The organism is Rhodococcus sp. YL-1 (assembly GCF_001942025.1).
Taxonomy (GTDB): Bacteria; Actinomycetota; Actinomycetes; order Mycobacteriales; family Mycobacteriaceae; genus Rhodococcus_F; species Rhodococcus_F qingshengii.
Genome location: NZ_CP017299.1, coordinates 592,501 through 650,171, shown reverse-complemented (window position 1 = coordinate 650,171; position 57,671 = coordinate 592,501). Strand labels below are relative to the sequence as shown.

Annotated in this window: 48 protein-coding genes, 2 rRNA genes, 1 pseudogene and 1 riboswitch (2 of these 52 only partly in view); of the genes and pseudogenes, 21 read left to right on the top strand and 30 right to left on the bottom strand. The window is 61.8% G+C overall.

Annotation, left to right across the window (positions count from 1 at the left end):
• The 4 genes from BH682_RS03055 to BH682_RS03040 form a co-directional block, all read right to left on the bottom strand.
• On the bottom strand, positions 1–1,502 hold the beginning of the coding sequence (locus BH682_RS03055; protein WP_075832016.1) for an NAD-glutamate dehydrogenase domain-containing protein. Its footprint begins 1,690 nt before the window's first position; the window shows 1,502 of its 3,192 coding nt (coding positions 1–1,502); its start codon is at positions 1,500–1,502; the stop codon falls past the left edge of the window.
• Positions 1,503–1,629: 127 nt separating this feature from the next.
• Complete coding sequence (locus BH682_RS03050; RefSeq protein WP_007727084.1) at positions 1,630–3,318, bottom strand: flavin monoamine oxidase family protein; 1,689 nt, start codon at positions 3,316–3,318, stop codon at positions 1,630–1,632.
• Positions 3,315–4,160, bottom strand: coding sequence for a carbon-nitrogen hydrolase family protein (locus BH682_RS03045; RefSeq protein ID WP_063315099.1), 846 nt, complete (start codon positions 4,158–4,160; stop codon positions 3,315–3,317). Before BH682_RS03045 ends, BH682_RS03050 begins: the two co-directional genes overlap by 4 nt.
• 133 nt (positions 4,161–4,293) lie before the next feature.
• Positions 4,294–4,929, bottom strand: a complete 636-nt coding sequence (locus tag BH682_RS03040; RefSeq protein ID WP_082920573.1) for a helix-turn-helix domain-containing protein — start codon at positions 4,927–4,929, stop codon at positions 4,294–4,296.
• Between the two features lie 146 nt (positions 4,930–5,075).
• Here BH682_RS03040 and speB point away from each other — a divergent pair, with 146 nt between their 5' ends.
• The gene (gene speB, locus BH682_RS03035) at positions 5,076–6,032 is read left to right on the top strand and encodes an agmatinase (protein ID WP_003941134.1); all 957 of its coding nucleotides are present in this window, start codon (positions 5,076–5,078) and stop codon (positions 6,030–6,032) included.
• Here speB and BH682_RS03030 read toward each other — a convergent pair.
• On the bottom strand, positions 5,996–6,670 hold the full coding sequence (locus BH682_RS03030) for a class I SAM-dependent methyltransferase (protein ID WP_037129351.1): 675 nt from the start codon (positions 6,668–6,670) through the stop codon (positions 5,996–5,998). The genes speB and BH682_RS03030 overlap by 37 nt on opposite strands.
• Before the next feature lie 91 nt (positions 6,671–6,761).
• Between BH682_RS03030 and BH682_RS03025 the strand changes: the two genes are divergently transcribed.
• Both BH682_RS03025 and BH682_RS03020 read left to right on the top strand, forming a co-directional pair.
• The gene (locus BH682_RS03025; RefSeq protein WP_223304662.1) at positions 6,762–7,217 is read left to right on the top strand and encodes a hypothetical protein; all 456 of its coding nucleotides are present in this window, start codon (positions 6,762–6,764) and stop codon (positions 7,215–7,217) included.
• Between the two features lie 163 nt (positions 7,218–7,380).
• Positions 7,381–8,982 carry an ABC transporter substrate-binding protein gene (locus BH682_RS03020; protein ID WP_050655997.1) on the top strand — a complete coding sequence of 534 codons (1,602 nt, stop codon included), beginning with the start codon at positions 7,381–7,383 and terminating at the stop codon, positions 8,980–8,982.
• A 41-nt stretch (positions 8,983–9,023) separates the two neighbouring features.
• Here BH682_RS03020 and BH682_RS03015 read toward each other — a convergent pair whose 3' ends face one another.
• The 3 genes from BH682_RS03015 to BH682_RS03005 form a co-directional block, all read right to left on the bottom strand.
• Complete coding sequence (locus BH682_RS03015; RefSeq protein ID WP_054187872.1) at positions 9,024–9,428, bottom strand: 6-carboxytetrahydropterin synthase; 405 nt, start codon at positions 9,426–9,428, stop codon at positions 9,024–9,026.
• Positions 9,429–9,435: 7 nt separating this feature from the next.
• Positions 9,436–9,813, bottom strand: a complete 378-nt coding sequence (locus BH682_RS03010; RefSeq protein WP_020906032.1) for a metal-sensitive transcriptional regulator — start codon at positions 9,811–9,813, stop codon at positions 9,436–9,438.
• A 198-nt stretch (positions 9,814–10,011) separates the two neighbouring features.
• Entirely contained in the window at positions 10,012–10,758 is a 747-nt protein-coding gene (locus tag BH682_RS03005; RefSeq protein WP_411561149.1) for a hypothetical protein, read from the bottom strand.
• A 311-nt stretch (positions 10,759–11,069) separates the two neighbouring features.
• On the opposite strand from BH682_RS03005, the gene BH682_RS03000 reads away from it, so the two are divergent.
• The 5 genes and pseudogenes from BH682_RS03000 (at position 11,070) to BH682_RS36620 (ending at position 15,995) form a co-directional block, all read left to right on the top strand.
• The gene (locus tag BH682_RS03000) at positions 11,070–12,500 is read left to right on the top strand and encodes an MFS transporter (protein WP_042452056.1); all 1,431 of its coding nucleotides are present in this window, start codon (positions 11,070–11,072) and stop codon (positions 12,498–12,500) included.
• A 73-nt stretch (positions 12,501–12,573) separates the two neighbouring features.
• Positions 12,574–13,101, top strand: a complete 528-nt coding sequence (locus tag BH682_RS02995; protein ID WP_058227976.1) for a carboxymuconolactone decarboxylase family protein — start codon at positions 12,574–12,576, stop codon at positions 13,099–13,101.
• Complete coding sequence (locus BH682_RS02990; RefSeq protein ID WP_190287661.1) at positions 13,085–14,407, top strand: MFS transporter; 1,323 nt, start codon at positions 13,085–13,087, stop codon at positions 14,405–14,407. Before BH682_RS02995 ends, BH682_RS02990 begins: the two co-directional genes overlap by 17 nt.
• Positions 14,408–15,037: 630 nt before the next feature.
• Positions 15,038–15,415: pseudogene (locus BH682_RS36625) on the top strand (EamA family transporter); the annotation flags it as partial.
• A gap of 286 nt (positions 15,416–15,701) precedes the next feature.
• Positions 15,702–15,995 carry a DMT family transporter gene (locus BH682_RS36620; RefSeq protein ID WP_232354237.1) on the top strand — a complete coding sequence of 98 codons (294 nt, stop codon included), beginning with the start codon at positions 15,702–15,704 and terminating at the stop codon, positions 15,993–15,995.
• Here BH682_RS36620 and BH682_RS02975 read toward each other — a convergent pair.
• Complete coding sequence (locus BH682_RS02975; protein WP_007727120.1) at positions 15,985–16,659, bottom strand: TetR/AcrR family transcriptional regulator; 675 nt, start codon at positions 16,657–16,659, stop codon at positions 15,985–15,987. The two genes, BH682_RS36620 and BH682_RS02975, sit on opposite strands and share 11 nt — an antisense overlap.
• A 158-nt stretch (positions 16,660–16,817) precedes the next feature.
• Here BH682_RS02975 and BH682_RS02970 point away from each other — a divergent pair, with 158 nt between their 5' ends.
• A complete protein-coding gene (locus BH682_RS02970) occupies positions 16,818–18,320 on the top strand; it encodes an MFS transporter (protein WP_075832010.1) in 1,503 nt (500 codons plus the stop codon).
• 355 nt (positions 18,321–18,675) lie between these two features.
• Here the strand turns inward: BH682_RS02970 and BH682_RS02965 are convergent, their stop codons facing one another.
• On the bottom strand, positions 18,676–20,283 hold the full coding sequence (locus tag BH682_RS02965) for an ABC transporter substrate-binding protein (RefSeq protein WP_075832008.1): 1,608 nt from the start codon (positions 20,281–20,283) through the stop codon (positions 18,676–18,678).
• A 134-nt stretch (positions 20,284–20,417) separates the two neighbouring features.
• A complete protein-coding gene (locus tag BH682_RS02960) occupies positions 20,418–20,996 on the bottom strand; it encodes a CGNR zinc finger domain-containing protein (protein ID WP_075832006.1) in 579 nt (192 codons plus the stop codon).
• 63 nt (positions 20,997–21,059) lie between these two features.
• Between BH682_RS02960 and BH682_RS02955 the strand changes: the two genes are divergently transcribed.
• Positions 21,060–21,437: a hypothetical protein gene (locus BH682_RS02955; protein WP_075832004.1), complete on the top strand. Its 378-nt coding sequence runs from the start codon at positions 21,060–21,062 to the stop codon at positions 21,435–21,437.
• A 93-nt stretch (positions 21,438–21,530) separates the two neighbouring features.
• The gene (locus BH682_RS02950) at positions 21,531–21,875 is read left to right on the top strand and encodes a hypothetical protein (RefSeq protein WP_042922749.1); all 345 of its coding nucleotides are present in this window, start codon (positions 21,531–21,533) and stop codon (positions 21,873–21,875) included.
• Here the strand turns inward: BH682_RS02950 and BH682_RS02945 are convergent, their stop codons facing one another.
• Both BH682_RS02945 and BH682_RS02940 read right to left on the bottom strand, forming a co-directional pair.
• Entirely contained in the window at positions 21,876–23,087 is a 1,212-nt protein-coding gene (locus tag BH682_RS02945) for a saccharopine dehydrogenase family protein (RefSeq protein WP_075832002.1), read from the bottom strand. It abuts the gene before it with no gap.
• Entirely contained in the window at positions 23,080–24,078 is a 999-nt protein-coding gene (locus BH682_RS02940; RefSeq protein ID WP_075835120.1) for an alpha/beta hydrolase family protein, read from the bottom strand. Before BH682_RS02940 ends, BH682_RS02945 begins: the two co-directional genes overlap by 8 nt.
• 143 nt (positions 24,079–24,221) lie before the next feature.
• Between BH682_RS02940 and BH682_RS02935 the strand changes: the two genes are divergently transcribed.
• A complete protein-coding gene (locus tag BH682_RS02935) occupies positions 24,222–25,100 on the top strand; it encodes a phage repressor protein (RefSeq protein ID WP_050655932.1) in 879 nt (292 codons plus the stop codon).
• Here BH682_RS02935 and BH682_RS02930 read toward each other — a convergent pair.
• The 8 genes from BH682_RS02930 to BH682_RS02895 all read right to left on the bottom strand — a co-directional run bounded on the left by BH682_RS02930 (position 25,079) and on the right by BH682_RS02895 (position 35,025).
• The gene (locus BH682_RS02930; protein ID WP_003941149.1) at positions 25,079–25,693 is read right to left on the bottom strand and encodes a hypothetical protein; all 615 of its coding nucleotides are present in this window, start codon (positions 25,691–25,693) and stop codon (positions 25,079–25,081) included. The genes BH682_RS02935 and BH682_RS02930 overlap by 22 nt on opposite strands.
• Before the next feature lie 210 nt (positions 25,694–25,903).
• Positions 25,904–27,229: an aminotransferase class V-fold PLP-dependent enzyme gene (locus BH682_RS02925; protein ID WP_003941108.1), complete on the bottom strand. Its 1,326-nt coding sequence runs from the start codon at positions 27,227–27,229 to the stop codon at positions 25,904–25,906.
• 53 nt (positions 27,230–27,282) lie between these two features.
• Positions 27,283–27,397, bottom strand: a riboswitch (SAM riboswitch).
• Positions 27,398–27,457: 60 nt separating this feature from the next.
• Positions 27,458–28,993, bottom strand: coding sequence for a PucR family transcriptional regulator (locus BH682_RS02920; protein WP_075832000.1), 1,536 nt, complete (start codon positions 28,991–28,993; stop codon positions 27,458–27,460).
• A complete protein-coding gene (locus tag BH682_RS02915; RefSeq protein WP_063315110.1) occupies positions 28,990–30,048 on the bottom strand; it encodes a DUF917 domain-containing protein in 1,059 nt (352 codons plus the stop codon). The genes BH682_RS02920 and BH682_RS02915 overlap by 4 nt, the downstream gene beginning before the upstream one ends.
• A gap of 6 nt (positions 30,049–30,054) precedes the next feature.
• Positions 30,055–31,164 carry a DUF917 domain-containing protein gene (locus tag BH682_RS02910; protein ID WP_075831998.1) on the bottom strand — a complete coding sequence of 370 codons (1,110 nt, stop codon included), beginning with the start codon at positions 31,162–31,164 and terminating at the stop codon, positions 30,055–30,057.
• Entirely contained in the window at positions 31,161–32,744 is a 1,584-nt protein-coding gene (locus BH682_RS02905) for a hydantoinase/oxoprolinase N-terminal domain-containing protein (protein WP_065456208.1), read from the bottom strand. The genes BH682_RS02910 and BH682_RS02905 overlap by 4 nt, the downstream gene beginning before the upstream one ends.
• Positions 32,745–32,774: 30 nt before the next feature.
• A complete protein-coding gene (locus tag BH682_RS02900; RefSeq protein WP_070161572.1) occupies positions 32,775–34,142 on the bottom strand; it encodes a purine-cytosine permease family protein in 1,368 nt (455 codons plus the stop codon).
• Positions 34,143–34,293: 151 nt separating this feature from the next.
• Positions 34,294–35,025: an SDR family oxidoreductase gene (locus tag BH682_RS02895; protein WP_075831996.1), complete on the bottom strand. Its 732-nt coding sequence runs from the start codon at positions 35,023–35,025 to the stop codon at positions 34,294–34,296.
• 244 nt (positions 35,026–35,269) lie between these two features.
• On the opposite strand from BH682_RS02895, the gene BH682_RS36280 reads away from it, so the two are divergent.
• The gene (locus BH682_RS36280) at positions 35,270–35,410 is read left to right on the top strand and encodes a hypothetical protein (protein ID WP_003941170.1); all 141 of its coding nucleotides are present in this window, start codon (positions 35,270–35,272) and stop codon (positions 35,408–35,410) included.
• On the opposite strand, the gene BH682_RS02890 is transcribed toward BH682_RS36280, so the two are convergent.
• Positions 35,398–35,724 (bottom strand): hypothetical protein, encoded by a 327-nt coding sequence (locus BH682_RS02890; protein ID WP_075831994.1) that lies wholly within the window; start codon positions 35,722–35,724, stop codon positions 35,398–35,400. The two genes, BH682_RS36280 and BH682_RS02890, sit on opposite strands and share 13 nt — an antisense overlap.
• Before the next feature lie 39 nt (positions 35,725–35,763).
• Between BH682_RS02890 and BH682_RS02885 the strand changes: the two genes are divergently transcribed.
• The 6 genes from BH682_RS02885 (at position 35,764) to BH682_RS02860 (ending at position 46,026) form a co-directional block, all read left to right on the top strand.
• Complete coding sequence (locus BH682_RS02885) at positions 35,764–36,171, top strand: hypothetical protein (protein WP_075831992.1); 408 nt, start codon at positions 35,764–35,766, stop codon at positions 36,169–36,171.
• 425 nt (positions 36,172–36,596) lie between these two features.
• On the top strand, positions 36,597–38,450 hold the full coding sequence (locus tag BH682_RS02880; protein ID WP_007727149.1) for a BCCT family transporter: 1,854 nt from the start codon (positions 36,597–36,599) through the stop codon (positions 38,448–38,450).
• A gap of 122 nt (positions 38,451–38,572) precedes the next feature.
• Positions 38,573–42,466, top strand: a complete 3,894-nt coding sequence (locus BH682_RS02875; protein ID WP_047269705.1) for a Pls/PosA family non-ribosomal peptide synthetase — start codon at positions 38,573–38,575, stop codon at positions 42,464–42,466.
• An 11-nt stretch (positions 42,467–42,477) separates the two neighbouring features.
• Positions 42,478–43,779 (top strand): M1 family metallopeptidase, encoded by a 1,302-nt coding sequence (locus BH682_RS02870; protein ID WP_075835116.1) that lies wholly within the window; start codon positions 42,478–42,480, stop codon positions 43,777–43,779.
• A gap of 148 nt (positions 43,780–43,927) precedes the next feature.
• Positions 43,928–44,443 carry a DUF1449 family protein gene (locus BH682_RS02865; protein ID WP_075831990.1) on the top strand — a complete coding sequence of 172 codons (516 nt, stop codon included), beginning with the start codon at positions 43,928–43,930 and terminating at the stop codon, positions 44,441–44,443.
• 11 nt (positions 44,444–44,454) lie between these two features.
• On the top strand, positions 44,455–46,026 hold the full coding sequence (locus tag BH682_RS02860; protein ID WP_050655914.1) for a flotillin family protein: 1,572 nt from the start codon (positions 44,455–44,457) through the stop codon (positions 46,024–46,026).
• A gap of 45 nt (positions 46,027–46,071) precedes the next feature.
• Here the strand turns inward: BH682_RS02860 and BH682_RS02855 are convergent, their stop codons facing one another.
• Positions 46,072–47,346, bottom strand: a complete 1,275-nt coding sequence (locus BH682_RS02855; RefSeq protein ID WP_075831988.1) for an MFS transporter — start codon at positions 47,344–47,346, stop codon at positions 46,072–46,074.
• The gene (locus BH682_RS02850; protein ID WP_029254358.1) at positions 47,346–47,990 is read right to left on the bottom strand and encodes a GntR family transcriptional regulator; all 645 of its coding nucleotides are present in this window, start codon (positions 47,988–47,990) and stop codon (positions 47,346–47,348) included. The genes BH682_RS02855 and BH682_RS02850 overlap by 1 nt, the downstream gene beginning before the upstream one ends.
• A 175-nt stretch (positions 47,991–48,165) precedes the next feature.
• Here BH682_RS02850 and BH682_RS02845 point away from each other — a divergent pair, with 175 nt between their 5' ends.
• Positions 48,166–49,287 carry a GGDEF domain-containing protein gene (locus BH682_RS02845; RefSeq protein ID WP_075831985.1) on the top strand — a complete coding sequence of 374 codons (1,122 nt, stop codon included), beginning with the start codon at positions 48,166–48,168 and terminating at the stop codon, positions 49,285–49,287.
• A gap of 14 nt (positions 49,288–49,301) precedes the next feature.
• Here the strand turns inward: BH682_RS02845 and BH682_RS02840 are convergent, their stop codons facing one another.
• From BH682_RS02840 to BH682_RS02825, 4 genes are all read right to left on the bottom strand, one after another.
• Positions 49,302–50,099 (bottom strand): SDR family NAD(P)-dependent oxidoreductase, encoded by a 798-nt coding sequence (locus tag BH682_RS02840; protein ID WP_075831983.1) that lies wholly within the window; start codon positions 50,097–50,099, stop codon positions 49,302–49,304.
• Between the two features lie 77 nt (positions 50,100–50,176).
• Positions 50,177–50,875, bottom strand: a complete 699-nt coding sequence (locus tag BH682_RS02835) for a class F sortase (protein ID WP_042922789.1) — start codon at positions 50,873–50,875, stop codon at positions 50,177–50,179.
• Positions 50,876–51,004: 129 nt separating this feature from the next.
• Positions 51,005–52,489, bottom strand: a complete 1,485-nt coding sequence (locus BH682_RS02830; protein WP_223304661.1) for a hypothetical protein — start codon at positions 52,487–52,489, stop codon at positions 51,005–51,007.
• Positions 52,490–53,109: 620 nt separating this feature from the next.
• Complete coding sequence (locus tag BH682_RS02825; RefSeq protein ID WP_007727180.1) at positions 53,110–53,568, bottom strand: carboxymuconolactone decarboxylase family protein; 459 nt, start codon at positions 53,566–53,568, stop codon at positions 53,110–53,112.
• Between the two features lie 50 nt (positions 53,569–53,618).
• Between BH682_RS02825 and pdxR the strand changes: the two genes are divergently transcribed.
• Positions 53,619–55,010: a MocR-like pyridoxine biosynthesis transcription factor PdxR gene (gene pdxR, locus BH682_RS02820; RefSeq protein WP_075835114.1), complete on the top strand. Its 1,392-nt coding sequence runs from the start codon at positions 53,619–53,621 to the stop codon at positions 55,008–55,010.
• A 295-nt stretch (positions 55,011–55,305) separates the two neighbouring features.
• Here the strand turns inward: pdxR and rrf are convergent.
• Both rrf and BH682_RS02810 read right to left on the bottom strand, forming a co-directional pair.
• Positions 55,306–55,422, bottom strand: a 5S ribosomal RNA gene (gene rrf / locus BH682_RS02815).
• A 153-nt stretch (positions 55,423–55,575) separates the two neighbouring features.
• Positions 55,576–57,671: ribosomal RNA gene (locus BH682_RS02810) — 23S ribosomal RNA — on the bottom strand; it runs 1,040 nt beyond the window's last position.

Sequence of the window (57,671 nt, the reverse complement as noted above, 5' to 3'; positions counted from 1 at the left end):
GCGCGTTCGGCAAAGCTCGTCTCGGTGTCAGGGTTCGGGTCGATGAAGATGTGGCGGTGATCGAATGCCGCGACCAGACGGATCTTGTGCGAGAGCAACATTCCGTTGCCGAACACGTCGCCGGACATGTCCCCGATACCCGCGACGGTGAACGGATCGGTGTCGACATCGAGGTCGCGCTCGGCGAAGTGCCGTCGAACCGCCACCCAGGCGCCGCGAGCGGTGATGCCCATCGCCTTGTGGTCGTAGCCGGCCGAACCGCCGGAAGCAAAAGCGTCGCCGAGCCAGAAACCACGCTCGACGGCGATGCCGTTCGCGACGTCCGAGAACCGTGCGGTCCCCTTGTCTGCTGCCACGACGAGATAGGAGTCTTCACCGTCGTACTCGATTACTTCTGCCGGGTGTACCGCAGCGCCGTCGACGATGTTGTCCACCACGTCCAGCAAGCCGCGAATGAAGGTGCTGTAAGACTCCTGCACCTGCGCCGGAGTCGGTGACGACGTGCCCCGAACCACGAACGCGCCCTTGGCACCCGAAGGAACGATCGGGGAATTCTTCACGCTCTGGGTCTTCATGAGGCTCAGGGCCTCGGTGCGGTAGTCCTCGTATCGATCCGACCAACGCAGGCCGCCACGGGCGACGGAGGAACTACGCAGATGAACGCCTTCGACATTGGGTGCGCTGACGTAGATCTCGCGGAAGGGAACGGTCTTCTGCGGGGTGGAGAGCAACTGCGAGTCGATCTTGAACGACGCGTACGGCAGCGGGTCGCCGGACTCACCACGCAGGTACCAGTTCGTGCGCAGAGTCGCCTGCAGGAACGAACGAACGCCGCGCAAGACGCGATCCTCGTCGAGAGTGTCTGCACCGTCGACTGATTCGTCGATGGCCGCCGCCGCGGTGGCCACTGCTGTCTCCCGCAATCCTGCTACGGCGGGATCGAAACGCGCAGTGAAGAGTTCGATTGCCTGCCGTACGAAGAGTGGCTTCGCTGCCAACACTCCGACGATGTAGCTCTCGGACAGCCCGATACGAGCCTGAGCGAGGAAACGGCACGCAGCGCGCAGCAACTCTGCGTCGCGCCACGTGATGTCTGCTCGTCCGATCAGACTGGAGAATGCGTCCATCCGGGTCTGTCCGGCGATGACGGCTTCGAAGGCGTCCGCCATCTTCTCCAGCGCACTGCCGTCGAAGGTGCTCGGCTCGAAGGTGAAGTAGTGCGCCGAACCCAGAACGGTCGGAAGGGGGCGGTGCGTCGAAACTCGGAGTCCGAGGGACTCGAAGTTCTCGCACAGATCGGAGAGGGAGGGCTCTCCGGACGGCCACAGCACCACACAGGTCAGATCGTCACTGTTCAGGTTGTCACCCTGACGGAAGACGAGTCGCTGGCCCGCTGCGGCCAATTCGGCGACCAGTTCGAGCGCCGGGTCACCGGATCGATCACCGCCTGCCGGTCTCGATTCTGCAGCTGCGGTCTTGGTCGCCGATGATGTGCTCGCCATTGAACACCCTCCTGGAAATTATTGGATCCGAACACTTTCCAGTGTTGCGTGGATCACCGGAAAGAGGTCGTGCCCGATAGGAGTACCAACCCCCATCGGGCACGACATTTCGGCAGTTGCGGTGAGCTCAGTCGCCCAACCTGATCGGAGCAAGCTCCTCGAACACGTCGCCGGGTCCGGGATTCTCGGCAGGCGCAGCGCCGCCGAGATGGTTGACGACGCCCCATACCGCGTTGATCGCGGTCTGGATCGCGCCCTCAGCCCAGCCGGCGGTCCACGACACGTCGTCACCGGCGAGGAAGATTCCCCGATGACGCGGTTCGAGATCATTCTGCACGAAGTGGGAGAACAGGCGCTCCTGGTAGCGGTAGTGCCCCGGAAGGTTCGCCTTGAATGCGCCCATGAAGTCGCGCTCGGTTTCCCACGACAGCGTCACCGGGCTCGAGATGATGTGGCTGCGGAAGTCAACGCCGGGGTAGATCTCTTCGAGAGAGCGCAGCATGATGTTCATGCGCTCGGTGGCGTCGAGCGCCAGCAGCTTCAGCGAATCGTCCGACCAGGTGTACGACAAGCAGATCAGGCCTGGCTTGCCCTCGCCTTGATCGAGCAGGTAGGTGCCGCGACTCATACGGTCGGTCAGTGTCATCGACACCGAATCACGGCCGGTCACGGGGTCCTTGTCCTTCCAGAACGGGCGGTCGACGAGAACGAACACCTTGGTCGAACCCATGTAGTGAGTTCGCTCGATCGCAGTCCAGTGGTCGATCGGGAACAGATCGTCGTCACACCTGATATTGTTCAGCAGCATCCAACTCTGCACTGTCACAACGGCACTCGCATACGTGCGAATGAAACCTTCGGAGTCCGTCACCGTGATGTTGCCGGGCTCGGTACGCCGGAGTTCGGTGACGCGGGGACGCGTCTCACCGTCGTTGAGCGAAGCGACCGTAGTACCGGCAGGCCAATGCGCCATGTGCGCCGGGGCGCGGTTCCACAACCGCATCGGCAGCTGCTGCGATCCACCGACGATGCCGCGGTGGTCGTCGTCGGCGGCCGTGATGACCACACGAAGGATTTCGAGGATCGAGTTGGGGTAGTCGGTATCCCAACCGCCCGTACCGAATCCGACCTGTCCGAACACTTCCCGCATGTGGAAGGACTTGAAGTGCTTCGACGCGGCGAGGAATCCGTAGAACGTCTGGTCGTCGTAGCGCACCACGAGGTCGTTCCAGATCCGCTTGATTTCTGCGGTGTCGCGGTCACGAATGGCCTGCTGCAACGGAATCAGATCGGCATGCTCTTCGAGAGTGCGCTGCCAGGCCTGCGCCACCTCGGTGTAGATCGGCGGCAGATCCTCGAGAGTGTGCGCGTAGTGGCTCTCACCCTTGAGATCGATGACCGTGCTCGGTGTGACCTCGGCAAGGGGATTGGGGAACTCTTCGGTCTGCAGACCCAGTTCGTTCAGGTAATGGAACAACGTCGTCGACGACGGTGGGAAACGCATTGCGCCCATCTCGGCGACAACCCCGGGGTGCCCGTCGAACTCGACCGACCGCATCCGGCCGCCGATCTGATCGGCTTCGTAGACAATCGGTTTGAGACCGATCTTGAGCAACTCGTAGGCCGCGATCATGCCGGAGAGTCCGCCACCGATCACGGCAACCTCGGTACCCAGTGCCAGGTCGGGCACCGAGCCGAGTCCCGCCGGACTGGAAACGTAGTCGTCGTACGGGAACGGAAAATCCGGTCCGAACATCGTGAGGGGCGGCTGCTTGCCGGGTTCCGAGGAACTGTCCGGAGCTACTGGGATGGTCATCTACGGTTCTCCTTGGAGACAGTCGTGACAGGAAGGTCTGGATACAGATCGAGGCGTCGATCGTCGAGATGTGTATTGAGAGTGCGCGATTGCGCGACGGTGGCGGCGGCGATGTCCGCGAAGAGCAATTCCTGGTCGCCGCCGGCCCTCGCCAACTCGGCACCGTCGGGCGCGATGGCGCACGAGAGACCGCAGTAGGTCAGCTCGGTTTCGGCGCCGCAGCGATTGACGTAGGTGACAAACATCTGACTCTCGTATGCGCGGGCCGGAACCACTTGCTGCGCAATGTGTTCGTACGGAGTCATCAACCCTGTCGGCACGATGAGCCATTCGGTACCGGAGTCGGCATGGGCCCGAACCGCTTCCGGAAATTCCACGTCGTAGCAGATCAACAATCCGCAGCGGATGCCCTCGAAATCGAACCCGACCACCAGGGTCTCACCTGGCCGAAAGTGCTCACGGTCGAGCGTGCCGAACAGATGCGTCTTGCGGTAGTGCGCAAGCGAAGTGCCATCGCGGTCCACCACCTGCACGCTGTTGTAGACGTCTCCCCCGTCGAGTTCGGGGTAGCCGTAGACGACTGCGATGCCTGCACTTCGAGCAATCTCGGCGACGGAATCGAAGATAGGGCCGTCGGCCGGCTCCGCGCGTAGCGACACCAGTTCACCGATGTCGTAGCCGGTTGCGGACATCTCCGGCGTCAGCAGGATCTTCGCACCGGATGCCGCAGCCTCGCGGGCAGCAGTGTCGATTGCAGCGAGATTGAACTCCACCGACGCAAAGGTGTCCGGGGTGGTGAGCGGACCTTGGAACAGGCCAACTCGAACTGAATCGACATGCATGGTGCGCTCCTTCAGGAGTTCCGTGACGCCAATTTTCGACGGTGTGTGTGACGGGGACAACTACCAGCGTGACGGGTGCCGCCAATCATGTCAACTCTTGTTTCCTAAGAATCAACATTCACGGATTCGAGTCTCACGAAGACGACGCGCGGGGCCCTTCCGGCAATGCCGGATTCAAGACCCACAGAACCTTCGCCAGAACCGAGCCTTCGGCCTGAAAACTATGGTTGTGCGTCGGCGTGAATGTGAAGGAATCGCCCGCCGCAAGTACGACGTCTTCGGCATCGACGGCCTCACCGTTCGGATCCGTCCGACCGCCCTCGAACGAGACCCGCAAGCCGCCCTCGAGCACGTGCACGAAGTTCACGTCGATCGGCAGACTGTAGAACTCCCGACCACTTCCGCCGCCTGGTTCCAGCTCGCCCAGCAGCACCTGAATTCGACGCTCGTTGGTAGGCGTGAGCAGGTACTCCGTCATCTTTTCGCCACCGAAGCTGATTTGCGGCATGGCGTCGGCGCGGACCACTTCACCGGCGGACGCATTCTCGAACAGGGATCCGACAGGGATCTCGAGCACCGCGCACACCTTGATCAGGGTCGCCACCGACGCGTTGACGTGATCGCGCTCGAGTTTCGAGAGATACCCCTTGGTCACACCACAGGCCTCGGCCAGGTCGTCGAGGGTCAACCGCTTCGATTGACGTGCCGCCTTGAGCCTCGCCCCGATGCGCGGTCCGATCGGCTCGACCGCTTCCTTCGCCTTGGCCACTGAACCCACTCCTTCACGACCGCCGTGTCCCTTTCAGGAAACAGGGGTTGACAACCGAGCCTCTTGAAGAAACCATACTTGCTCAGAGAGCTACATCACTGAAGGGCGCCCGGTGTGCGCCGAATCGAGAGCAGGGACCTCTGCACATGGCTACCAACAACCCCGGATCGTTCATCGGACCCGTCGACGCCACGCGCGTCCCCCGCTACGCCGAGCCGACCACCTTTGCGCGTCTCCCGCGCCTGGACGAGGTCTCGCGCGCCGACGTGACAATCCTCGGCATCCCCTTCGATTCGGGTGTCAGCTACCGCCCCGGTGCCCGGTTCGGTCCGGGGCACATCCGCGCTGCGTCGAAGCTGCTGCGTCCGTACAACCCAGCGCTGAAGGTCTCGCCCTTCGCCAACCAGCAGGTAGCCGATTTCGGCGACATCGGCGTCAACCCCTTCGACATCCAGGAAGCTCTCACGACGGTTCAGTCCGCCGTCACCGACCTGCGCGCCGACGGTTCCTCCGTGCTCACGCTCGGCGGCGATCACACCATCGCACTGCCGATCCTGCGTTCACTGGCCCGCGATCACGGCCCGATCGCCGTCCTGCACTTCGACGCTCATCTCGACACCTGGGACACCTACTTCGGTCAGCCTTTCACCCACGGCACCCCCTTCCGCCGCGCCAGCGAAGAGGGCCTGATCGACATGGAGCGTTCGCAGCACATCGGCATCCGTGGACCGCTCTACAGCGAGAAGGACCTCGAAGACGACCGCGTCCTCGGCTTCCAGGTGATCCGCAGTGACGACTACGAGGTCGACGGTGTCGCCAGCATCGTCGAGCGCATGCGTAAGCGCCTCGACGGTGGCCCGGTGTACGTCTCCGTCGACATCGACGTACTCGATCCCGCCCACGCTCCGGGCACCGGAACACCCGAAGCGGGCGGCATGACCTCTCGCGAATTGTTGAACACACTGCGTGGGTTGGTAGGACTCAACGTGGTCGGCGCCGACATCGTCGAGGTAGCGCCGGCGTACGACCACGCCGAGATCACCGGTATCGCAGCGGCTCACGTCGCTTACGAGTTGCTGTCGGTACTCGCACTCAATCGCTGAAGCAGCACAACGGTATCCGTCGTGTGATGCATCTCGGGGTTCGCGGGAAGATCACGTTCCCGCGACTCCGAGACCAACACCTTCCAACCATCGGTGAACAGCGACTCCACGTATTCGGGTGTATGGAGCATGGCCCGATGGTGCTCGGTCGGCGACTCGTGAGGTGAGTGGCCCACGATCAGCAAATGCCCGCCGGGCGCGACCAGATCTCCGAGAGCACGGAACAATTCCCCGCGCGCGGGTTCGAGCATGTGGAAGAACTGCGCGGACACCAGATCGAACGAGCGCCCCTGCGGATCCCACTTCGTCAGGTCGGCTTCCAGCCATTCGATGTCGACGCCCTCGCCCTCGACGTGAGCCTGGGCGCGCCCGAGCGCAACCGACGAGATGTCGGTGCCGGTGACCTTCCACCCGCGACGCGCCAACCACAAAGCGTCGGCACCTTCGCCGCAACCGACGTCGAGTGCCGTGCCCGGTTCCAGGTCGGAGGCTTCGGCAATCAACTGTGGGTTGGGATTTCCGCTCCAGCGCGCAGGGCGTTCCTCGTACAGCGAGTTCCAGAACTGTGCGTCCGCCTTGGCGTACGGATTCTCGGTGGTATCGGAGTTTTCGTGGTGATTGTGGTGTTCGTTGCTCATGCACCCAGGATGAACGACCTTCCACAACTCACGCAACCATCTTTGCTGAAACAGCAACTTCTCCATTTCGACGCCCTGCTAACGTCACGTCGTGGCCGGTGGATTTCCCGTGTTTCGTCTCTACTGCAACTCAGCAGGCCCATACGTTTTGTGTTGTGCGCATTTCCCCGAGTTCACCGGTTCGAACTCGGACGAAGAGTTCAGCGTCCAGCAGAGCTTCGACCGCGCAGTCGAGAAGATTCTGCGCGATGCATCCTTCGAACCGACTACCTTGACTTTGGTCGGCGAGCAGCAGGGCTATCCCGTCGGAGACCGACTGTTCGATACGACAATTCCGCGTACCGGAACCGTCTCGTACGCGTTCCAAGCAGCCGGACCGCCGTGGATCGTTCTCGGCCTTGATGTTTCGGCGGACGAATTCTGGTCCGAAATCGACGACGACGCAGACCTCCACGGTCTCGGTCCCACCTCCCCGTTGAGGTCAGTTCCAGCAACCGTGCTCACGGAGACCGGGTGGCCACGACGAAGTGACCTCGACTCCCCGTGAACTGAACCAGAACTCCAACCTTCGTGAAATCGAACAAAAATCCGCCCGATTTTCGTGAGGATCGACCGAGATGCCCGTCACGTCCTACGCCAAGATTTAGCGGTCACACTCGACTGCGCCCTCACGATTCACTCCCGGGCCCCGGCTCCTTCACGGAGGCACAATGAAACACCGCTCCTATTCGACGCTTGCCGCGACCGCGGGGCTCGCGCTCGTATTGTCGGCTTGCAGCTCGGGAGGCACGTCCTCGGGCTCCGGCGGCGGTGAGCCTCTGACTGACGGAACCTTCCGGTACGCGTTGCAAGGCGATCCGGGTGCACTCAACCCGATCATGTCCGGCTCTGCGGCAACCGCGGAAATTTCGAAGCTGGCGTACGACTCCTTGGTCTACCAGGATCCTGAAACCAGTGAATTCAAACCATGGTTGGCCGAGAAGTGGGAAGAAACGCCGACCTCCGCGTCCTTCACCATTCGTGAAGGCGTGACCTGTACCGACGGGTCGACGCTGACTGCACAGACCGTCGCGAACAACATCAACTTCGTAGCCGATCCAGCCAAGGGTTCACAACAACGCGGCACCACAGTTCCCATCGGCGCTTCGGCCACTGCCGATCTCGCCACCCGCACCATCACGGTAACCACTCCGGCGCCGACCCCGTTCCTCCTCCTCACCATCAGTCGCCTCCCGATCATGTGCGATGCCGGACTCGAAGATCCGACCGCCTCGAACAACAAGTCGCTGGGCTCCGGCATGTTCGAAGTCACCGAAGTCTCGGCCAATGACCACTACACGTTCGAGCGTCGTGACGGTTACAGCTGGGGGCCCGACGACACCACCTCCGACACACCGGGTGTCCCCAAGACAGTCATTGCTGTCATGGCACCCAATGTCAGCACCGCAGCAAACCAGCTTCTCTCAGGCGAACTGAGCGCATCTCCGATCGCCGGTCCGGACAAGGATCGCATCGATGCCGCCAATTTCGACTCGGTCCAGCGCCCACTTCCCGCCGGTCAGATGTACTTCAATCAGATTGCGGACAATCCGACCAGTGATCCCGCCGTTCGAAAAGCTCTAGTCCAGGCTGTCAATCTCGACGATCTCGCTGAGGTCATCACCGGCGGCCAGGGCACCCGTGCAACAAGTCTTGTCTCCGTCGAGCCCCGAGCCTGTGTGTACGACTCTGTCGCAGGCAACATTCCGGACTTCGACCTCAGCGCAGCAAAGGCAACACTGGACGCTGCAGGTTGGACCGCCGGCTCCGACGGCAAACGAAGCAAGGACGGAAAGCCGCTGACCCTCCGCCTCTTCTACGCTGCCGGCGAAGATGCGCGCAGCGCGGCAGCCGAGCTCACCCAGTCGGCATGGTCCGACCTCGGTGCGACCGTCGAGGTGACAGGAGCCGACCAGACCAAGGTTGTCGACGTCATGCTCAGTGGCAAGGACAACAACCAGTGGGACATCGCGTGGATCCAGATCAACAATTCGGTTCCCAGCGGGTTCGTCCCGTTCTTCTCCGGTCCTGCTCCGGCAGCAGGTAAGAACTTCTCTTCGATCAACAACCCCGCCTACGAAGCAGCCGTTGCCAAGGCCTCCGGTTTGACCGGCGACGCAGCATGCGCGGAGTGGGCGGACGCCGAGTCACAGATCACCAAAACGGTGTCCGCAGTCCCGTTTGCAGATACGGTCTTGAGCTTCTACTTCAACAAGGCCGGACTCGCATTCGGTAAGACCTTCATCGGTTCTGCGTTGCGCCTCTACCAGTAGGCCGGTCGACCGAACGCGGTGCGTCAACGAGATACGTCAGATCATTGTGATCTGACGTATCTTGTTGCCACACCGATCGTCTCGTTGTCGAGTTCGACGTAGGTCAGCTGAGGAATGCTGGACGCAAGTTCACTGAAAGCCCACTTCGCGACATTCTCGAATGACGGACGGAAATCGAAAATCTCCGGCCAGGCACCGCTCGCCAATTGCTCGGCACATCGATCGACGGACTCGTCCAGAGCGTCCGTGTCGACAAACCATCCACGTTCTCCGAGTTGGTCGTCCTCGAACGAGAACGCCACTCGCATCGTCACGCGAAATCCGTCGGCAGGCATCAGCGGCGGCAAGTTCTTCGCGTCCCGCACCGGTGCCGGAAGCCCCTGCCTCACAGCGAATGTACGACGGATCTCGATACTGAACATGCGCACCAAGGTATCAATGTTCATCACAATTCTATGAGCGGACCAATCGCGCAATCGCGTCGTTCGCTTCTTTGATCTTCGCGTCCGCCTCGGGCCCACCGGCAACAGCGGCTTTGACGACGCAGTGGCCGATGTGGTCCTCGAGCAGGCCCATGGCCACCGCCTGGAGGCCCTTGGTCATCGCCGACACCTGCGTCAGGATGTCGATACAGTACTTGTCCTCGTCGACCATGCGCTGCAGGCCGCGAGCTTGACCTTCTATGCGACGCAGACGCGCCAGGTAGTCGCCCTTGGCGGTGATGTAGCCGTGCGAATCACTCGTGCAGCATGCATCGCCGGTCGCATCACTGCCTTGGGCACTGTTTGGAGCACTGCTTGGCGCACTGCCCACTTCTGTCGCTTCCGACATTCGATGTCCTCCTGTTCGTCAACGCGTGACTTCGCAACAATTCTCGTTACCGGGGCGATGTGCGGAGACTCTTCGACTTCCGTTGTCTTGCAGAGCAATCACTGCGCACATCGCCACGCATTTCGCTACTGCACGAACAGATGGATGCATGGCGATTGCCCATGCCCGTTTTCCCTTTGCTGCGAAACTCATTCGGTTTCAGTGCCCGTGGTGCGCGTGGCTCGAGTGTTCGGCCCCAGACGTGGTCGCATTGTCGGCCGTCAGCGTGAATTCCGCCGTACGCACCACTCCGCCGTGCTTGAAGTCCAAGAACAACCGGTAATCCTCGGCGCTCGGCATGTTGGCGTAGAAGGTGATTGCCGGCCCGGCCGGCGTGACACCGTCACCGGGGTAGCCGTCCGGATGGACATGGAGATAGGCGAGGTCGGAGGCACGCAACGCGACCAGATGCCCGTATGCGGCAAGGTAGGGCTGCAAGTCTGTGACCGGGATTCCGTCACGACTGACCGAGAGCGTGAGCTTCGATGTCTGGCCGGCATGGGCCGCGCCTTCGAGGGAGACGGTATAGCCGTCGACCGTCGTGGCGGCAGTAGCGGCGGGCAACGGCCGAGGATCGTAGGATCCGGCGACGCGCACATCCGCACTGAGCGTGATTCCGTCACCACCGTCCGGAGTGAAATCAGCGAATACTCGATAGCCTCCCGCATGATCGAAATCGACTGACACATGCCAGTTTCCGTTCTCGTCCAATTCGGGATGCACGTGCTGGAATCCGGTCAGGTCCAGACCGACCACGATCAGATGCAACTGCTTGTCGTGGGTGTCCGTGTACCGGATCAACGGAGTTCCAACCGGATCCAGGATCCGGAACTGCAAGGGGACATGGTTGCCGACGGCCGCCTCCGACGTTGCCAATTCCAGTGTGTAGCCGTTGTCGCTGAACATCTTGCCCTCCAAAGTTTGGGTCGGCAGCACTTTCGTTGCCGTCTGCGTCAGGTTCTGCACTCCTTGACATCGAACCTGTTGCAATTTGTACCATACCCCCCTAGGGTATGCAACGAACTACTCGAACACCCTGAATTCACTCGAAGGAGATCCGATGCGCATCTACGCAGAGCGCCGGCCGAATGAGTTCCAAGAGCAGCATTTCCCCGTGCACCCCAACGAAGCGCTGCGCCGATGTCACCCAGGCCCGCTTACGACACCCCTTGACCACACAAGCATCACCTATACCCCGTACAGGTAAGGAACTCAGAATGTCCACACAACCGAAATCCACCCGTAAGTGGTGGGCGTTGGCGTTGATCGCCGCCGCTCAGTTCATGGTCATCATGGACACCTCCATCATCGGCGTCGCTCTCCCCCAGATGCAGAGCGATCTCGGCTTTTCCCAAGAAGGCCTGACCTGGGTCTTCAATGCGTACGTCATCGCGTTCGGCGGGCTACTCCTCCTCGGCGGCCGCCTGTCCGACCTGTTCGGCGCCCGCAGAGTGTTCTCTGCTGGTTGGCTGATCCTGCTGATCGGTTCCGTTGTCGCCGGTGCCGCCGGTAACGTCGCCGTCGAACTTGCGGGCCGTGCAGTCCAGGGCGCAGGCGCCGCACTCATCGCACCATCGGCGCTCACCTTGCTGATGATGCTGTTCGGCAGCACACAAAAGGAAATGACCAAGGCGCTGTCCATCTACGGCGCTGCCGCCCCGGCCGGCGGTACGGCCGGCGTGTTCCTCGGCGGCGTCATCACCGAATACACCAGCTGGCCTTGGGTGTTCTATCTCAACATTCCCATCGCTGTCATCGCACTGATCGCTACTCCCCTCCTGATGCCGAACGCACCGGCACGTACCGGGTCGATCGACTTCCTCGGCGCACTCGCTGTCACCGCAGGTCTTGCTGTCGGAGTCTTCGGCATCGTCAGAGCACCTGACGTCGGATGGGGATCCGGGCAGACGTGGCTGGCACTCGCCGTTTCGGCCGCTCTGTTGGGTGCATTCGTGTTGATCCAGTCGAAGCGTCGGGAACCTCTGGTGCGTCTGGGAATCTTCAAGGCGCCCAACCTCGGTGCCGCGAACATCGCTCAGCTCGTGCTCGGCGCCGCCTGGATACCGATGTGGTTCTTCCTGAACCTGTACCTGCAGCAAGTGCTCGGATACAGCGCCTTCCCGGCCGGTGCGGCGCTGCTGCCGATGACGATCTTCGTCATGCTCGGCATGGTCGTCGTGGCACCACGGGCCATGGCGCGCTTCGGCGCAAAAGCAATGATCGTGACCGGATTGCTGGTACTGGGAATCGGTTTGGGTTGGATGTCGTTGATCCGGCCCACCGGCAACTTCTGGGTCGACGTACTGCCGGCGTCGCTCGTGGCTGCGGCAGGTATGACGCTGGCGTTCATTCCCTCACTCGGTACGGCGATTTCGGCTGCACGCCCGGAAGAGGGCGGATTGGCTTCCGGCATCGTCAACGTCAGCTACCAGGTCGGCTCGGCTGTCGGCCTCGCGGTGATGACCGCGATCGCAGCAGTGTTCGGCGCTGATCAACTCGGCGACCTGACGGAGTTGACGAACGGTTTCTCCGCCGTGTTCCTCGGAGCAGCCGCCATCGCAGTGGTTGGCGCAGCAATCACCGCGATCGTGATGCGGTCGACCAAGGTCGACGATCCTCGAACCGTTCAATCCACCGTCAATTCTTGACCAACTCCGGTGGTGGGTTCGGCCGGCTGTCACCAGCCGAACCCACCACCGGCGGAACCACTTAGGACTCGTTATGTCGCGCCTTGCATCTCTCACGCCCACCACCGCTGTCGGTGCATCGAAAGACCTTCTCGCCGAACTCGTCAACCGTCACGGTCAGGTCGGTGACATGGTCGCGGCGATGGCTCATTCGCCCGCTGTGCTGGGCGGCTATCTGCAACTCAGCCGAGCAATGAAGCGAGCGAAACTGAGCCGCAAGATCACCGAGCGAATCTCTATCGCTGTGCAGGTCCAGCAAGGTTGCGCTGTTTGCCTCGAAGCCCACGTCGCCGCCGCGCACGCCAACGGCGTCGAGGCGGACGAGATCGAGCGTGCCCGCGCGGGCACCTCGGCCGATCCCGCCATCGCGGCAATGATCGACCTCGGGCTTCGCGTCTATCGGGAGCCTGCCTCGATTTCAGACGAACACATCACGGGCCTTCGAGCGCACGGCTACGGTGATCGCGAGATCGCCGACGTAGTCGGAATCGTCGCCCTCAATGTCCTGACCGGAGCTTTCAATCTTGTCGCGGGAGTGAAACCAGATGAACCGGATCGCTAACTCCGCACCGGAACGGAACAGCCTGCGTCTGTTCTTGATTCGCGACTATCGCCTGCTCTTCAGCGCCCAGATCATCGCGCTGTTCGGCACCGGGTTGGCGACGGTTGCCCTGGGTCTACTCGCCTACGAACTCGCCGGACCGAGCGCCGGAGCCGTGCTGGCCACCGCGCTGACGATCAAGATGTCCCTGTACGTCGTGATCGCTCCACTCGCGGCGGCGTACGTAGACCGGTTGCCGAGACGGGCTTTCCTCGTTGTCCTCGACGCCATTCGCGCAGCGGTCGTGATCGCATTGCCCTTCGTCAGCGAGATCTGGCACATCTACGTGCTGGTGGGCGTTCTCCAAGCTGCGTCGGCAGCGTTCACTCCCACGTTCCAAGCGGTCATCCCTGACATCGTGACCGACGAGGCCGATTTCACCCGCGCGCTGTCGGCATCGCAGGTCGCTTACACGATGGAAAGTCTGCTCAGCCCTGTTCTTGCCGCAGTCGCTCTGTCCTTCATGACATTCAACCTGTTGTTCGTCGCCACCTCCGTGGGCTTTGCCGTCTCGGCACTGCTCGTGCTGGCCACCCGAATCCCCAACGCTCGCCGAAGTACTCACCGCAAGGCGTGGGATCGGATCGCGTCGGGGATGCGGATCTTCGTGACCACGCCGCGACTGCGCGGCATCATGGCACTCAATCTCGTGGTGGCAGCAGCCGGATCGATCGTGGTGGTCAACACCGTCAACTACGTCCGCGACGAGCTCGGTGGAACCCAATCCGACGTGGCGTGGATGCTTGCCGCGTCAGGCACCGGCACGTTGGTGACCGCGCTGCTTCTTCCACGCGTTCTCGACAGAACCGCTGAACGTACTGTGATGACAGCAGGTTCCGTTGTCCTGGTCGTCAGCGCCGGCGCGGCAGCAGCCCTCACCGTGGCCGGTGTATTCACGTGGATGCTCACTGCCGCAGTGTGGGCGCTCGTCGGCGCCGGGATGGCCATGATCGTCACTCCGACCGGAAAAGTACTTCGGCGCTCCGTCGAACCCGCAGGTATACCGGAGGTATTCGCAGCCCAGTTCTCCCTGTCACACCTCGCCTGGCTTGTCACCTATCCGATCGCCGGATGGGTTGGTTCGAGCGCGGGATTTGCGGTCACCTGGAGCATCCTTGCAGCGCTTGCTGCAGTGGGAACCGTTGCAGGATTTGCACTTTGGCCTCGGGAGACAGTTGCTGAATTGCCCGGACAGGCGACGTACGAAACCACGCGAGGCGAATGCACCTTGACGGCTGCCCAGTGCGCGTGCGCTCGCGCCGTCTGATGTCGACGGTCCGACTGCCCCCGACAGGGCTACAACGAAAGTGGTGGTGCAGCCATCGCCTGCACCACCACTTTTCACTCAACTCACGTCGGCATACTTCCTGGGATTTGCGTCAAACCGAGGTCCACATCCCCTGCAGCAGAACCAGTACCGATTACCTTCGAAGTCACGAAACAGGCCTTCCGCTTCGGCACGCACCTTCTCGATCACGCTGCCGGGCATGACCCGACATTCGACGAGTTCACTACTGCCAGCGGTGAGTAGGTCTTTCCCACCGGTCGGCATCGCCGAACCGACAGCGCCGACATCGCCTTTGGCGTCAGACTTCGGGGTGTTGCCACAGCCACAACTGCTCATTGGGATTCCTGTTCTTTTGCGGGACGGATGCGGCCCGCAAAGCGAACCCGATACAACCGCCAACATACCCCCTATAGGTATATTTGACTGAACCTAAGGGTGCGTTCAGTTGACACATCGCCGCATAAACCAGTGTGGGAGAGGGAATATACCGTCGCGGGATCCCCGCTCGCCTGCAGCATCATGACACAGCCAACCATATACCTACTGGGGGTATAGGGTAGGTCTAGTATCGACCATCCATGTCCGCGAGGTCGTCGACGAAGAGGAGCAATGAAGAACTGGAAAGCAATCGGCAGCAGCCGATTCGCCGTAGTTGGAGCTTTGCTGTTGGTCGGCATGCTTTGGGGAAGCTCGTTCCCTCTGGTTGCTGTGGCAGCACCAACTCTCGGCGCCGTCGGCACGACGCACGGCCGCTTCATTGTTGCAGCGTTGGTTCTCGCGCTGATAACTGCTTCCAGCAGATCGACCTGGCGCGCGGTCCGTCATCGGTTTCCTGCATTCCTACTGCTGGCTGCCCTCAACGTCGCTGGGCCCCTGACACTTGTCGCAACTGCGATCGTCGGCCTCAACTCGTCGACGGCGTCGATCCTGAATGCCACGACTCCGATGTTCACAGTATTCGTCGCCGCTTTCTGGCTTCGACAAAAGATCACCTGGCGAAAACTCTCGGGGGTCGCGATCGGCATCGTCGGCGTCTCGGTGCTTGTCGGCGGAATTCCGTCAGCGATCGACAGTCGCGCAATGCTGGCCATTGGCGCATCTTTGACCGCGGCGCTGCTGTACGCAGTCGGAGGTGTCTACGCACGAAAGTCGTTCCAGGACACTCCACCCCTGACGCTGGCCCTCGGCCAGCAACTTGCCGCGGTCGCCCTCTTGGTGCCGGTGTCCGCCGTCGCCCCCACCGGGGCCCATAACCGTCGGCCCACTCATCGCCGTGGTAGCCCTGGGGCTGGGGGCTACCGCCGGTGGCTACCTGGTCTACTTCTGGATAATTCGTCAGGCGGGTCCAGTCGCGGCATCCGCAGTCACTCTTCTCGTTCCGATTTCGGCATCAGCTATCGGAGTGCTGTGGTTGAACGAACCTGTCACCTTCGCGCTCGTCGGCGGGCTCGTCGTCATTCTTGCCGGAGTCGGCTTGCTCCTGGATCTTCCGCCGACGCGAGATCCATCCCGCAGGGTTGCCCCGGGGCGGGCGGCTAGCGCGGACAAACGGCCGGTCAGCGGCTGATCGGAGCCGTCCAAAGTCCGACCAGCGCGTCGACGAGGTCGGTCGTGAAGTCCTCCCATGACGTGACCGCGTCCGGCCCCTCTTCGGCAAGCGTGCGCTCACGTTCGGCGAACATGTGCACGATCGCATTGCGTCCGATGTCCGCGCGGGCGCGTCGAACACTCATCGGCATGTCGGCCAGACAGTCAGAGAGTCCCCGAAGCGTCTCCTGCAGGGTGGGCGAGGCCAGTACCTCGTCGTAGACGATTTTCCGCAGGACCGGGTCGGTGAGAATCTGTGCACTGAACCGCGCGTACCAAGTCGGGCCACCCATTTCGGCGTAGTGATCGGTCGACGCCCGAACCAGACACGAAATCCAGTCACGAACGTTTGTGGACCCTTCGATCTCACACAGCAGTTCGCCACGCTTCTTCTCGACCTGCTGGGAATGCTTGTTCACGATCGCGCGGACCAGATCGGTCTTGGTCCCGAAGTGGTATCCGACGGCTGCATTGTTGCCCTGACCCGCCGCTTCACTCACCTGGCGGTTCGAAACCGCGAAGACACCGTGCTCGGCGAACAACTGCTCGGCGACGGCGAGAATGCGGTCTCGGGTTGCAGCAGAGCGCGCGGAATTTGCGGCGCCGCCGACGTCGGCCGACGCGTCCTCAGTCCTCGTAGTCATGGGCACCATCATCCTCGACCATCCGAAGCTGCTCGGCACCGGAGATATTGGTCACGATCGGAGGCGCACCCTTCCGTTAAGTCAGTCACTTGATTTAACTTTAGTTCAATCAACTGACTTAAACCATTATTCGTTCTTCCTCCGATGGAGTTACCGCAATGTCGTCAACCACTTCTCCACCACCGACAACGCCGCCACAGACAACGAAGTCGCCAGCCACCACCGCAGTGGTGGCTGTTCTGGCGTTTTCCGGCATCGTCGTCTCGCTCATGCAGACGCTGGTCATCCCGATCATCCCGCATCTGCCCGAGTACCTGAACGCGCCGGCGTCCGATAGCGCGTGGGCTGTGACCGCCACGCTGCTCGCCGCCGCCGTCGCCGTCCCGACCATGGGCCGCTTGGGCGACATGTTCGGCAAACGGCGTCTACTCCTGATCAGCATGGCGCTGTTGGTCACCGGTTCGGTGGTCGGAGCCCTCAGTTCGAGCGTTATCCCCCTCGTTGCCGGCCGAATCCTGCAAGGCCTTGCTGCCGGCGTCATTCCGCTGGGTATCAGTGTGATGCGCGATGTACTTCCGCCCAAGAAGCTCGCCGGCGCTGTTGCGATGATGAGCGCTTCGCTGGGAGTCGGTGGCGCTCTGGGGCTTCCGATCGCGGCTTTGATCGCCGAGTACGCCGACTGGCACGTCCTGTTCTGGGCGTCAGCCGTGCTCGGCGCTCTTGCGGCCGTTCTTGTTGTCGTCCTGGTCCCCGAATCGGCGGTTCGCACAGGTGGCACGTTCGACTTCGGTGGGGCAATCTCGCTCTCAGCCGCCCTCATCGCTCTACTACTGGCCATTTCCAAGGGTGGCGACTGGGGTTGGACGAGCACGCTCACGCTTTCCTTGTTCGGCGCCGCGATCCTGATATTCGGATTCTGGGCTTGGTGGGAACTACGCACCCCCAAGCCGCTGGTGGATCTACGCGTATCCATCCGCCGCCAGGTGCTCTTCACCAACCTCGCATCGATCGTGTTCGGATTCGCGATGTTCGCCGCCAGCATGGTCTTTCCCCAGGTAGTCCAGTTGCCTGAAGTCACTGGTTACGGCCTAGGCGGTTCGATGCTCACCGCAGGTCTGGTCATGGCTCCCTCCGGCATCATCATGATGCTGATCTCTCCGCTGTCCTCACGCATCACCAATTCGCACGGCCCCAAGGTGACGCTCATGCTCGGCGCCGTTGTCGTCGCAATCGGTTACGGCATCGGCATTTTCGCCATGCACTCGATTTGGGAACTGATCGTGATCGCAGTGATCATCGGCGCCGGTACCGGTATGGCTTACGGCGCGATGCCCGCTCTCATCATGGGGGCTGTTCCTCCGTCCGAGACCGGTGCAGCCAACAGCTTCAACACCCTGATGCGCTCCCTCGGTACATCATTCGCCAGCGCCATCGCGGGTGTCGTCATCGCCCAGATGACCATGTCCATCGGTGGGGCAACGCTGCCGTCGGAGAACGCTTTCCGCGTCGTCATGGCCCTCGCTGCCGGATCCGCCGTCGTCGCACTCGTCCTGGCCGGTTTCCTTCCTCGGTTCAACAGCTCCAACTCCCGCAAGGAGATTGGTAGCCAGCACACCGATACGTCCCCGACCACGTCGAAGGAATCCGTTCCGACACACTGAGCCAGCGCGCAATACACACTGCGCTGTACACACAGCCCGGCCCCGGCGGAGTCCAACTCCGTCGGGGCCGACGCGTTTCACACATTTTGCTGTTGATACACCTGCGGACGACAGTTTCGTGACATGCTCCGTTGAGATGGGTGCTCGTTCGATACTCGGGGAAAGGATGCCGCGATCGCCGCTCCTCGTGCTGACGTAGCCCTTGCTGTCGCCGCCGCTGCCGTCCTGGGCATAGGCGTCGGTGTCCTTCTTGCCGATGTCGTCGCCGGCCTGGCTGCAGGTGCGGGTGCTGCGGTGGTATTTCGGTTTGCTCTTCGGATGATCAATACCCGAAAGTGAGCGTTTGCCGAGGGTCCTACTTCAGGACACGGATCGCCGAGCCCGGAAGGATTCCGCTCGATGGCGGATAGATCGACGTTGCCCCGTTGAAGAACATGTGAGCGGGAGTCGTGGATACCGGCAGCAGGTCGACGTCCTTGAACAATGCCCGCTCACTTTCCTCCCAGACCTTGCAGGACTCGTCACCGGGAAGAAGCGAAGCCTGAGTAGATAATTCGATGTACTTCTTGTTGTCGAGGGAAGCGAAGTTCACTCCTTCAGGTTTGGGCGGGCCGGTGAAGTACTTGGCAAAGATGCTCGGCGTATCACTCCCCAGCGTCAAACCGATGGAAACGTCCCACGACGACAGGTCGGTGGTGCTGAATGTGTTGGCGATGACAAAACTGTAGTCGCCGCCGGTCAGTTTCACCTTCGCGCCCAGTCCTTCCCACTGTGTTGCCACGTATTCCGCGGCGGCAGAGTTCGTATCGCGTGAGTTGTTGAAAATCACGTTGAGGGCAAGCGGTCGCCCGTCCTTCGTCAGGACGCCGTCGGCCCCCGCCTTCCAACCTGCGTCGGACAAGGTCTTCTTGGCTGCGTCGACGTCGAACTCGGGAATCGTTCCTTCAACACTGTTGTAGTCGCAGGCAAGGGGTTCCGAAACCGCGAGGGCGCGTGCGCGGGTTCCTTTACCGCCGGTGGTGATCTCGGTGTAGTCGTCCAGGTCTACTGCCTGCACGAGGGCCTGCCGTACAGCACGGTCTGCCGTGGGTAGGGCCGCGAAATGATTGAAGATGAACTCGCCGGACAACGTGGTGTAAGTCTTCGAATCCAGACCCGCGGCCAAGACTCGTTCCTCGTCCGAACCGGTGACCGCTGCGGCATTCACTCCGCCGGTGAGAACAAGATTCGCCGTCGTACTGGGATCGGTGACAATCTTGATCGTCACTGTTTTCGGCACTCCGAGAGTGTCGGACGTGGTCTCGCCGTTCGGACTCCAGGTGTAACCGTCGCGGCGTTCCATCGTGATGTGATCGTTCGGAACAACTTCGGTGACCTTGAACAGACCCGTTCCGTTACTACTCGAACGGATGCTGGCCGGATCTTCGAGCGTCGCAGCGCACGGAAGCCGCAACGCGCCGATTCGAGAGAGCAGGAAGGGCGCTGGCTCGGCGGTAGTCACCGTCAGTTCGTCACCGTCCGCTGAGGCCGAAGTCGACATCGGCACAGTGGATCCGCGTAGCGGTGAAGCGTTTTCAGGATCCATGACCCAGTTGATGTCATCGGCCGCGGTCTGTGCGGTGAAGGAAGTGCCGTCGGCACAAGTGATGCCCTTCTTGAGCACGAACTTCAGCGTGTTCCCTTCTTCACTCCAGCTCTCCGCCAGATAGGGACGCACAGTGCGTGTTTGCGCGTCGATGTCGATCAACGAATCGTACGAGTACGCGTTCACGATCTGAGTCGACGTAAGGTTGGTGATCAGAGGGTGCAGATTTCCGGGATCGGCGTTGATGACAGTCGTGAAACTGCCGTCCTTTGCATACTCACCGACTGAACCTTCGGGACTGGATGCGCCGCCACACCCGGCCAGGGTGAAAACGCCAACGCTGATAACTGCTGTCGCGGAGACAGAACGGGCTTTCATACGAGCCGCCATCTACTAGGAGTTGCCATGGCGACAATCGTGCGGGACTGACGTGGTCTGTATCTCGTTGAAGTTCCCCATACAGTCGGCCGTACTCTGTTCGATTGTCACTATCGACCGGGCAAGCGCAGACGCTAAGTACGACGCTGCCGTTGACGGTGATTCGCGACGTTGATTCGGTTGCCGCACAACGCCGGCATGCAGTAGCGGCGTCGCCCTCCACGGCTTGTATCGACGAACACCCCGTTGCACGTCGGCGAGGCGCATGGGCGGAATCGTTCGTACCCCAATGTGCGCAGAGTCCCCAGCAACGAGTAGCCGATCAACAGCGCAAGTTCGCCGGTGAGATTGATTCTGCTGTCCGGTACCGCATTCCATCGATAGTCGGACCGGGCATCAGGCACGAGTCGGACGTGATGCGGAACGGTCTGCAGGAGTCGATGAGTGCGATCGACTAGTTCGCCGGCAGTCGGAGCATCGAGAACCGAACGAATTTCCTCTCTGAGCCCCTGAACGTCCGCAAGTTCACCGCTGGTCGGCCCGCGTCCGTTGCGGAGTGCGTCCGGCGAGAGTCCGTGTTCACTCAGTAGATCCTGAAGCGTCTGGGAGTCTGGCAACGCGTCACCAGCCTCCACCCACACTCGGGGTGAGGTGTTGACCAGGTCCGTCGCAAACGACGCACCGGATACGTAATCGTCTAAAACTACTTGCATCCCTTACCTCCCTGCTTTACCGTAATTGAATAACCTAACTTTACACCTTACGGAGGCGGCGGGATGGAACACTGCGCAGACCACGGACTGCCCGAGATACTCCTCGACACCCACAACCGATTACGCCGCGCCGGCACCGTGGCGTCGGGGGCACCCGTCGTTGCAGCCGATCTCTACTGGTCGATCGGAGCGCTCGCCCAATGCCTGACCGCGATGGACGAGGTCATTTCACAACTGGGAATCAACGCCCGAAAGCAGTTGCGAGCTGGAAAGTTCGATGTCCAGAGCGGACCGTTCGAAGGAGAGCCCGACGCCGCCCTGCTCACCGCAGTTCTTGCGCTCGCCCGAGCATCGAGCAGTTGCGAACCAGTTCAGACGGCAATCGGCAATGCCCAGATCGCGGTAAGCGATCTCGTCGTCTCAAGGCCCACCAGCGCTTGACGCCCGCGCTCGCAGCCTGTCCCAATAGAGACTGTATGGTTGGTTTTCAGGCAGCCATCGAGAGCATCGACCAGCAGGAACCGGGTTATCACTGTGAGTGCAGGAACATCGACAATCTACGAGGACCGAACCGTCCGGATCGACGATCAGGGCGTCACGATCCGCCACTACTACTTCCCGTTTGTCAGCAAGTTCGTCCCGTACTCGCAGATCGAATCCGTCGACCTCGGAGTCATGTCATGGCTGAGCGGACGCCTACGAATCTGGGGAACAACAGATTTCAGCTCGTGGTACAGCCTGGATCTTTCACGCCCGTGGAAGGAGACCGCGGTGGTACTCACTCTCGCCGGCCACGGATCGCCTTCGTTCAGCCCCAAGGACGCCGATCGCGTCGAGACCGAAATCCGCAGTCGCATCGGATCACACGCCGCGAACTGACTAGCGGAACTCGGATTCGACGGTGACGATCTCACTCCAGTCGGTTCGATCGAACAACCGCGCCAGCGCAGTGAACAGAACTTCCGGGTCGACGACGCTCTCGGGTGAGTGCACACCGATCCGATCCGAAATCGTTCCGTCGGCGAGCCGGGACACCACCTGAGCAAGGCCGAGCGCCAAGGGGATTCCGGTTGCACCGGCCATGTCCGACAGCAACTCCGACACCGGTGAATCGTCTGCAATCCGGGCCACGACGCGCATCGCTCTTCCGTCGAACATTCCTGTCGCCGAGGCGAAGAACAACGGCAGGGATCCGTGGCCGGCGCGCGTGAGCATTCGAGGCGCAGCACGGATCATCCGTCCGAGCGAAGGCTTGCCCAATTCTTCAGCGGCCGAGTCGAGATCGATTCTCCCCTTGTCGATGTCGGCGCGGAGAACGTCGAGAAACGCCACGGTTTCCGGTGTGATGACCATCAGATTTGCCGAATGCCCCGCAGGATTGATGGTCCGATGAAACATCACCGGCTCCGGATGCCCGACCACGTAAGCGTTCCCCCGACGTCCGCCGGGCAGTTCGAGTGCGATGGAACGCAACGGTTCTTCGTTGACGATTCGCCCCGCACGAACCACCGGAACCTGGCCGCTGATCTGCTGCATCCAGTGAACGGCGGCTGCACTCAATGTGTCCACCGACTCGTCCTCGCCCTCGACATCAACCGGCCAGGCTGTATACAGATCGTCGACCACGTCCAATCGCGAGACTGCCATCGCGGCCAGGAGGTTACTCATCCCGGGACTTGCGCCCATGCCGACTACCGCACAGATTCCGGCTCCCCTCGCGGCACAGTCCAATTCCAGCATTTCGACGGCCGGCTCCCAGTCGTCGCAGATGTCGAGATAGTGAGTCCCGGTCCCGATCGCTGCCTGGAGAATGCCGACGCCGAAACGGAAAAACGGTCCGACCGTATTGACGACCACGTCTGCGCCGTCAAGCAATTCACGTAGCGTGCGACCGTCCGTGACGTCGATGCTGCGCGCCTCGACTTCCGCTGACGCCTGCGCCAGTTCAACTGAAAGACGCTTCGCAGCATCGATATCGCGATCCGCGACTACTACCTTGCCGATTCCCGGCAATGTTGCGGCCAGACGAACTGCTGCCGAGCCCATGGCACCGGCACCACCCAGTGCGACAACCGTGATTCCGTCAGCCATGAATTCCCTCCAAAAATGCAGTCTGATCCGCTAGATAGCCGGGAGCGAAGATCGAACGGGGAGCAAGGACGGCCACCAGAGCGGACCTCACTTCCGAGTCTTCGAGATCCTTGTCCACGATCGAATGCGTAGCGTCGGGGTACTTCTTGACCACCAATTGCCCTGGAGTGTCCAACAATTCGCGATACACCCTTTCGGTATCAGCCACGTCGACGTTGACGTCTTGTCCGCCGATGATCAAGAGCACCGGAACCTTCACGGTTTCGAGATCGGCTCGCGCATCCGAGAGGTAGTTCTTTCGGATGAAGTTCCACCGGTCTTCGGTGAGACCGTCGGCCTCGCCGGAGGCCACGAGATCGTCGAACGATGCATCACGGGCCAACTGATCCAAGTTCTTCGCACGATCGACCCGCGCTTTCTCGAACTCGTCGGCCGACGCATTTCTCTCGGAAAGTTCGGCTAGGGTATTGAATTCGCCTTGTTGGAGCCAGTTGATCGCGGGACCCACGGCAATGACGAACGCTACGTCCGGGTCGAGGTTCACCACCTTGGGCATCACCCACCCTGCCTGGCTTGCACCCCACAGACCGATCCGAGACGGATCGATATCCGAACGTCCCCGCGCCCACTCGATTGCCGCTTCCGTTTCTGCCGCGCGATCGTCCATGCTCTGGTCGAGCCAATTGCCCGGTGCCCCATTCACCCCCGGCTTGTCCCAGGAGAGTGACGCGTACCCCGCCTTTGCGAACGCCTCCCACACCGGTCGATAGAACGTCTCATGTGTTGCATCGACCGGGCCGTCTCCGTGGACGAAAACCACGAGCCCGAAGGGACCGTCACCGTGTTCGGGCAGTGCACGGACTCCCTGGAGCGGCACCGATCCCCCGGTGATCGTCACTTTTTCCTCACGGATGTCATAGGTGTTCTGGTACAGCGTCCAGCCCACCAGAGTCGCGATCAGAACAACGACCACCGCCAGGGAAGTAACCATCCACCTGCGTAAACGAGGCTTACTCTTGCCCTCGCTCATCGATTCCGCTGCCATCTTCCCGCCCTAACGTACGAATTTGAAACGATCGTATTGCATTCGATAGTACAGTTGTGGGCGAAGATGTCGAGAAGCGAGGAAAGGACATGGCGATGACCGACAGGGACGTCGATGTACCCACGAGGATCTTGATCGAGGGGCTACTGCGCACGGACGGAACTGTCGACGGGCACACCCTCTATGCCACCGCCGACGCCCTCGGCAAAACTGATCAACAGGTTCGGCTGTGCATCAAGCGGTTGGTCACCGAGGGGAAGTTCACTCAGGAAGGTCGCGGGCGGCAGGCCACGCTACGAGCAACGCCGAAAGCCCTGCGCGAGATGGAACCCGACGTCGAATTCGTTCGGCTGGCCTATCGACAAGACCGCGACACTGTGACGCCGTGGGACGGGTATTGGCACCTGGCCGGATTCGCAATTCCGGAGTCGTCACGGAAAGCGCGAGATGCGCTGCGCACCAGGGTCGTTTACCTCGGCGGCGCGCTCGTCCAGGGCGGTCTGTACGTCTCGCCGCACGCCTGGGAACCGTATATTCGCGATGCGGCCGCCGAACTCGACGTCGAACAGCACCTGTCTTCTCTCACCACTCGAGATCTGAAAGTGGGCACTCTCGAAGACCCCGTGAAGATTGCCGCGCAGTTGTGGCCACTGGACCAGATCGCTGACGGATACGAACGGCTACTCGACGTAGCGACCGCACGCCTGCACAAACTGCAGAACAGTCCGGGTACCGATGCTGTCACGATGACCATCGAACTCGCGGCGGAATTCACGCGAGCCATGGAACCGGATCCGCTGTTGCCGCCGGAACTACTGCCCACCAACTGGATCGGCACGAGGGCTCGGTCGATCACTGCGCAGTGCTGGACGCTTCTGGCACAGGTGGACGGTGCCGACGAATTACCGTCGCTGTTCCACCTGTACGCAGATGCAATCGGTGACGATCAGGACGCAAGCGTGCGCTGACGGGGCGGCAGTCCGAAACGCCCGAGAACCTCGTCGACTGCGGTGGACGGTGTGACAAGTCCGCGATCCTGAAGCCACGGAATGGTGCTGTCCACCAGATGCTCGAGCGTGCGAGGCAATGCGAGAGGCAGCAACGTAACGCCGTCGGCGACCTCCGCAGCTCGGATATCGGCGATCAAACTGCCGAGACCGGAAGGCGTTCCGACGTAATGAAGCGAAACGGGAACCCGCGGCGAGGTCAACGCGCTGTCCAACTGCGCAAGCTCCTTACGAGCGGAGCGAGCCTCCGGCGCGATCAGAATCTCGAGATCGACCAGCACTGCGACGCTGTCGGGATCGCGTCCTTCTTCGGCGACGGCAGCGCGTATCCGTGCGCGTTCGAGCTGTGCCTCACGCAGATCCGCAGCGCGAATCCGAACCACATTGGTAGGGAATGAAGCCAAATCGAGAGCCTTTTCACCCTCGGTGAGGTCCACCCAGTAGTCGCCGCCGATGATGGGCAGGTTGCCGGGTGCGCCCTCAGCGGCCGGATGGTGACCGGATCCGGTCAACTCGACCGCTACGTGCAGAGAATGCGAAGCGAGTGAAGACATGTGAGACCTCCGAAAATCAGAAAAGTATAGGATGAGCGAGACGAATCGTCAGCTCGAACACATTCCTGAAGAGGTGCGGCACAGATCGACATGGCGACGGCACCACTGACCGAGAGTGATGCTCACTCTCGAAGGGGTGGCGGGAAAATCCGCTGGTGCCATGGCTGCCATGCTAGTTGTCCGTTCGAGTTTTCGGGGACCGAGCTCAGCTCAGACGCACTCGGCTGCGCCGGCATTGTCGTCTGCGGCTCCGAGGAAGGGGCGGGTCTCGGGCACAGGGTTCCACGCACCTGCCGTCTTCGCGTACTTCCAATCACGCTGATTCGAAACCAGGATGTTCACGGCGTCGACCAACCGCGTCACGTCGTCCGAGCTGCTACCGAGGCCGAGGCTGGCGCGAACTGCACCGCCGGAGAGGCCGAGGCGCGCGAGAACCGGATGTGCGCAGAAGCGACCGTCGCGAACTCCGATGCCGTGCTCGGCGGAGAGGAATGCGGCGATCTCGCCCGCTTCGAATCCGTCGACGGTGAAGGTGACGATTCCGACGGCGTCGGGAGCGTCGTTCCACAGTCGCACGAGTGAGACGCCCTCGATGGCGGACAAGCCGTCAGTGAGCTGGGCGGTGAGCGCCTTCTCATGCTCGGCGATCACGTCGAAGTCCAGGGCGTGCAGGGTTTCGCAGGCGGTCGCGATGGCTGCCGCACCGAGCACGTTGGGGGAACCCGCCTCGTGGCGTGCGGGCGCGCAAGCCCACTCGGTGGATTCGATGGTCACCTCACGCACGGCGCCGCCGCCGGCGAGGTACGGCTGAGCTTCGTCGAGCCAGTCACGGCGGCCGACGAGAACGCCGGCGCCGAAGGGCGCGTACAGCTTGTGGCCCGAGAACGCTACGTAGTCGACGCCGCATTCCTGCAGGTCGATGCGACGGTGGGGAGCCAACTGAGCAGCGTCGACGAGGATACGTGCGCCGCAACGGTGAGCGATGTCAGCCAAACGTGCAATCGGCAGGATCTCACCGGTCACGTTGGAGGCCCCGGTGATTGCGAGCAGCGCGGCAGGCTTGGTGCACAGTTCACCGATCAGACGCTCGATCGTTTCTTCGATGGTGTCTGCGGCGGTGACGATACGAGCGTCGTTCCACGGCAACAGGTTTGCGTGATGCTCGACGTCGAGGACGACGGTGCTGCCGGGGACGCACTGCGCAAGCAGGTTCAGCGAATCGGTGGTGTTCCGGGTGAAGACGACAACCTGATCGTCGGCACAGTTCACGAAACGAGCAACGGATTCACGAGCGTTCTCGTAGGTGAGCGTGGAGATCCGGGACGCGTAGCCGGCACCGCGGTGGACGCTGGCGTACGTGGGCAACAATTCGGCGATACGGTCGGTGACCTGGGCCAATGCCGGCGCGCTGGCCGCGTAGTCGAAGTTGGCGTAGGAGCATTCGCCGCCCTGAACCAATGGAACCTGCAGGTCGGCACCCGAAACCTTGGCAATCGCGGTGGTGCAGCAGGTGTCGGCACTCAATACAGCAGTCATCGAAGACAATCCTCACGTTCAAGGACTCGTTCGTCGGGAGATGGCCCCGGAAGAGTCCGCGCTTGCCGCATTCGTTTTCGAACGCAGCCGGGTCGTCACCCGGAGCACCCCACCGCGGAGGAGGGTTGCCGACCAGCAAGCCGGGGCTGAACACTGGTACTCGTGACCTGGCAACGAGGATGGCAGGAACCTCCCGCGCTTGTCAAGACGAAGCTGCGAAGACCGTCGTCACGGCGCGATCGTCCGGCAGGCGAGGTGGAGCGCAAGCCTGGTTTCCGGATCGGCCAGATCGACCGAGAGAAGGCGCTGAATTCTATCGATCCGACTCGATACGGTGTTGCGGTGCAAGCCCATTCGGGTTGCGGTGTGAGCCAGAGACGATTCTTCGTCGAGGTACGTCGACAGAGTCTCGAGCAACTCTCCATTGGAATCGCGTAGCGGTGCGAGCAATGCCGCGGCCGCAGGCTGGAAGGTGTCGGTTCGCGTCCACGCCAGCAGCAACTGCGCCAGCCCGAGGCGGTCCACGTGCAGGAATCGACCTGTTTGAGATCGGGAACCGGCGAGCCGAGCGGCATCCCCGGCCTCCGACAGCGACGAACCGATTCCAGCCGGACCGTCGTGTGCGCGTCCCACACCTACCCAGGTCTCCATCGTGGGTTCCAACCTGGCCTGAGCTGCACGGATGCACTCGGCGATCCTGGTGATCGCCTCCGGTCGCGGCTCGCCTGGCAGAGTCGTCCACGCCGCCCAGCCGTCAGCCTGTTCCACGACATTGGCGTCGATTCCCTCGGCGGCGAGAGCATCTGCAACCTCGCTGCGTCTTGCCACCAGGTCGACCTCACCGACCGCCAGGACTTTGATGCCGATGTGCCATCCGTCCAGCATCCAACCCGCGTCGAGTGCGCGCCGGAGCAGTCCGGGTGTGGCGTCTGCTGACGTGTCGATCAGTTCACCGAGCAACGCGCTACGCCGGCGCGCTTCACGCTCGTCGACCATGCGCGCAACGGCCAGTCGGTGCCCGGCAGCCAACGAGGCCACGTCGAGAACCACTGAGAGAGAAGCCTCTTCGACGCTTTGACGCACCGGGAGCAGCACCGCCAGCCAGGGCTCTCGGGCTGCGCCGGACATCACCGGGCACGCAATCAGGACCCCGCCGGAGTCCAATTCGACCGTGGTGGGCGCCCCGCGACCCGACAACATACCGGCAGCTGCTCGATCAGCGTCTGACAACAGGTCGCCGCCGGTCATCGGACGTCCGGACGTGTCCAGGAGAAAGAATGAACGCTGAAAGGTGTTCAGTAGCACCGACAGAAGATTCTCGACGCTTCCTCCGGCTCGTTGGCCCGCGTGTGTCGCCCGCAGTACTGCGTCGGCCATCACCGCCCGCGAATTCGAGAGAAGATCACGAAGATCCACGCTGAACTGCCACGGGTCGGATACGCCGAGCACCACCAGTCCGAGCCGATCGGCAAGCAACGAGAGATTCGCATCCTCCGCCGCAGCGCTGTGCACAGCGACCACCTGGCAGCCGGTCGCCGCTGTGCGCCGAAGGAGAGCGTCGAATCTCCACTCCCCGATGTCGATTCGATCGAGAATCACCAGAACTGATCCTGAACTCGCCGCACCCGACACGGCCTCGGCCGACTGTGCCGATTCCCCGGTGAGTGCTCCCACTGTCGTCACGACGGGATCACCCTCCCCGGCAAGTCGATACAGCCCGACAAAGGCCGGGTTGTTCAGCAACGCCGAAACACTCGCGCTCATCGCGCCTCCATCAGCACTGCGTCGTGGTCGATCCCGAATGCCCGCGGGCCGACAACTTTCAATCTGCCCACTTCGTCCGCCCACCACTGTGGACCGGGAAGAACCAACACGGCCACATCGTGCCCCTGGTGCACGGATTCACACGAGACGAAGGCGCCGGTCCGCACGTCGAGCAACGTCACGATGTCCGGGCACGTTGCAATCATCTCGCCGTCCAACGCGACGGTCAGGAACTCACTCTCGAATTCGACTCGTATCACCGCAGAATCGTGTTCGAGAATCACGCTGCCCCGACGATCGCCGGTGTCCGGACGACTACGACGGACCGCACGCACCCGGCCAGTCCCCATTACCAGGGCCCCGGAGCTCTCCGCGATCTCCTGCCAACTGCCCAGGGCCCCGATGTGCTGACCCAGTTCGTATGCTCGGGAGAGAGTTCCCGGAATGCACGCCTCCTGCACCGTCCGCGCATCGATCGACGCGATCGCCAGAGCGCCCCAACCGCTGGTTCTCCCGATCAACGACCGCACTGCTACCTCGGCGCCGAGCACATCCACTCCGTCGACGACGGTGATGAGGCCGCCGGGCTGGGCGAGTGTGACCGGGCACAATTCCAACCCGGCTGCGGCGAGAGAGAAGTGATCGAGCCGCGGCATCGCTCGACCCAGCAGGTCCGCGTCGACCACGGGAATTCCCAACGCCAACGCCGCCGCAATGCCGGAGAGAGCGTTGAGTCCACCGCCTTCGAAAGTCATCACCGCGGTCGGACGCTTCCCGGTCCAGCGCGTCAAAGCTGCTGCAGTATCTGCAAACTCACGCCCGGAGGGCAATTGCTCCTCCAAGGCCAGGGCCGATCCGACGATTCCCACCGGCATCACCAATGCCTCCTCCGGCAACTGGTCCGGCGCGATGACCTCCACCGAAGTAGACGTCATCAGTGGACGCAGCAATTCCACGAACAAGCGTGGATCGCCGCCCCCGCCGCAGCCCAGGACCACCGCCCCCGCTGCGATCGCGTCGAGGTCGGCCTCCCGGACCGCGTGCAGCCTGCTCACGGCTCGCTATTCTGCCAGTACAGGTTGCTCGAGTGTCTCCACCGGCAGGAACGGGCGATCGAGTCCGAAACTTGCCGGACCGAACACCGCCAGTGCCTCCGGGGTTCTCATGATGGGTGGGGTCGCGATCCCGATGACCGCAACGCGCTGCCCGTACCGCAAGCCCTCGGTGGTGATGGGTTCGGCGGTATCGGCCTCGACGATGCAGATCAGGTCTGGCACGATCGCCACCATCACTCCGGATTGCACGGCGATCAGATTTTCGTTCTGGAACTGAACTTCCAGCTCTTCGTCTCCGACGCCGGCGATCCGCACCGAACCCCGAGCGAACCCCTCATCGGTTCGCCGGTCGACATCGATCACCTTGCCGTGAAAGAGAACTCGCCCGTATCCGTAGAGCGTGTCGGCGAGACTGTCGACAAGCGCCTGAACCGGGTCCACCCGCTGCTCACGGGAACGCCTGATGGACCGGCCGATGGTCAGGGCCAACGACAGAGTCCGTGGGATCGCCGTCCGCTTCACATCTGCACCCGTCATCGAGTACTGCGCGATGTGCGCCATCCCACCGAACCTCGACGTCACCCCGCGGGCGAGGCCCTCCAATCTGCTGTTGTCACTTCTGGTGTCGAAGATCGCCACCTCGTCGTGCTCGTTCGCCATGGCGAGCGGACTCGCCGAAATCCCGTACACCGAGAAGGTTTCCATCTCGAGCTGAGGAAAGGCTCGTCCCATCCCGTCGGCGTCGACAACCGGCAGGCCGCGCCGTGCGGCCACCAGCAACGGAATCATCGAATTGATTCCGCCGCACTCCATCGGCATCGTGGCATCTGCAGTTCGACCCGTGTGCTTCTCCAACGTGATCAGCGCCAGCTCGGGTTCGGTTCCGCGCGGCATCTTTTCGACCACGACGGTCGGGGCACCCATCTGCGCGACGGGAATCACCCATGCGTCGTCGTCAAGCTCCTCCGGATCGAGAATTGTGATTTCACCGGCCTCACCGAGCGCCTGCGTGACCAACATCTTGCCGACGAACGGATCTCCCCCGCCGCCGGTGCCCAACAAGGCTGCGCCCCTGGCGAGGTCGTCGAGGTCCGCCGTTCGTAGTGTCCAACTCATCGTGAGCCCTCCTGACCGGTGGAGACCAAACCACTGTGCAGTGCCAAGTCACCGACTGCCTTCACTCGAATACGCGTTGCGTTGCCCGGCAGATACGGAATCGGGACCTCGTCGAACTCCACGATCTGCACCGACTCGGGCCGTGCGCCTGCTGCGACTGCCCGATCGATCGCCTCCTGGCGAGCATCGTCGGCAAAAACCTGCCGGTGCCCGTCCCGCACCGCTTCGACTCGATCTACCTCACCGCTGACCTGCGCGATCGCAGCGCCGATCGCATTGGCAACATCGAAGCGCTCAGGACGAATCACCATTCCCAGGCCCGGGAGTTCACGCTCCAGCAGTACCGATCCCCCGCCAACCGCCACAACGGGAAGTGGATCCGACGTGGTCCGCATCTGTTCCACGGCGTCGGCGACTCGGCGCGAGATCCGGTCGAGTGCCGTCGACACCAGGCCGCGGTCGAGGTGCGCCACCGCACTGCGATCTCCGACGTCGGCCAAGCCTGCCGCGACGGCTATGTCGGTGGCCGTCAACGTGTCACCGCCGAATACGAGTGCCCGTGAACCCAATTCGTATCCCACAGATTCGGGTCCGACTGTGAGTCCGTCTGCATCCACCAGCGAACCACCACCGATACCGATCGAGAAGACGTCCGGCATACGGAAATTGGTCCGTACCCCGGCGACCGTCACCTCCGTGGTGGCTTCTCGCGGGAAACCGTTGGTCAATACGCCCACGTCGGTAGTGGTACCTCCGATGTCGATCACCGCACAGCTGGCCAGACCGGACAGCACAGCGGCGCCTCGCATGGAGTTGGTCGGCCCCGAAGCGAAAGTCGCCACCGGATAACGCCTCGCGTACTCGATGTCCATCAAGGTTCCGTCGTTCTGGCTCAGGTACAGCGGCGCGACAATGCCGTGCTCGACCAAAGATCGGGCAAGACCGTCGACGATGTGATCGGCGAGCTCGCGCAGCGCAGCATTGATGATGGTCGCGTTCTCCCGCTGAAGTAGACCCACTCGACCGATCTCGTGCGAGAGCGAAATTGCGACGTCCGGGCCGAGTTCCTCACGCACGATCTCCGCGGCGGCCGCTTCGCATTCGAGATTGACCGGAGAGAACACCGAAGATATTGCGACCGAACGAGTACCGCTGCGAGCCATATCGGCGGCATGGCGGCGAATCTCGTCGGGGTCCAGCGACGAAATACGACGACCGTCGAACTCGTGCCCACCGTGAGCGAGGTAGCGCCTTCCTTGCACAGCGGAGACCAGGTCTCGCGGCCACCCCACCATCGGAGGAAGCGCCGCGGTCGCCGGAAGCCCCAATCGCAGAGCCGCTGTCGGTGCAAGTCCGCGTTGCTCGATGAGAGCGTTGAGAAAGTGCGTCGTGCCGATCATCACTGCTTGAACAGCGCTGGGAGAGAACGAGTACTGCTGCTGCTGCAGCGCCGTCAGAGCTCCGCCGATTCCGCCGGTGATGTCCTTGCTGGTCGAGTGTTTGACATGCCCGATGACGGTGGTCCCGTCCATCAGGACCGCATCGGTGTTCGTACCACCGACGTCGATTCCGATTCGCATCGCGAACTCCCTTCTACAGTGTGTGCCGTGCTAGTGCGTGAGCGCAGATCTTCCCGAAGTCTCTTGCGGCGCTTCGGTTGCGGTGCGTCCGACTCCGCGAATCAGGCCGAGTCGACCCGCGACGACGTAGAGAACGAAGGCCGAGGCCACCGCGTTGATCGACGGCAGGCCGAAGGTGCTGTAATGACCGATCAGCGCCGAGACGATCCAGATCACCAGCGTGGCCGGTACCCAAGTGGGTGCCGAGTTCGGGAGGGTACCCGCAGCTCGACTCTCCTCCAGATCCTTGCGCCATGTCTTGACGATGAAGTATTCCGCCACCATGATCCCGGCGATCGGCGGGAATCCGACGCCCAACAGGATCAGGAAGTCGGTGAACGAGTTCAGGATTCCGGCAGCCGCGAGGACCGAACCGGTGATGCCGACAACTGCTGTGACAACTGCGCGATTGATCCGTCGACCGAACACGACGTCGATGAAGTTCACGACGCCGAGCCCCGAGCTGTACAGGTTCCAGTCGTTGATCTTGAAGGTGCCGAGAACGATGATCAGAACGCCGACCCAACCGACCGACGAGAGAATGATCGTGGCGATGTCGGAACTGCGAACGGCATGGGCAAGAAGAACACCGGTCAGCCCGATCACGTATTCGCCCAACGTTATTCCGACGAGCGTCTGCTTCACGACATCGCCTGCCGTGCGGTTGAAGCGCGTCATGTCAGGTGTGATCACTGCTCCGGCAATGAAACCGCCTGCGACGATGGTAGTTCCGGCGAGGAAGCTGAGCTCCGGCCCGGCCGGCGCAGATGTCATCAGATCTGACAGCGAGTGATTACGCAGTTCGGCGATGACGGCCCAACCGACCAGGATCAGGAACAGCGGAACGGTGATGTTGGCGATCAGTTGCATGGATCCGAACCCGCGAAGGACTATCGCGGTGATCAGGAGACCGAAGGCCAAAGCCCACGCCCACTGCGGCAGAAACGGCATGATTCCGTGCAAACCTGATGCAGAGACAGCAGATTGAATGCCGAACCAACCGATCAGGCTGACCCCGATCACCAAACCGATCACCGCGGAACCTGCGTGCCCGAATCCACACCAGCGTGCGACCACCGATGTGTTGAGCCCTTCACGAACCCCGATGATGCCGATGAAAATACAGACGACCTCGAGAATCACCGCCCCGACTGTCAATGCCCAGAAGGCATTCCAGAACGTCATTCCGTAGCCGAGCGTCGCACCGAGCAAGAACTGTGCGAGTGCCGATACCTGACCGAATCGCTGTACTGCCACCGAGAACCACGAATATCGTGCTTCGTCGGGAACGCGGGTGAGCGCGTAGTCGTCACCGTCGGACACTTCACCGCCGGCGGCGGTCGTTGACGTGTTTTTCATGACGGACTCCTCGAATAGTTGGGAAGTGTTCTCGGAGAAGACGGTACGAATGTGGCCAGGGTCACGCCTATGGGCGAATTGGCGTTTCTTCGTGTTACGACAATGCATTTCGCACAGTCGTCATTTCACACAGTCGCCAAATCGCACGGGTCTAACGCAACGCGTACCCGCCGTCGGGGTACAGCGTGGAACCCGTTGTGTACGTGTTGGTGAAGAGATAGAACACCGCTTGTGCAATCTCGTCTTCGTTCCCGACGCGGCCGAGCACGTTGTTCTCGGCACTCCAGGTGAACGCGGCCTCCCGAACCTCCGCCGGGCGCTGAGCCCACAGATGCCCGTCGATGGTTCCGGGAGCGACAGTGTTGACGCGGATCGGCGACAGTTCGACCGCCAGCCCCCGCCCGAGCCCCTCGATTGCCGCGTTGGCTGCAACGTATGCCGCGGCAGCTGCGGGTGGCCGCACACTGGCAGCGCCGGACATGAGGACCACCGATGCGGTGGGTGCCAGCTTGTCGAGCGCAGCGTGCACGACGCGGTACTGCCCCCAGAACTTGGAGGTGAACGGCGACGCCGCTTCCTCGACGCTCTGTTCACGGAACGAGCCGACCTGGTAATCGGCAGCCGTGGTGAAGAGAGCATCGACGCTGGGGATGTTGGTGAAGAACTCTTTCACCGAGTCTTCGTCGGAGGTGTCGACGGTGAACCAGTGCGCCGCCTCACCCAGCTGCGCGGCCGCTGCTTCGAGCTTGGATGCGGTTCGGCCGCCGAGAACTACCTGCGCACCGGCGTCGACGGCAAGCTGCGCCACTCGCAGCCCGATGCCTGTTCCGCCGCCGATCAGTACGACGGTCTTGCCTGAGAGAGGAGAAGGTGTCGTTGTCATGCAGCGACTGTAGGGCTCACCGAATTGTCCCGACATGTGCAGAACGCACAGATTTCACTACGGCACAGTGCCAAGTATCGAGACTTAGCTGTTAGAGGACACCGCCCCCGGGGATCTCGCTTGACGACGTTTGCTGCGTCGAAACTGCCTTCACATGTACTCCTCCTTCGAGTTCGCCTGTAACAAAACAACTCCCACGACCGAAAATGTCGGTGAACCACAACAGCGAAGGGAAGTAACGACTATGGGATCAGCAGACGTCATGGCCTGGCTCGCCGAGGGTTACCTCGCCGGCGATCCGATTCGCTATCCGCTCTACGTCGGATCGATGTTCCTCGCGATGCCGTTCCAACTGATCGGCGTAATTCTGGGTCACCCCTTCTGAATCGTCACATCAGGCCAGGGCGGACGACGTAGAACGGCCAGAGTTGCGATCACTGCGGCCGCCAACCCGATGAACTCCCCCATCAAAGCCGCCCTGGTGTGATCGACGGCCGGTGACCACGACGGCTCACCCTCGTGGATCGAGAACACTCCCACTGGCACCGGTATCGGGTCGCAGCGCCACCGCCGGTGTAGACGCGAAACCGTGATGATCGTCGATCCGTCGCTGGTCTGGTGCGGTTCTCCGAAGATCGTCGAGGCCCCTGATTCCCCTCGAAATCGCTCCACCGCATCACGAATCTCCATGATCTCCATCGTCGCATCGAAACCGCAGCACTGTGCGAGTATCGATCGATGGCCGAGTGGTGGAATCCGAGCAGGCGCGTCGAGCGATGGTGGCAGACGATCGTGCTGGCCTGGCTTCTCATTTTCTTCGGCCCAAGCACCATCGACAAGGTCATCACAGAACCCACAGCTTGGAATTGGACATTCCTCGCAATCTGGCTTTTCGCGACGGTCGGGTCTGCGTACTACGCAGGCCAAGCCTGGCGAAACAGGAACAAACCTCAGTCGGTGTGGTGGGAAGGGACGACTGCCCCCACCGAAATACCCGCCGACGACGTCCGTAGCGCACTCGCGTCGACTGACGACCGCATTCCGGCAATCAAGGCACTACGCGAACTACATCCGGGCTTGGGCCTGAAGGATGCGATGGATCTGATCGACGCCCAGCGGGGCGAACAGGGCCCGCAACACCGATAGTTGCGACCATCACAATCACAGTTAGGTATCGACACCTGACCGCCACGATCGAGCGAGCACGCCAGGAGTTAACCACCTGACAGACAGGCTGTTTCGCCGAGTTTGACAAATGCGGTCAATCGGTGAGCGTCGACTCGACCGATTCAACTCACCGTACCAATCGAATTCGCCGTTCAGCATTCCACTCATGACCCAATGACACTATTGCCCAACGATTTACAACCGGAACTACGGTATCCAGTGAGAATTTTCGCGACAGTGCAGCATCTTTCGTCCAGTTGAGTTGACCGAAACTTGACGTTACGTTGAATTTCAAAGCAATAGCCCGGTCTTGACCTGCGATGGTGTGAGCGAAACGCCCACCTACGCGTGACACGTGGCCGCCCTGATGGGCGCTGTGAATGCCTGAACGTTCGAGGAGTGGAATGACTGCGGTCAAAACTGCGTGGCGTGAACTACGGAAACCCGTGTTCATCCCCGCGTCGATAGTGATCTTTGCCCTGATCGCCTTTGCCGTGATCTACGCGGGAACCGCCGCGGACGCTTTCGAAACACTCAACAACGTGATCAGCGACGGCGTCGGCTGGTGGTACATCCTCTCGGCCACCGGTTTCGTGATCTTCGCGCTGTACTGCGGAATCAGCCGCATCGGCAACATCCGATTGGGACGTGACGACGAGCAGCCCGAGTTCGGGATGCTCTCGTGGTTCGCGATGCTCTTCAGCGCCGGCATGGGTATCGGGCTCGTGTTCTACGGAGTAGCCGAACCACTTTCGCACTACGTGACCCCACCCGTCGCCGGGCAGATCGCCGGATCCACGGACGCCGCAGCCAATCAAGCCATGGAACTGACGCTGTTCCACTGGGGCCTTCATGCATGGGCGATCTACGTCGTCGTCGGCCTTGGTCTGGCGTACATGACCTACCGAAAGGGTCGCCCGCTGTCGATCCGTTGGCTGCTCGAGCCGCTCCTCGGGCGGGCTCGCATCGAAGGAAAGATCGGCCACGCCATCGATGTCGTCGCCATCGTCGGCACGCTGTTCGGTGTCGCGACGTCGCTGGGCTTCGGTGTCCAGCAGATCTCGGCCGGCCTCGACTACCTCGGCTGGGTGGAGACCGACAACTGGTTGGTCATCACCATCATCGTCATCGTGACGGGCATGGCGACCTTCTCGGTCGTCTCCGGTGTCACGAAGGGCCTCAAGTGGCTCTCCAACATCAACATGATGCTCGCTGCCGCGCTGGCCCTGTTCGTCCTGATTCTGGGACCGACGCTGTTCCTCATGCAGTCGTGGGTGCAGAACCTCGGCGGATACGTCCAGGCCTTGCCCGAACTGATGCTGCGTACGTCCCCGTTCGCCGAAGACGGCTGGCAGGGCGCATGGACCATCTTCTACTGGGGTTGGTGGATGAGCTGGGCACCGTTCGTCGGCATGTTCATCGCGCGCATCTCACGCGGCCGCACCATCCGCGAATTCGTCTTCGGTGTGCTGCTGGCCCCGACGCTGGTCGGTTCGTTGTGGTTCACGATCTTCGGTAACTCCGGCATTCTGCGTCAGCGCAACGAGGGCACGATGCTCGACGCATCCGGCGCAGTGGACACCAACACGTCATTGTTCACGCTTCTCGACGGACTTCCGCTCGGAACGATTTCGAGTGTTCTCGCGATCGTCGTGATCGTGTTCTTCTTCGTCACGTCCGCGGACTCCGGCTCGATCGTCATCGACATCCTCGCGACCGGTGGCAGCTTGGAGACCTCCAAGATCACGCGTGTCTACTGGACGTTCCTCTCCGGTGCCGCGGCCGCAGTTCTCCTCATCGTGGGTGGCAGTGGATCGCTCACGGCGCTGCAAACCGTTGCCATCGCCACGGCGGTACCGTTCTCGGTCATCATGGTGCTGGCATGTCTGTCGATGCTGAAGGCGTTCCGATACGAGGTCGCTTCGGCACCACGCTACCTGCGGGTTTCTACAAATGCCTCGGCATCGACCGACGTTCCGCAACCCACCGAGAAGCGGCTCCGCGATCTGAAGATCTCGTCGACCTTCGCCGGGCTCACCCCGTCACAAAGCGGAATCATGACGGATCCCTCCGACGCCCACATGCTCGTCGCGGTCCACGAAGTTCCCGCCCATGCGGTCAACATCGACCCGGATACCGGCGCCGTCGACTTCTCCGAGGAATCGAAGGTCGTCGATCCGCTGGGCGGAGAGGTGTTCGACACACCCGAGTTCGCCGACTCGGCAGAAGGCCACGCGCAAGCTGCCAGTACGGACTGACCGGCACGTTCGGCATGTTGCATTAGGCATATCTGTTCACCAACTCGCAAACTTGTCATGAGACTTTCAACTCGACAGTTCGCAGGACTCTAAGTTTCGTGAGTAGAACAGGACCAACGGGTTTGCCACTCCAGTCGCAGTCGGAGACGGAACAATCTTTCGGGATTCCGTCCGTATTCCTACGGTCGGCGCATGCACCTGCGCCGCGCACGCTCATCGACATCGTGCGGGCCTCAGCCGAGGCCAACCCGGAAGCACCTGCCATCGACGACGGCGACACCACACTGTCGTACTCGGAGTTGCTCGACGAGATCGAGCTCGGTGCGCGCTGGCTCGGTGATGCCGGCGTCGGCGCAGGTGACCGCGTCGGAATCAGGATGCCGTCAGGTTCGCGTTCGCTGTACGTCGCGATCCTGTCGATCCTCGCGGCGGGCGCCGCCTACGTTCCCGTCGACGCCGACGATCCGGAAGAGCGCGCCGAGTTGGTGTTCGGCGAGGCGCAGGTAGCGGCGATCATCACCGGCGACGGAATCCAGCCGGGGACGGCGCCGAAGCGGCTCGAACATCCACCGGTTCGCGAACCCGAACCCGAGGACGACGCCTGGATCATCTTCACCTCAGGATCCACGGGCACCCCCAAGGGCGTCGCGGTCACTCACCTCAATGCCGCTGCCTTCGTCGACGCCGAGGCGCGCATGTTCCTCCAGGACGAGCCCATCGGGCCTGGTGACCGCGTCCTCGCGGGACTCTCCGTGGCATTCGACGCGTCCTGCGAGGAGATGTGGCTCGCGTGGCGCCACGGCGCCTGCCTCGTCCCGGCTCCTCGTTCGCTGGTTCGCAGCGGCATGGACCTCGGCCCGTGGCTGGTCTCGCGTGACGTCAGCATCGTCTCCACTGTGCCGACGCTTGCGTCTCTGTGGCCCGCCGAGGCCCTCGAAGCCGTTCGACTCCTGATCTTCGGCGGCGAAGCCTGCCCACCCGAACTGGCAGAGCGCCTGGCCGTCGAGGGCCGCGAGGTCTGGAACACTTACGGCCCCACCGAGGCAACCGTCGTCGCCTGCGGCGCACTGATGGACGGCAAGAGCCCCGTCAGCATCGGCCTCCCCCTCGACGGCTGGGACCTCGCCGTCGTGGACGCCCAGAGCAATCCCGTCGCGGTCGGTGAGGTGGGCGAGCTGGTGATCGGCGGCGTCGGCCTCGCCCGTTACCTCGACCCCGCGAAGGACGCCGAGAAGTACGCGTCGATGCCCTCTCTCGGGTGGGAACGCGCCTACCGAAGCGGCGACCTGGTCCGGCTCGAAACCACCGGCCTGATGTTCCAGGGCCGCGCAGACGATCAGGTCAAGCTCGGCGGCAGGCGCATCGAACTCGGTGAGGTCGACAACGCCTTGCAGAACCTGCCGGGTGTGAGCGGCGCTGCCGCAGCCGTGAAGAAGACGGCAGCCGGCAACCAGCTCCTCGTCGGATACATCGCCAGCACGGATCCCGACTTCGATCTCAAGGCCGCTCATGCACTGCTCAGCGAGCAGCTACCAGCAGCCCTCGTGCCGCGTCTGGCGTTGATGGACGAACTTCCGACGCGTACGTCAGGCAAGGTCGACCGCAATGCGCTGCCGTGGCCGTTGCCCGGCGCCGGTGAAGATGCCGGGGCCGCGTTGGGCCTCGACGGCACCGCTGCCTGGGTTGCCGGCCTGTGGGGATCGATCCTGGGAGCCCAGATCACCGGACTCGACGACGACTTCTTCGAAGTGGGCGGCGGATCCCTCTCTGCTGCTCAGTTGGTGACCGCCCTGCGCGAGCGGTTCCCAGAAGTGACCGTCGCACAACTCTACGACCATCCGCGGTTGGGATCGCTCGCCGAATATCTCGACGAATTGGCACCCACCGAAACTGTGGAGCCGCGCATCGTCGCTCCGACACCCTTGAAAACTCAGCTGGCGCAGATCGCCGTCACCGTTCCACTCACGACGCTCACCGGACTGCAGTGGGTGACGTGGCTGGCGATCGCGAACAACGTCCTCGGCTGGTTCGTCGACGTCAGCTGGGCGCCCACGGTCTCGTGGTGGTGGATCCTGTTGGCGTTCATCGTGTTCATCACGCCGATCGGCCGTATGACCATCGCCGTCGTCGGGGCGCGCCTGCTCCTACGCAAGTTGGAGCCAGGAACGTACCCGCGAGGTGGTAGTGAACACCTGCGTCTGTGGATAGCGCTCCGACTCACCGAAGCCAGTGGCGCAGCCAACCTTTCGGGCGCACCGTGGATGCTCTATTACGCCCGCGCCCTCGGCGCCGACATCGGCAGCGGCGTCGATCTCCACACACTTCCTCCCATCACCGGCATGCTCGAACTCGGTGACGGCTGCTCCGTCGAACCCGAAGTCGACCTCTCGGGCCACTGGATCGACGGCGACGTCATCCACATCGGTGAGATCAAGATCGGCGACGGCGCCTCCGTCGGTTCACGCTCGACGCTTCTGCCCGGCGCGCGTATCGGTCGGGACGCCGTCGTCGAACCCGGATCTGCGGTGTTCGGCCGAGTGAAGGCAAACCAGCAGTGGGCCGGCTCCCCCGCCACCAAGGTCGGGAAAGCGAATCATCCTTGGCCTGCCGAACATCCGAAGCGTGCACCCGGCTGGGTGCCGGTATACGGTGTCACCTCGGTCTTCCTGGCCGGTATGCCGATCTTCGCGCTGATGGCCGGGATCGCATTGATCGGTTGGTGGATTCGCGACACCGACACGCTCGCGAGTGCAGTGCTCCAATCGCTGATCATGCTTCCCGTCGCGACCATCCTGAGTTTGCTCGTCTTCGCAGTCGTCACCCTTGTGGCCGTTCGTCTTCTCTCGATCGGGCTGACCCCCGGTTACCACCCTGTCCGCAGCCGCATCGGCTGGCAGGTGTGGGCGACCGAACGCCTGCTCGACTCGGCCAGAACCTTCCTCTTCCCGCTCTACGCGAGCCTGCTGACGCCGGGATGGCTCCGCCTTCTCGGCGCCAAGATCGGCAAGAACGTCGAAGCATCCACCGTGCTCCTCCTTCCCAAGTTCACGACGGTCGCCGACGGTGCATTCCTCGCTGACGACACCATGGTTGCGAGCTACGGCCTCGGCGGCGGCTGGATGCACATCGAACAGGCGAAGATCGGCAAGCGCGCGTTCCTCGGCAACTCCGGTATGACCGCCCCCGGTCGACGCGTCCCCAAGAACGGTCTGGTGGCGGTTCTGTCGGCTACCCCGTCCAAGGCCAAGTCCGGATCATCGTGGCTGGGTAGTCCACCGGTACGTCTGAGAAGGGCTGCCGGAGACACCGACGCCGCCCGCACGTTCAATCCGCCCATGCGCCTCAAGATCGCCCGCGGAGTGGTCGAAACCTGCCGACTGATCCCCGTCATGGTCACGTTCGGCATCGGTCTCGGTGTTCTGTTTGCACTCGAAGCACTGGTCGGCGCAGTCGGATTCTGGTTCGCGGCTCTGCTGAGCGGCGTAATTCTGCTCGTCGCCGGAGCAGTGGCGGGCGCGATCACCATCGCCGCCAAGTGGATCGTCGTCGGACGCATCGCCAAGGTCGAGCATCCGCTGTGGAGTTCGTTCGTCTGGCGAAACGAGGTAGCCGACGCCTTCGTCGAGACCGTCGCGGCGCCGTGGTTCGCTCGCGCGGCGACTGGTACGGCCGTACTGAACATCTTCTTGCGTGGACTCGGGGCCAAGATCGGTAAGGGCGTTTGGTGTGAGTCGTACTGGCTACCCGAGGCAGATCTTGTGACTTTGGGCGACGGAGCGACAGTGGAACGGGGGTGCGTCGTGCAAACTCATCTCTTCCATGATCGGATCATGTCCATGGACACCGTCACTTTGGGAGCAGGAGCAACGCTGGGACCGCACTGTGTCGCGCTACCCGCAGCCGGCATCGGCGCGGGAGCGACGGTAGGGCCTGCATCTCTGGTGATGCGAGGTGACACCGTTCCGCCCTCCACCCGCTGGCAGGGCAACCCGATTGCACCGTGGGTGGCGTCGTGAAGCCGAACCGAATGCTCGAGGAGCCGATCGATCCGTACCTGCCGCTCAACGGCAACCGCGGGTACCGCGTGTCCCGGTACGAACTGGAACTGACGTACAAGGTCTTCAGCAACCGTCTCGCCGGCAAAGCTGTCATCACCGCTGTCACCACCGAGAGCCGATCCAAGTTCAGCTTCGACCTCGCGCAGAACCTGCAGGTGTCCAAGGTGTCCGTCAACGGTGCCCGCGGCACCAAGTACGCGCACTTGAACAACAAGCTGATCCTCACGCCGTCTACCAAGATCCCCGCGGGCGGTGCCCTGTCGGTCACCATCGCGTACAGCGGCAACCCCGAGCCGATCAAGAGCCTGTGGGGCGAAGTCGGCTGGGAGGAACTCGACGAAGGAACTTTGGTCGCAAGTCAGCCCAACGGCGCGGCGTCCTGGTTCCCGTGCGACGACCATCCGATTTCCAAAGCGTCGTACCGCATCTCGATCACCACCGATTCCCCGTTCTATGCCCTCGCCAACGGCAAGCTGATCCGCAAGCAGACCCGTGCGAGTCAGACGACGTGGGTCTACGAGCAGACCGAACCGATGGCAACCTACCTGGCAACCATTCAGATCGGTCAGTACGAGCACCGACAAGTGAGCGCCGGGCCGGTACCGGTCTTCGCCGTTCACCCACCTCGGCTGCGAGCAGCGTTCGACGTCGACTTCGGGCGCCAACCCCAGATGTTGGAGGTCTTCGGAAAGCTGTTCGGACCGTATCCCTTTACCGACTACACCGCTGTGGTCACCGACGACGAACTCGAAATCCCCATCGAAGCGCAGGGACTCTCGATCTTCGGAGCCAACCACTGCACAGGCAGGCGCGGTTCCGAACGTCTTGTCGCACACGAGCTTGCCCATCAATGGTTCGGCAACAGCCTCACTCTCGGGCAGTGGTGCGACATCTGGCTGCACGAAGGCTTTGCCTGTTACGCGGAGTGGATCTGGTCCGAGAATTCCGGTGGCCCGTCCTCGAACCAACTCGCGACAAACGCCTATCAAGGGCTCGGGCGTAAATCTCAGGACTTGATCGTCGCCAATCCCGGTCCTGCCCTGATGTTCGACGATCGAATCTACAAGCGGGGCGCATTGACTCTGCACGCCCTGCGCGGCGTTCTCGGAGACGAGAAGTTCTTCGACCTGATCCGTCAGTGGACCACGAAGCATCGACACAGCACGGTCAGTACCGAGCAATTCACCGATCTCGCTTCACGTTTCACCGACACTCCATTGCGCCCACTGTGGGATGCATGGCTGAATCAGCGCTCCCTGCCCCGTCTCTGACGCTCTCTCACCGCGATATCACCACGCCGAAACATTCCGAATGCGCCGATTATCTTTGTCTTACCTTTACTATAGAGGTGGGCCGAGGGACGACCCCGACAACACAATTCTCAGGGCACGCTTCCTCGACAGGTAGATCGGGGGATCGATGTTCGTTGTATTCACAATATGTTTCGTGATCGGGGTCGTCGCCCTGATCGGAGCCTTTGCCGTCGGCGAGGTTGCAGATCTGGGCGGCGGCCACGCAGACGGGCTGCCATTTCTGAGCCTGACAACCTTGGCCACAGCACTTTTCGGCTTCGGCGCCGGCGGCGTAGCTGCCACTCTCGCGGACGCTCCGACATTGGTAGCGGCGATTACAGCACTCGCACTCGCCGCCGTCCTCGTTGTCGTCACGCGCGGCCTACTTCTCCCCTATCTCCTTGAACAACAAGATAATTCGCACATCGGACGAGCTTCGTACTCCGGGCTGTTGGGCACCGTCACCCTCACCATTGCAGCCGAAGGTTGGGGAGAAGTCTCGTTCGTCGACGCCGAAGGCAATCGCGTGCAGGCCAAGGCCGTCAGTGCACAGCCGATGGCGCTCACCACCGGCACCACCGTCTACATCGCCGATGTAGACGATCAATACCTTCACGTCGTCACGGTTGACGACGCGATCTAAGGACTCGATACATGCTGCCAATCATCATCATTGCGGTTGTAGTCGCAGTAATCATCTTCATCGTTCTCCCCGCGATCTACGTGAAGAACTACGTCAAGGTCCCGCCGAACGAAGTGGCGGTTTTCACCGGACGAGGCAAGCCGAAAGTCGTCCGCGGCGGAGCCCGGTTCAAGATTCCGGGAATCGAACGCGTCGACATCATGTCGCTCGAGCCGTTCAACGTCAGCATCAATCTCAAGAATGCGCTCTCCAACGACGGTGTTCCGGTCAACGTCGAGGCAGTCGGCCTGGTACGAATCGGTTCCGCCGACGAAGCGGTTCAGACAGCGGTGCAACGATTCCTGACCTCCGACCTGGACGAACTCCAGCAGCAGATCAACGAAATCCTCGCCGGCAGCCTGCGCGGAATCACCGCGACCATGACGGTCGAGGATCTGAACTCCAACCGCGATTCGCTCGCACGCAGCGTGGTCGAGGAGGCAGGCGGCGACCTCGCACGCATCGGCATGGAAGTCGATGTCATCAAGATCGCGGGAATCTCCGACTTCAACGGCTACCTCGAATCGCTCGGTCAGCGCCGCATCGCCGAGGTCAAACGTGATGCCGCGATCGGAACTGCTGAAGCAGAGCGTGATTCGCAGATCCAGTCGGCAAAGGCGCGACAGGCAGGCTCCGTCGCACAGGCCGAGGCCGACACTGCGATCGCGAGTGCAAATCAGAAGCGCGACGTCGAACTCGCTCGCCTTCGAGCACAGACCGAAGCCGAGAACGCCGAAGCCGACCAGGCCGGACCACTCGCGCAGGCAACGGCCGAGAAGGCCGTCGGCATCGCACGTGAGCAGGCCGAGGCGGCCCGCGTCGAAGCTCGCACCGAGGTCGAGCGTCGTCGCGCCCAGCAATCGGAAGCGGCATTGCAGGCAGATGTCATTGCACCGGCCGAGGCCGAACGCCAAGCCTCCATCGCACGCGCAGAGGGTGAGCGACAGGCCGCGATCCTCCGCGCCCAGGCACAGGCCGAGTCAGCAAGGCAGGCCGGCGGGGCTCAGGCCGATGCACGAAAGCTCGTCGCCGACGCTGTTCGCTCCGAGCAGCAGGCTGATGCCGACGGCCTTCGAGCACGTCTGGAAGCCGAAGCTGACGGCCGCAAGGTAGCGGCCGACGCCGTTCGCGCCGAACAGCAGGCCGAAGCGGATGGTTTGCGCGCCAAGCTCGAAGCCGAGGCTGCCGGTAAGCGTCAGATCGCCGAGGCGCTCAATTCCTACACCCCGCAGGCCGCGCAGTTGCTCACTCTGCCTGACGTTCTGGCAGCACTGGTCGACGCCACCGCAGCAGCAGCGAAGCCGGTCGGCGACATCGATCGGATCTCCATCGTCGGCGGAAGCGACGGGGCGCAGGGTTCGATCGGCTCGATCCTGGGCATCAGTCCCCAGGTGATTGCCGGTGTCATCGAAACTCTCGAAAGCTCAGGCGTCGATATCACCGGTTTGCTCAACGGCCTGAACAAGACCGCATCGGTTCCGGCTGGTTCGGTACACAATTCGGTCCACAATTCGGAAAACGGTTCCGCAACCGTAGACGCGTGATTTCGCCCCGGTCCGCCGACTCTCGCAGGAGTCGGCGGGCCGGCTTCACGCGCTCGGAAGATGTGAACGCGACTTGAAGAGAATCAGAATCAAGCAGGCAGCGGCGGCGGCTGATCCGAACAGCAGAGTCACCGTGTAGCTCAGTGCCGGAATGCTTTCCGACAGCATCGCCAGCAACGCAGGCACCGCGAACCCAATGTAGGTGATCGAGTAGAACACCGCGGTCAATCCTGCCAGATCGTCCGGCCCCGCGATTCGCTGGATCTCCAGCAACCCGGACACCAGTGCCATGCCGTACCCGCAACCGAGGATCGCTGCAGCCACGATCGCGATCGCCACGGTCAGCGTCGACGCAACCAGAGCAGCACCGGCCATACCGACCACCAGAAACACCAGAGCCACAACGGCGCCACGAGCACTGCGGTCGGTGTCGATCTTGCGCCCCAACGACTGAATCGCGAATCCGCATGTCAGCGCGACCATGCACAGCAGAGCCGAAAAGGCCACGGGCGCATCGCCACTGTGCCCGGTCATGAGCGCCGGAATAACTGCATACGCGACACTGGCGGCACCGAACACCCACGGCGCCAACGGAACGACGACGTAGAGGAATCTGCGGTGACCTGCCGAGGGGATCTTGAGGTCGTCGATCAACCTGCGACGGTCGGATTTCGCCTGTGCCGGTCGTGTTTCGGGAGCACGCCACAGCGCCATGGCCGCGAGGACGGTGATCGCGATGTGCAGGACGTACGCCAACACACTCGGCAGGGGCGCCCACTGCGCCAAGATTCCCGCGGCACCCGCTCCCAAGGCGAAGCCCGCGGTCAGACTCATCGCTGCTCGCCTGGCACCCGCGCCTTCCGACGCCGTCGGATCCCAAGGTCGCGTGGACAACTCCTTGACCCAGGAGCCGCCGACGGCCATACCGATCCCCAAGGCGATGCCGCAGAGGATCCTTCCCAGAATGAGAGCGGCAGCGGAGTCGGCCCCGAAAGCGAGCAGCGTCGAACCGGCGATCGCGATGATCGGCGCGGGGAGCATGATCGGGCGTCGACCCAATCGATCGGACAGCGGGCCGCCGAGCAGCAGGGCCGGCACAATTCCGACGACGTAGGCGAAGAGGAAGAAATCGACCATCACCGGCGAATAGCCGTGGTCGAGTCTGTACATCACCAACAGTGGGGTGAATTCGTTTCCGCCCCAGGCCGCGGCGAACATACTGGCGGCAACGGTCAGCCACAGCCAGTTTCCGCCGGAGACGCGTTCACCCTCGAGACGAGTTTCGGCCGCGGTCCCAGCGCCGATCGTTTGGGTACTCATCACAGAGTTCCTTCGAAGCCGAGGCCGTGGACCTGGCGCATGTGTGTGAGGACGGCAGTGTTGTATCCGTCGGCATCGCCTGTTTCGACGAGGTCGGTAAGCGCGGTGTGATCGGCAAGGATGCGCGAGAGTTGGCCGGGGTCGCGTGAGATCGACCGGGCTGTCATCCGTCGTTGCCTGTCGCGCAGACTCGCGTAGAACGAGTCGAGCAAAGGGTTCCCACCGGCGGCAACGATCATCTTGTGAAAGTCGGCATCGATTGCGCTGAACGCGGCCACGTCCCCGCGATCAGCAATCTCACGTTGCTCGATCAGATTCGCGCGCAACGCTGCGACAAGCGCTTCACGTGCGTGCGGTCGGACCGACACCACTCGAACGCTCTGAGTCTCGACGAGCTGTCTGGCACTGACTACGTGTTCCGCTTCCCCATCCGCGACCGGGACGATCAGCGCCCCCTTCTTCGGGTAGAGGCGCATCCAACCTTCCGACTCGAGACGCAGAAACGCCTCACGCACCGGCGTTCGGCTCACATTGGTCCGTGCGGCGATGTCACCCTCACTGATCAGCTCCCCGCCGGCGAGCTCGCCGGAAAGGATCAGCTCCTTGACTTCGCGGAAGACGGTTTCGGAAGCGGAATACAACATAGACACAAGATGTATTTATACTCTACGCTGGCGCAACCCAGACCTCCGGGTCGCCGATCCGAACATCTCGGTCCGATGCGGCATCGATCCAGTTAGCATTGCAAGGTGCCAGACAGAAGAGGAATCAGTTCGCGATGAATGGCGCACGCTCCGGCCTTCGAAGACTGATGCACTCATGACATCGCAGATGAAGTCCATGAGGACGCTGACCCGCGAGTGGTTGATTCTTCCCGATCAGTACGACCGCTTCACTCGCTATCTCCGCGACAACGGCCTCACTACTGCCACCCGGTTACTACTTGGCATCATCGTCATTGGACTCGGCGTGTGTTCACTGCTCAATCGGTTCAGCCCGTCGGGTCCGACGAGCTCGGTTGCACTGTTCTTCAACACTGTCGTCACAGTCGCATGCTTCTCGGTCGGTATCGCCTGGTGGGCTCTCGGTCCGACCAAGCGTCGATCATTCGGCTTCGTCGTCTTCTGTGACGTGGCGGTCTCGATCGCCATACTCGGCGACTCGGCGCCTCTCGCACGTCTGCTCACCTGCGTCATCTACGCGCTGATCGGTATCTACATCGCCTATTTTCACAATCCGAAGTTGCAGATCGCACACCTGACCTTCTCGGTTGTGATGATCGTGGTGGCCGCGCAGCCAATTCTGTTCGGGCCGGATCGCGATCCAGCCCTTGGTGTTTCGAAAGTACTGGTCGTCATCACCGCGTTGGTGGTCTGCGCATTCATCTCGCAGATCGTGCTGACGATGCTCAGCATGGATGCTTCCAGTTCCGACCTCGATCCTCTCACCGGCCTCTTGAACCGTCGTGGCCTCGACCGCCACGTCGAGAAGGTACTCGAGGGGTTCCAGCGTCAAGAATCTGCGGCACTACTCGTGATCGCGATCGACATCGACCGGTTCAAGACGATCAACGACGTGCACGGCCACGACGTCGGCGATCGCATCATTCTCCGGGTATCGCAGCGGTTATCCGCCTGGGCACACGCTGATGCTGTCGTCGCGCGGATCGGTGGCGACGAATTCATCCTCGTCCAAAGACTTTCTGTGCCAGCCATCGGACCGATGCTCAACTCGATCGGACCGGCAATGCACTCGAATACCGACGAGATACCATCGACGTCGAGCGTCGGAATCGCCGTGCGTACCCACAAATTCTTCGCCGGAGAAGACCGCGCAGCAGCGTTCACGGACATGCAGAAAGTCGCCGATTCGGCGATGTACGAAAGCAAGAGACTCGGCGGCGGACGCGTTCACACGATCGTCACCACCGCCGGCAGGTAGCAGTACGCACAATTTCAGTAGTAGACCGGCCCCGGCACTCCTCCACCCGCTGCCACTGCGTCACCGGTGATCGCGATGCTTCGCGGCGATGCCAGGAAGGTCACGACATCGGCTACCTCTTCGGCGTCGATGATCCGGTGTATCGAATTCGTCGCGATACCCCGCTCCACCTCCGCCTGCGAGCGGCCGGATTCTTCCGACTCGCGCGCAATCCGCGCGGTCAACCTCTCGGTCCGCGTCACGCCCGGATGGACGACGGTGACGTTGATTCCCTTGGGGCCCAGCTCGTCTGCAAGATTCTTGGTCAGCGCAGACACACTGACGTTGCGGATCGTGTGGGCGATCGAGGTTGCCTGTCTGGCACCCAAACCGCTGATGTTGATGATCCGACCCCAACCCTGATCGATCAGATACGGCGCCACAGCGCGCGCAGTTCGCAGGTACCCCAGCACTTTCACTTCGACTTCGTCTCGCACGACGTCGTCGGTGGTCGCCTCGAAATCCGTCGGCTTTCCGGCGCTGAACGGCGTCGCTGCCGAATTGACCAGAATGTCGACACCGCCGAACTCCATTACCACTTGCCGCACCGACGCCTGAACCGCGTCGTCGTCTCGCGTATCCGTCACGACTCCGATCGCACGAATTCCGAACTCCGAAACCAAATCTCGTGCAACGCTTACGACGGTTCGCTCAGTGCGCGCGAGTATCGCGATGTCGACCCCTTCAGCGGCCAGACCTCTGGCGATTGCCAGACCGATCCCCTTGCTACCACCGGCAACGATCGCACGCTTTCCAGACAAGTGAAGATCCATACCTGCGACACTATCCAACAGGCGGTCCCCGATCTCTACGAAGAGGGATCGGGGACCGTCGGAATCATTCCTGTGTCTCAGACCATCAGATCCGCGTACAGGTAGACGTTGTCGGCGTAGTTGCCCACACCGTCCTCGAATTGCAGTTCGCCGCCGCAGGTTACGACTGCCAACTTACGAGGGCCCTCCGGGCCGGCCAGCACGCTTTCTTCCACACCATCGGCCTTCGGGCGCGTCGTCACCGCAGTCACCTTCCACGACGTGCTCTTACCCGTCGCGTCGGATGTACGGATCACTTCACCCGGCTCGATCGTGCCCAGGTCGAACAGCGCGCCGTTACCCTGGCCGGTCAGATTGACGTGTCCGGCAATCAAGGTCGTGCCGGTGGCGGAATCGAGAGATGCACCGTCGAGCCAGATTCCGACGTTCTTGACGTTCTCCGGCGGAGTGAGAACTCCTTCCGGCACGGTGGCGTCCACGATCGGCGCCTGAACACCGACCGGGTCGAGCGAAAGGGTGTTGGGAGTCATCAACGCATCCGTAGGCGTTGCCGGATTCACGGAGTGCGACATGACAACTCCCGGACTCGGCGGGATCGCAGCATCGTCATCGGAGGATCGCAGGCCGACGAAGGCCATGGAAGCACCGGCGACCAACACCGCGATGAGAGCCAGAATGAACGCGACACGACGCCCTTTGCCTGGACTCGCGGGCTGATCGTGGTTGGGATCGTCGTATGGATTGGATGGATTGGGATCCGACTCGTACATGGTCATCGAACTGTCTCCTGCGGGATGAGGCGCCCCCGGCACCTCGTGCGAATTGACGCCCCCTGCGTCTGATCAATGTCGGCACCGATCACACGAAGCGTGATCGGTGCCGACGTCTACTACACGTGCCTGGTGTCAGGATCGCTTGCGGCGGAGAGCAACTGCTCCGGCAGCAGCCATTCCGACAAGCCCGAGCCCCGTCACTGCGACGGCGACGTCGCGGCCTGAATTCTGTTCAGCAGCACCACCGTCGATGGCAACCGGGCGGGGGCCAGTGGCCGGCTTCGGAGCCGACGGCGCCGGAGTTGCGGGAGTTGCAACCGGCTGCGACGGAACAGCTGCACCCGGAACTACAGGCACGACCGGCACAATCGGCACGATGGGCACAATCGGAACAATCGGCACGATCGGAACGACCGGGGTTGCAGGCGTCGTGGTGGCCGGTGTGGTCGTTGCCGGTGTCGTTGTTGCCGGCGTGCTCGTTGCCGGTGTCGTTGTTGCCGGCGTGCTCGTTGCCGGTGTCGTCGTGGGTGCTGCTGCATATCCGACGCTGGCAGATGCATTCATCGAAGCCGGCCGAACGGTGTCGAACGACGCGAAGATCTGGCACTGTGCGCCTGCCGTGTTCCAGTGCAGGTTCTCGACCGAATCCGGAATGACGCTTGCAGTCACCGAGTAGTCCCCGCTGGCCGCAGCGGTAAGGCAAAGATCAACAGCAGTCGGTGCGTCGCCGCGGCCGTCGACCGTCAGTTGATTTGCAGTCAACGTCGCCGTGGCGTTGTCACCACAGACGGTCAGTTCGGTGCCCGCCGAGGACTGAACAGTGATCGGCTTCCGGTACATATTCGTATTCAGGGTGAAAACGGCAGTCTCGCCGGCCTTCAGAGTCCCCGTCGCGGGTGTCTTGCGAACGAGGTCGAGCATCTGCGTGACGTTCATGATCTCGACGATGCGAGCTCGCTCGTCGTCACCGATGTTCCTGTCGCACAGGCTTTTGAAATCGGCCATCAGCGGATTGTCGTAGTCCGAGACACACCACACAAGCGTCTGCCGCGCCGAACGTGCATCCTCGCTGCCATTTCCCGAAACGACACCGTCGAGTTTGGCGGGATTCTGCAGCAACCAACTGATGACAGCGAGATCGTCGGCTGACAGATCGGGATTGCCCGAAGACGGCACCGTCGCACCCATCTCGTCGTTGTGCTTGTCAACCGGCAAACCGTTCTCGTCGACACCGGCACACGGATCGAGATCGAAGTCCGTGCAGTACATCCATTCCGACTTCGCAATTCCGTCGACGTCGCGGACACCGCAGACCGGAGCATCCACCGCGGCCGAGGTACCCCGATCGGTGGTGCCGTACATCGGCACGATGTTGCCGTCGTTGTAGTGATCCAGCCGAATGCCGGAGATGTCGAGCATCTGCTCCGAGGGCGTGTACTCGGTGCCCTCACACAACCCGGCGGTGAACGCCGGAGCGGCCGCGGTTCGCACCGGCATCGGCGCGGACACAGCTGGCGAAGCAAAAGCGACGCTACTACCGGCCACCGTTACGGCAATAGCTGCAGTTAGCGAGAGCCGGAGAACAAGCGGCCTACGCCGTGAACCAGACACAGTCATCAAAGCTTCCCTTTCAAGACATTTCGGTAGCGGGACGGTTGCCTGGATTCCCAATACCACGCCACCCAGCGCTCACTTCCGAGAGGATCAGCCGATCACTTATGGCAATCAGCCAGTTACTGAATGGCAATGTAGTGCATGTTTCAAGAAAGATCACCCAATCGTCGAGCACTCAGGGCGCAGCTTGGACATTCGGATGACGAGTTAGCCATGAAGGTGACTGAACCTTTGTCCAACCGCACAACAATCGCGATCCCCCCAAAATCTGCTCATCCAACCGCGACGTTCCCGACATTTCGCCAACGCTAGCCAGTCGGTAACTTGGACATTCTGGGGAAACTCACAGGAAGGGGCGTTTTCAGCTCGCGCGCAAAAGAAGGGGCCCGCTATGCGGACCCCTTCGCCGGAAACTTCCGACCGAGACTGCTTTGTCGGGATTCGGGCAACTTGTAGATGACTCAGAACAATCTCCACTCACATTATGTGATTTGCCTCACATTCAAAGAATCTGTTGGTTTTGTTCACACCCTGAACCAATCTTTTGGTCCTCTTTGCGTCGATTACCCAGATCTCCGACGGCGGAACCCTGCCCTGCCGGAGAGCGGAGCACGAGCCTCGGATCAGTCTCGGACCGGAGGCGCCTTCCTCGTGGTAACCGCAATGCGATTCCACGCATTGATCGTCAAAATGACGCTGATGAGCTGAGCCAGTTCCACGTCCGAGAATTCGCCGGCAGCCTCGCTGTACACCTCGTCCGGAACGAAACCGTCGGTGAGGACTGTCACGGCCTCGGTCAAGGCGAGCGCGGCACGTTCACGATCGGAGTACATCCCTCGCGCTTCTTCCCACGCGTTCAGTAGGTAGAGCTTCTGCTCCGTCACGCCGACCTTTCGTGCGTCGCGAGTGTGCATGTCCAGGCACCATGCGCAATGATTCAGCTGCGACGCACGCGTGAGGACCAGCTCGACGAGCGTCGGCTCCAGCCCCTTGCGTGCAGCGGCATCCAACGCAATCATCGCCTTGTAGACCTCGGGCGCCAGCTTTGCGATATCCAGTCTTTGTCCTGTTGCTGTAGTCATAACTCAAACGGTAATCCCGGAAAGACCCGGAAACATGGTTCAATCCGGTGGTGAATTCGTGGGCCAATCTTGGGTTCGATCTACATATCGAGCTGCCACAGGGAATCGGGGTTCGCGCTGCACTGCTTCAGACCCTTCGCGACGCGATCGACAGTGGACTGCTGAAGCCCGGCACCAGACTCCCACCTTCCCGCACCCTCGCGCTCGACCTCGGAGTTGCCCGAAACACCGTTGCGGACTGCTATGCCGAGCTCGCCGCAGCTGGGTGGCTTGTCACACGGCCTGGTTCCGGGACCCTGGTCGCCACGCTCGCCAGCACACACACCCGCGAGGTCGAGCCATCACCGACTCGGCGACGCTGGACCTACAGCCTTCTCCCTGGATCGCCCGACGCGTCGGCGTTTCCCCGCGCTGCATGGATTTCGTCCGCCAGACGTGCTTTGACCACCGCGCCGACCGACGCGTTCGCGACTACTGATCCCAGAGGCCGAGCCGAACTCCGAAACGCCCTCACCACATACCTGAGCCGCACCAGAGGCGTTCGCGTCGATCCGAACTGCATTGTGATCAGTGCCAGCTCGGGTCACGGGATCTCCCTCCTTGCCCGCGCACTCGGAGGAACGATTGCGGTCGACGCTTTCTGCCTTCACCTGCACCGGCAGTTGCTCGCCGACGAAGGGCTGCTGACAGTTCCCATATCGGTTGACGAATCAGGCACTTGCACAGACGAATTGGCGTCTACATCTGCTGAAAGTGTTCTGCTGACGCCGACCCATCAGTTCCCTCTCGGCGGTCCCCTCACACCGGCGAGGCGCGCGACCGCTCTCGAATGGGCCACGACTACGGGTGGCGTCATCATCGAGGACGACTACGACGGCGAATTCCGTTACGACAGAAAACCTGTCGGTGCACTCCAAGGAATCGCACCGCAGCACGTTGCGTACCTGGGCACTGTCAGCAAGACACTGTCGCCGGCAATTCGCATCGGATGGATGGTGTTGCCGGACAGGCTGATCGAACCTGTCCTCGCAGCAAAGGGACCCTACGAACGCTGGGTAAGTTCAACGGATCAATTGACCTTGGCGGACTTCATCGAATCCGGAAGATTCGACAGCCATATTCGAAAGATGCGCACCTCGTACCGACGACGACGCGATCAACTGGTCGCGACACTTGCGCAGCAAGTACCCCAGGTCAGGGTCGAGGGGATCTCCGCGGGACTTCACGCTGTGATCCGTCTGCCCTCCGGCACCGAACAATCTGTTCTTGCAGCGGCCCAGGCGCGCGACCTCGGGCTCGAAGGGCTGTCGGTCTTCCGACATCCCGACGTGTCGTCAGTCGGCGGTGACGGCATCGTCGTCGGCTACAGCACGCCGACGCAGTCGCAGTACTCGAGGACGCTGGACGTGCTCTGCGAGGTGCTGCAGGCGGCTCTGCCATAACGCCTGCCGGCTTTGCCCAGCCGCTCACCTGCCCTGCCCTGTCCTGCCCTGATGGTGTGAACGTACCGTTCCCCTCGCCGAAGAGGGTGAGCGTGTCGTTCACTCGATCCCGGACGGGGTGGTGAGTCGGCGGCGTGCCCGCCCCTGATGGTGTGAACGGTACGTTCGGTCGATCTGAGGCGACGAACGTGCCGTTCGCTCGAAGTCGGGGGTGCCGGCGACGGGATGTTTCGGGGTGTTTTGGGTACGAGAAAGCCCCCCAACCAGTACTGGTTGGGGGGCTTCTCTAATGTGTGTTCGGCGGTGTCCTACTCTCCCACACCCTGTCGAGTGCAGTACCATCGGCGCTGAAGGGCTTAGCTTCCGGGTTCGGAATGGGACCGGGCGTTTCCCCTTCGCTATGACCGCCGTAACTCTATGAAACTGTCACAGTAACCTTCTTCTGATCACCTGGTTTCACCACCCGTCAACACCAGTTTCTGGTGTTGGGGGATGGAGAAAACAGGGTTTCTCATCAGTATCTGTGTGTTGTTTCAGATACCGCACAGTGGACGCGTAGCTTCTTTGTGGTAAGTCCTCGGCCTATTAGTACCAGTCACCTGCATGCATTACTGCACTTCCAGTTCTGGCCTATCAACCCGGTGGTCTGCCGGGGGCCTTACCCCCTCGAGGGGGTGAGAAACCTCATCTTGGAACAGGCTTCCCGCTTAGATGCTTTCAGCGGTTATCCCTTCCGAACGTAGCTAACCAGCGGTGCTCCTGGCGGAACAACTGGCACACCAGAGGTTCGTCCGTCCCGGTCCTCTCGTACTAGGGACAGCCTTCCTCAAGTTTCTAACGCGCGCGGCGGATAGAGACCGAACTGTCTCACGACGTTCTAAACCCAGCTCGCGTGCCGCTTTAATGGGCGAACAGCCCAACCCTTGGGACCTACTCCAGCCCCAGGATGCGACGAGCCGACATCGAGGTGCCAAACCATCCCGTCGATATGGACTCTTGGGGAAGATCAGCCTGTTATCCCCGGGGTACCTTTTATCCGTTGAGCGACACCGCTTCCACTTGCCGGTGCCGGATCACTAGTCCCGACTTTCGTCCCTGCTCGACCTGTCAGTCTCACAGTCAAGCTCCCTTGTGCACTTGCACTCGACACCTGATTGCCAACCAGGCTGAGGGAACCTTTGGGCGCCTCCGTTACATTTTGGGAGGCAACCGCCCCAGTTAAACTACCCACCAGGCACTGTCCCTGAACCAGATCATGGTCCGAGGTTAGAGGTCCAATTCGATCAGAGTGGTATTTCAACAACGACTCCACGATAACTGGCGTCACCGTTTCACAGTCTCCCACCTATCCTACACAAACCGAACCGAACACCAATACCAAGCTGTAGTGAAGGTCCCGGGGTCTTTTCGTCCTGCCGCGCGTAACGAGCATCTTTACTCGTAATGCAATTTCGCCGAGTCTACGGTTGAGACAGCTGAGAAGTCGTTACGCCATTCGTGCAGGTCGGAACTTACCCGACAAGGAATTTCGCTACCTTAGGATGGTTATAGTTACCACCGCCGTTTACTGGGGCTTAAATTCTCAGCTTCGCTCCCGAAGGAACTAACCGGTCCTCTTAACCTTCCAGCACCGGGCAGGCGTCAGTCCGTATACATCGTCTTACGACTTCGCACGGACCTGTGTTTTTAGTAAACAGTCGCTTCTCACTGGTCTCTGCGGCCCCACCCAGCTCAGACAGTAAATGTCGTCACCAGACAGGGCCCCCCTTCTCCCGAAGTTACGGGGGCATTTTGCCGAGTTCCTTAACCATAGTTATCTCGATCGCCTTAGTATTCTCTACCTGACCACCTGTGTCGGTTTGGGGTACGGGCCGTGTGAAAGCTCGCTAGAGGCTTTTCTCGGCAGCATAGGATCACTGAATTCGCCTCAATCGGCTACGCATCACGTCTCAGGCTTGTATGCGACCCGGATTTGCCTAGGTCACGCCCTACACGCTTACACCAGTATTACCACTGACTGGCTCAGCTACCTTCCTGCGTCACCCCATCGCTTGGCTACTACCAGATCAGGTCCCATGCATCCACCAACTCGAGACCCGAAGGTCTTCTCGTGGCTTCAGGATGGTTAGTATCACTGATTCACCATGGGCGCGTTCACACGGGTACGGGAATATCAACCCGTTGTCCATCGGCTACGCCTGTCGGCCTCGTCTTAGGTCCCGACTCACCCTGGGCGGATTAACCTGGCCCAGGAACCCTTGGTCATTCGGCGGACGAGTTTCTCACTCGTCTTTCGCTACTCATGCCTGCATTCTCACTCGTGTGGCCTCCACGGCTAGGTCACCCTGCCGCTTCCATGGCCACACGACGCTCCCCTACCCATCCACACACCTGCCCAACACTCCGCAGAGTGAAGGGGGGCTATTGCGTGAATGCCGCAGCTTCGGTGGTGTACTTGAGCCCCGCTACATTGTCGGCGCAGGATCACTTGACCAGTGAGCTATTACGCACTCTTTCAAGGGTGGCTGCTTCTAAGCCAACCTCCTGGTTGTCTTCGCGACCCCACATCCTTTTCCACTTAGTACACGCTTAGGGACCTTAGCTGGCGATCTGGGCTGTTTCCCTCTCGACTACGAACCTTATCGCCCGCAGTCTCACTGC

Bases quoted from the DNA above. Each gene is read 5' to 3' on its own strand.
- BH682_RS02840 (WP_075831983.1), bottom strand. From the start codon at position 50,099: ATGGATCTTCACTTGTCTGGAAAGCGTGCGATCGTTGCCGGTGGTAGC.
- BH682_RS02860 (WP_050655914.1), top strand. From the start codon at position 44,455: ATGCTGCCAATCATCATCATTGCGGTTGTAGTCGCAGTAATCATCTTC.
- BH682_RS02845 (WP_075831985.1), top strand. From the start codon at position 48,166: ATGACATCGCAGATGAAGTCCATGAGGACGCTGACCCGCGAGTGGTTG.
- BH682_RS02900 (WP_070161572.1), bottom strand. From the start codon at position 34,142: ATGAAAAACACGTCAACGACCGCCGCCGGCGGTGAAGTGTCCGACGGT.
- speB (WP_003941134.1), top strand. From the start codon at position 5,076: ATGGCTACCAACAACCCCGGATCGTTCATCGGACCCGTCGACGCCACG.
- BH682_RS03000 (WP_042452056.1), top strand. From the start codon at position 11,070: ATGTCCACACAACCGAAATCCACCCGTAAGTGGTGGGCGTTGGCGTTG.
- BH682_RS03005 (WP_411561149.1), bottom strand. From the start codon at position 10,758: ATGTTCAGCGACAACGGCTACACACTGGAATTGGCAACGTCGGAGGCG.
- BH682_RS02925 (WP_003941108.1), bottom strand. From the start codon at position 27,229: ATGACTGCTGTATTGAGTGCCGACACCTGCTGCACCACCGCGATTGCC.
- BH682_RS02930 (WP_003941149.1), bottom strand. From the start codon at position 25,693: ATGTCTTCACTCGCTTCGCATTCTCTGCACGTAGCGGTCGAGTTGACC.
- BH682_RS02885 (WP_075831992.1), top strand. From the start codon at position 35,764: ATGGCCGAGTGGTGGAATCCGAGCAGGCGCGTCGAGCGATGGTGGCAG.
- BH682_RS02995 (WP_058227976.1), top strand. From the start codon at position 12,574: ATGTCGCGCCTTGCATCTCTCACGCCCACCACCGCTGTCGGTGCATCG.
- BH682_RS02935 (WP_050655932.1), top strand. From the start codon at position 24,222: ATGGCGATGACCGACAGGGACGTCGATGTACCCACGAGGATCTTGATC.
- BH682_RS02855 (WP_075831988.1), bottom strand. From the start codon at position 47,346: ATGAGTACCCAAACGATCGGCGCTGGGACCGCGGCCGAAACTCGTCTC.
- BH682_RS02880 (WP_007727149.1), top strand. From the start codon at position 36,597: ATGACTGCGGTCAAAACTGCGTGGCGTGAACTACGGAAACCCGTGTTC.
- BH682_RS02835 (WP_042922789.1), bottom strand. From the start codon at position 50,875: ATGACCATGTACGAGTCGGATCCCAATCCATCCAATCCATACGACGAT.
- BH682_RS02920 (WP_075832000.1), bottom strand. From the start codon at position 28,993: ATGAGCGCGAGTGTTTCGGCGTTGCTGAACAACCCGGCCTTTGTCGGG.
- BH682_RS02830 (WP_223304661.1), bottom strand. From the start codon at position 52,489: ATGACTGTGTCTGGTTCACGGCGTAGGCCGCTTGTTCTCCGGCTCTCG.
- BH682_RS02940 (WP_075835120.1), bottom strand. From the start codon at position 24,078: ATGGTTACTTCCCTGGCGGTGGTCGTTGTTCTGATCGCGACTCTGGTG.
- BH682_RS03020 (WP_050655997.1), top strand. From the start codon at position 7,381: ATGAAACACCGCTCCTATTCGACGCTTGCCGCGACCGCGGGGCTCGCG.
- BH682_RS03010 (WP_020906032.1), bottom strand. From the start codon at position 9,813: ATGTCGGAAGCGACAGAAGTGGGCAGTGCGCCAAGCAGTGCTCCAAAC.
- BH682_RS02870 (WP_075835116.1), top strand. From the start codon at position 42,478: ATGCTCGAGGAGCCGATCGATCCGTACCTGCCGCTCAACGGCAACCGC.
- BH682_RS02960 (WP_075832006.1), bottom strand. From the start codon at position 20,996: ATGCAAGTAGTTTTAGACGATTACGTATCCGGTGCGTCGTTTGCGACG.
- BH682_RS02865 (WP_075831990.1), top strand. From the start codon at position 43,928: ATGTTCGTTGTATTCACAATATGTTTCGTGATCGGGGTCGTCGCCCTG.
- BH682_RS02945 (WP_075832002.1), bottom strand. From the start codon at position 23,087: ATGGCTGACGGAATCACGGTTGTCGCACTGGGTGGTGCCGGTGCCATG.
- BH682_RS03050 (WP_007727084.1), bottom strand. From the start codon at position 3,318: ATGACCATCCCAGTAGCTCCGGACAGTTCCTCGGAACCCGGCAAGCAG.
- BH682_RS02850 (WP_029254358.1), bottom strand. From the start codon at position 47,990: ATGTTGTATTCCGCTTCCGAAACCGTCTTCCGCGAAGTCAAGGAGCTG.
- BH682_RS02975 (WP_007727120.1), bottom strand. From the start codon at position 16,659: ATGACTACGAGGACTGAGGACGCGTCGGCCGACGTCGGCGGCGCCGCA.
- BH682_RS36280 (WP_003941170.1), top strand. From the start codon at position 35,270: ATGGGATCAGCAGACGTCATGGCCTGGCTCGCCGAGGGTTACCTCGCC.
- BH682_RS02890 (WP_075831994.1), bottom strand. From the start codon at position 35,724: ATGGAGATCATGGAGATTCGTGATGCGGTGGAGCGATTTCGAGGGGAA.
- BH682_RS02895 (WP_075831996.1), bottom strand. From the start codon at position 35,025: ATGACAACGACACCTTCTCCTCTCTCAGGCAAGACCGTCGTACTGATC.
- BH682_RS02990 (WP_190287661.1), top strand. From the start codon at position 13,085: ATGAACCGGATCGCTAACTCCGCACCGGAACGGAACAGCCTGCGTCTG.
- BH682_RS02905 (WP_065456208.1), bottom strand. From the start codon at position 32,744: ATGCGAATCGGAATCGACGTCGGTGGTACGAACACCGATGCGGTCCTG.
- BH682_RS02955 (WP_075832004.1), top strand. From the start codon at position 21,060: ATGGAACACTGCGCAGACCACGGACTGCCCGAGATACTCCTCGACACC.
- BH682_RS03015 (WP_054187872.1), bottom strand. From the start codon at position 9,428: ATGAACATTGATACCTTGGTGCGCATGTTCAGTATCGAGATCCGTCGT.
- BH682_RS03030 (WP_037129351.1), bottom strand. From the start codon at position 6,670: ATGAGCAACGAACACCACAATCACCACGAAAACTCCGATACCACCGAG.
- BH682_RS03045 (WP_063315099.1), bottom strand. From the start codon at position 4,160: ATGCATGTCGATTCAGTTCGAGTTGGCCTGTTCCAAGGTCCGCTCACC.
- BH682_RS02910 (WP_075831998.1), bottom strand. From the start codon at position 31,164: ATGAGTTGGACACTACGAACGGCGGACCTCGACGACCTCGCCAGGGGC.
- BH682_RS02825 (WP_007727180.1), bottom strand. From the start codon at position 53,568: ATGACTACAGCAACAGGACAAAGACTGGATATCGCAAAGCTGGCGCCC.
- BH682_RS02965 (WP_075832008.1), bottom strand. From the start codon at position 20,283: ATGAAAGCCCGTTCTGTCTCCGCGACAGCAGTTATCAGCGTTGGCGTT.
- BH682_RS02970 (WP_075832010.1), top strand. From the start codon at position 16,818: ATGTCGTCAACCACTTCTCCACCACCGACAACGCCGCCACAGACAACG.